The following is a 55270-nucleotide window of genomic DNA, read 5'->3' on the forward strand; positions in this document are numbered from 1 at the left end:
GCCATGGCGGGCGGCCTGCGCTTTACCGGCGTCGGCAACATCGGCGCCAGCCTGATCGGCCCCGGCAAGTCGCGCGGGCTGGCCTCGCATCCCGGCATCGTCGGCGTACAGTTCCGCAAGGCGCAGCCCTTCGACTACGCTGAAGTCAGCGGCCAATTACTGATCCTTTACAGCGACGGCTTGCAGTCACGCTGGAACCTGGCGGACTACCCCGGGCTCTCCCACCGCCACCCTGCCCTGATTGCCGCCATCCTGCACCGCGATTTCTGTCGCGGGCGGGACGACGTTACCGTCTTCGTGATTGCCCTGGAGGCCATCGATGGCTGAAACCACTGTTGCACTCCAAGAGCAAGTGCAACGGCTTCGACAGGAAGCCGATGCACTGCGTACCGAATTGGACGAGACCAACCAGGGCGTGCTGGCGTTGTACGCCGAGCTGGATATGCAAGCCGATCAACTGCGCCAGGCCTCGGACTTGAAAAGCCGTTTTCTGTCGTACATGAGCCATGAGTTCCGCACGCCACTGGGCTCGATCCTGAGCATCACCAGCCTGCTGGCCGATGAGCTGGACGGCCCGCTGAGCCCCGAACAACACACGCAGGTGGGGTTTATCCGCAGCTCCGCGCGCGAACTGCGCGAAATGGTCGATGACCTGCTGGATCTGGCCAAGATCGAAGCCGGGCGCATCACCATTTCCCCGGCCTGGTTCGACATGTTCGACCTGTTCTCGGCACTGCGCGGGATGTTCCGGCCGATTGTCGATGCGTCTTCGGTGGACCTGATCTTCGAAGAGCCCGTCGGCCTGCCAAAGCTCTACACCGATGACAAGAAGCTGGCGCAGATCCTGCGCAATTTCATCTCCAACGCCCTGAAATTCACGGTGCAAGGCGAAGTACGCGTGTCGGCGCAAAGGGTCGGCGAGCAGGAAATCCGCTTTGCCGTGCACGACACCGGGCTGGGTATTCCCGCCGAACTGCACAGCAACCTGTTCGAAGACTTTTCGCAAATCGACTCACCGCTGCAAAAGCGCCTGCGCGGCACCGGCCTCGGGCTGTCCTTGTGCAAACGCTTTGCCGAATTGCTCGGTGGCCGGGTCGGGGTGGAAAGCACCCCGGGCGTGGGCTCGATGTTCTTTGTGATCATTCCTCTTTCCATCGCGGGCGGGCCAGCTGATGAATCGTGACATCCAGCTGCTGATCGTCGACGACAACGCCGCCACCCGCTATGCCCTGCGCCGGCGTCTGGAAAGCCATCACTACCATGTGCTCGAGGCCGGCACCGGCCAGGAAGGGCTGGACCTGATTGCCAGCGAGCAGATCGACGGGCTGATCCTCGACGTCAACCTGCCGGACATGAGCGGTTTCGACATTGTGCGCGCGCTGCGCGCCGACCCGGCCACCGCCTTGCTGCCGGTGGTGCATGTGTCGGCGGCGTCAATCGAGACCGGCGATATCATCACCGGCCTGGATGCCGGCGCCGATGCCTACCTGATCCACCCGGTCGACCCGGATGTACTGCTGGCGACCCTGCGCACCTTGCTGCGGGTGCGTGACACCGAATACGCGTTGCGCGAAAGCGAGGCGCGCTTTCGCGAGATTTTCTTCAATATCAGCGCACCGATCGCGGTAATGGACGCGCAGTTGAAGGTTCACGAATGTAACCACGCCTTCGCCCAGCTGATTCACGACAATCTCAACCCGGATGCCCTGCTCGAATGCTTCGCTGCCGATCAGTTCACGGTGATCCAGGAACTGTGCCAGCGCCTGGCCGCCGGTGAGCGCTGGAAGGGCACGTTGCAGATGAAAGTCGACGGCGAACTGCGCGAAACCGAGTGGCAGATTTCGCCCTATCGCAGCGCCGAGTTGAGCCTGGTGTTTGTCGAGGACGTCACCGAACACCGCCACCGCGAGCGGCACCAGCAGGCCGAGCTGGCCAACGCCACCACCCAGCTGGCGCGCACCGAGGCGCAACTGTTGCAGGCGCAGAAAATGGATGCCCTGGGCAAGCTCACCGGCGGCATCGCCCACGACTTCAATAACCTGCTGACCGGGATCATCACCAGCCTGGAGCTGATCAAAAAACGCATCGAAAGCCAGCGCACCGACAAGGTCCTGGGCTATGCCGATGCGGCGTTGAGCTCGGCGTTGAGCGCTGCCGGCCTGACCAACCGCCTGCTCGCTTTCGCCCGCCAGCAGCCGCTGGACACGCGGCCGATCGACATCAACGCACATATCCGTTCGTTGGAAGAACTGCTGGTGCGCACCATCGGCGAGCACATCGCGCTGAAACTCGAACTGACCACCAACCCCGCCGTGGCGATGGTCGATCCGATCCAGCTGGAAAGCGCGGTGCTGAACCTGGTGATCAACGCCCGCGATGCGCTGCCCAAGGGCGGCGATATCTGGGTCACCACCTACCCTGCGTATTCCAATGGCAACCTGAAACTGGAAAACGGCGCCTATATCGCCCTGTCGGTTCGGGATAACGGTGTGGGGATTGAGCGCAGTGTGATCGACAAAGTGTTCGACCCGTTTTTCACCACCAAACCCTTGGGCCAAGGCACCGGGCTCGGCCTGTCGACCATCTACGGATTCGCCCGGCAGTCCGGTGGTGACGCGCAGATCCGCAGCGTCACGCGCCAGGGCACTGAAGTCACGATCATGCTCCCAGCCGCCAGCGGCCCTGCCAGCATCGCGACCAAGCCACGGGCAAACCCTGGCCAAAGCCGCGGCGAACACGTACTGATCGTCGAAGACATGCCCTCAGTGCGCAGCTTTGTCGCCGAAGTGCTGAGCGACGCAGGCTACCGTTGCAGCCTGGCCGCCGATGGCGACGAAGCCATCACCAGCCTGCGCGGCGATCCGAGTATCGACCTGCTGCTCACCGATGTCGGCCTGCCCTACATGACCGGGCGCGAACTGGCGGATGTCGCGCGCGAAATACACCCTGGGCTGCCGATCCTGTTCATGACCGGCTATGCGGAAAATGCGGCGAATCGCCAAAGTTTTCTCGGTGAAGGCATGGACCTGATTTCAAAACCGTTTCATATCGATGAGCTGCTGCAGAAAATCCGCCATGGGCTGGAGGGGACAGCAAGCGCCAGTTAAAGGGGACATCGTGCATTTGCGGGGTGATGTTCCGCGGCATGCTTGGTAACGTGTTCGGCCTTTCGATCCGCTACTGGCGTCAAGTAATGATCCGACCCCTGAAAACCGCAACCTGGACACTCGGCCTGCTGTGCGCAGCGACCCTGGGCTTTTTTGCCTGGCAGAGTTTTTACCCGGTGCGCGCCGCTGGCGACTGGCAATACCAGGTGCTGCATGAAGGCGTGGCCAAGGCCGCGTCGCTGATGCCGATGGAAGACGGCTCGCTGATGGTCAGCCAGGAGCTCGACGACGGCAAAGGCAGCATCGTGCGCATCCACCCCAACGGTATGCGTGACGTGGTGGTGGGCAACCTGTCCAAACCCGACGGTATGACCGCCACCCGAGGGGGCTGGGTGTTCAGCCAGGAAGCCCTCGACTCCCCCGTCAGCTTCCTCAAGGACGGCACCGTCACCGAACTGTTCAGGGGCGAAAACGTGCAAGGCCTGTGGGACGACGGTGAGTACCTGTATGCCATGGAGGACCGTCGCGACGACGGGCGCGTGCTGCGTTATCGCTGGAGCGACAAGACCCTGGCCGTCGTACGAGCGGGCCTGGATGAAGGCGAGTCCATCATCCGCTGCACCGACGGGCGCCTGCTCTACACCAAAAAGCGCGAAGGCAAGGTGCGCGAGCTGACTGAGGACGGCAGCGACCCGGTGGTGGTCGAAGGTCTCAACCAGCCGACGTTCCTGATGTGTGATGCGCACGGGTTGTGGATCAACGAAGACGCCACCCATAGGGCGCGGTTGCTGCTGATCGATAAACAAGGTCGCCAACAGACGATTCTGTCGTTCTTGAAGGCGCCGCAGTCGATTGTGCCGACAGCGCGGGGGACTTATCTGTTAGCCGAAGGGGGCCGGGATCGGATATTGGAGTTGATGCCACCCCAGGTCGTCGTGGTGCCCAAATAAATCCGTCCGGGCACACGCCACACTACAGTTGAAACCGTGCGACCGCCTCGTTCAGCGCGACCGCCAATTGAGCCAGCTCACGGCTTGAACCATTGATCTGCCCGGCGCCGGAAGACGACTGCGCCGACAGGTCGCGAATATTCACGATATTGCGATCCACTTCCTTCGCCACTTGGGCCTGTTCCTCTGCGGCGCTGGCAATCACCAGATTGCGCTGGTGGATCTGATCGATGGAATCGGTGATCTGGCTGAGCGCGCCGCCAGCCCCTTCCGCCAGGGCCAGGGTGTCGGTGGCGCGCTGGGTGCTCGACTGCATTGAGGTCAGCGCCTGGTCGGAACCGGTGCGCATCGCGGTCACCATCTGGTCGATTTCCAGGGTCGACTGCTGGGTGCGATGGGCCAGCGCGCGCACTTCGTCAGCCACCACCGCAAACCCACGCCCGGACTCACCGGCCCGCGCCGCCTCGATGGCTGCATTCAGCGCCAGCAGGTTGGTTTGCTCGGCGATCGAGCGAATCACATCGAGCACCTTACCGATATCCCGCGATTGCTCGGCGAGGTTCTGCACCAGGGTCGAGGTTTCACCGATGTTGGTGCTCAGGGCTTGGATCGCGCTGACCGTCTCGCCCACGCGGTGCTGGCCCTCGCGTGCGGTCTCATTGGACAGGCGTGTGGACTCGGACGTGGACACCGCATTGCGCGCCACTTCATCCGCAGCCGAGGTCATTTCGTTGACCGCCGTGGCGGCCTGTTCGATTTCAGCGGTCTGCTTTTGCAGGCTGCGGCTGCTCTCGTCGGTGATGCCGTTCAGGTCGGTGGCGGACGAGGCCATCTGCCCCGCCGACTGGCGAATCAGTTGCAAGGTACCCCGCAGGTTGCCTTGCATGGCCTGGAGTGCGACGAGCAGACGAGTCACTTCGTCATCGCCGGTCACGTCCACCGTTTGGGTCAGGTCGCCCTGGGCCACGTTCTCCGCCGCCCGCACTGCGAGGCTCAGCGGGCCGACAATACTGCGTGTGAGCAACCAGGCCAGCAATACGGTGCTCAAGCCCGCCACGATGACAAAGCCGAACACCATGGTGCGCGAACGGCTGTACTGCGATTCGGCCGTCTGGCCCTGCCTGTTGATCTGCGCGTTGTAGTAGTCCGCCAGGGCATTGAGCTGGGCACCGGAGCCATCGACCACGGTTTTCATGTCCACCAGCAACAGCTTGTTAAGCTCGGCGCCCTGCTGCTTGTCGGCGAGGATAAATGACTGGGCCAGCCCCTGTTGGTATTGGCGCAGCGACACCTGGAACTGGTCGTAGAGCGCGCGCACTTGCGGGGTGTCGATCACCGCATCGAGGTCGGCGAGGCGTTTGGTCAGGTCCTGGTTGCGGGTGTCCATCTGGCTGCGGTATTGCGGGATGCTGGCGGGGTTGGGGTCCAGCGCCATGCGCAAAGAGATCGTACGAATGCGCAGCATGATTTCGCGAATATCCGCCACCAGCCGCATCTTCGGCACCAAGCCGTTCTCAACCTGTACCGCGCTGGCGCGAATGTCCGCCATGTTCGACAACGCAAAGAACCCCAACAGGGCCACGAGCAAAGCAATCAAGGCAAAACCCAAACCCGCACGGCGGGCGATGGACAGGCTGCGAAGGGACATTTAGCGGGCTCTCTTATAGGGATACGATGTCGTATGAGAGCGTTTCGGCCTGCAGGAGCAGGACTTGAGTGGGCTCGTGAAAGTATTGCAGAAGATTTCAAACACACGTACGTGCCTGTTCGGGGAAACTAAAAAAAGCCCCGCAGCTTGATCAGCTACGGAGCTTTTTATGATGTGGCGCAAAATTGGGGTTCAGCGTTCTTTATTGGCCTGGGAGAGTACCGACGCAGCCAGGGATTTAGTCTCCTCGCTGTACTTACCACTCTGAAGCGCCTTGCCTGCTTTCTCTTCCATCTGCGCACTGGTCTGCTTGTCGGTACCGCTCTGAGCCAGCGCGGAAGCCGCAAGGCTTTTAGCAATCGCCGAGGCATTCGGATTGTTGAGCGTTTCTGCGGCCAGCGTAGCCATCGTGCTGGAGGTTTTTTTGGTGTTCGTGCTCATGGTGCATTTCCTTTGCAGTGTAGGGATTTCTACCTTAGAAATCGCCGAGACCGAAAGATAATGCGTTGCATGGCGGGTCGCAACGCACTGCCTGTAGGCATCGTTTTGGAAGTTTGTAAGGAAGGCGCCACAATGTTGTAGGGCGCGCGCCATACCGCCTCAAATCAGATTATTGCGCCGGAGAATTTCCGCCAGGTCCACCACCGATTTGACATTGAGCTTCGCGAAAAAAGCGCCTTAGCGGTGTGCGAAAAGGCTCGATCCAGACAGTCTCGGAGCGCCTCCGAAGAACAGATCCCGGTAGCCCGGAGGTGGATCGCAATCTGACGAATACCCGTGCCCTGTCGGCCCAGACCGCCGCCGTGCGAACCCGACGACTGTAGCCAGCCAGGAGCTTTCGCGTTTGGCGGTGGACCTTAATACGATGATTGCGAAATTTGTGGTTTAAAGCGTAAAGCCAGAAACAAAAAAGCCCCGTAGCTTATTCAGCTACGGGGCTTTTTCTATGTAATGGCGGAGAGATAGGGATTCGAACCCGACCTGCCCATCCCCCAACCCGCTCTAGGCCGCAATTATATTGGGTTTTGGGTAAGCGGTAAGGACAGAAACGGCCTACAGCGGCCCAGCTTATGCCCTAAATTTGCCCTAAGCGTCGCTACCGTCCTGTTCATCAAGCCACCGGGCGTATTGGTCATCCAGTTCCATTTCGCGATCCCGGTCCTTGTCGCTCTCTCCTGCAAGAATCTCCACCCCCTCCTCAGCAATCCGCCACTCGTCGTCACGACGCACCAATCGAACCTGAGCATCAAGATAGAACGCACTACCGTGATACATGCGCTCTTGGTCTTGCTCCCCTTCATAGACAAAAGACACACGCAGGGTTAGAACTCCCACCTCGATATCGTAGGTAGAGTCAGTAATCGACAACCCTTTTACCGTGAATCCAGTGGCGTTGGTTTCACCAACTGCATCAGAGAGCAAATCGTCTATTTCACTCTCGAAGGCGGAATACACATCATCTTCATAGATAGCATCCCTCAGAACTACAATCCCGAGAGCGGCTTTCATTAAACGTGGGTCATCTGGTTTCCGCTTCGCGATTACGTTCAACTCGTGAAAATGAGCAAAACCAGCCGCCTGAGACACGTGCTCCTGAGCCACTGCTAGAGATATCGATGTGTCCCTTGACAGAGATTTAGCACGACGCTTGAGGATGCTTAAATAGGAATAATTATACATAGCACTTTCTCCAAGAATGACGCTCTAGCTGATTGCTTGCTCACCAGATGCGCCTTGGGTAGGTGCTAAAATTGGTGTAACGCAGTTGAACGATGGTGCAGTGCTATGCCATTGCAAGCAGGCAGGCGCCCATCAGCACCTGCCTTGATCATCACACACTGCGTATCAACAAGCAATTGGCGCACTCCTGCACACCCCGATTGTGTAGGGGCATGTAAGGAATTTTGGGGGATAGACCCGCGGTTGCTGGCTGTAATGCGTGCATGCACCCGGTTGCATAAACGCAAATTTGGCATTGGATGGCATAGATTGGCGTATGGTTTGCCCCATTTTTGCCCCACGCCCCACGCTCGAGGCTCTAGAGAAACGATCCTTCCGATGATGGATCGGACATAGCCTTCCTTAAAACCACCGCCATCTATGCTTACCGGGTATTGTGCGGCCGGTCTCGTAGCAATTTCTAAGCAAGCATCAGTTTGGTAGGTAACTGCTATCCTTAAGGCTTTTCGATGAGATAGCACACATGCCAGGGGAATACTCACTATCGGATTTGCTTGAGCGACTGTACGAGAATCAGCTCGCGCTAGAAGCTGCTCTGATGGAATTGACTCTCCATAGCGAAAAGCAAGGTATGAATGAGGTTGGAAATAACGTACGTGGTGCGCTATTCGTGATCGGCGAAAATGCTGGGCACATCAAGCAGGGCTTGGCGAAGTTACGAACTAATTCTCAATGACAAAAACACGCCAATTGTGTAGGGGTATGTGGGATATATCAGGGAAGAGCCTGTATTGCAGGCTGGTTGTAAGCATGCATGCAGTAGCATAAACACCTATTTGATACTAGATGGGCTCTCCCAACATCATAAGCTACGCTTGCAAGAGGTTAAGTAGTTGCTCCCATAACAATTGCCCGCACTGCCATACTTAAAATTTTTGACTGAGTAGCACACGACAAAGCAACACACGCTCACTTGCTTGAAGAAATGTACGAAAATCAGCCCGCACTAGGAGCGGCTTTGATGGAATTAACGGTCCAATCCGATAAACAGGGATCGGGTGAACTGGGCATTAACGTATCTGGTGCTTTAGTTGTGATTGGTGAAAACGCCGGGCACATTAAACAGATTCTCATCGAGCTACGAACCCGAGATTTCTGACATAGCAGCTTCAAATGGTACTGGAGTTTCTCGAATAATCTACTGGACTCTCAGTGCGGCTCCCCCTCTCTGAGATCCGCACTGGTTATCAATTTCTGAACTACTTTATTCTCAGGCCTATATGATGAACTTGCTCATTAAGCCCTGAAGGTGCACACCCAGTCTCGCGAGCTCTGCGCTAGATGCAGCAGTCTCCTCGCTTGCAGATGCTGTCTGCTCGGAAATATCGCGCACGTTTAGAACACTTCGGTTGATTTCTTCGGCGACGGCGCTCTGCTCTTCAGCGGAGGCGGCAATTTGTTGGTTCATTGATTCGATCGTTGAAATTGATCGGCTAATACTTCCAATAGATGCTCCTGCTTCTTTGGTCAACCCTACACTGTTATCCGTGAGCAAGCGGCTTTTTTCCAAAGATGTAGCTACATGTGCAGTACGGTCGTGTAAACCACCAATAAGCCCCGCAATCTCTTCAGTTGACTTCTGAGTACGTTGAGCGAGACTTCTCACTTCATCAGCAACTACTGCAAAGCCACGCCCAGCCTCTCCAGCGCGAGCGGCTTCGATGGCCGCATTGAGCGCTAACAGGTTAGTCTGCTCAGCGACAGCCTTAATCACTTCAAGAACTCCACCTATCTTGTCGCTCTCTTGCTTAAGCTCATCCATCGCAATCTTGGATCGACCAACTTCATTCGCAAGCGTTTCGATTTGAACTACAGCCCTGGATACCACAACATCGCCGTCGCGAGCCTCTCTCGAAGCACTAATAGCCGCGTGCGATGCTTGCTCTGCATTTTTAGCGACTTCCTGTACCGTGGCGGCCATTTCATTCATCGCGGTTGCTACTTGATCGGTTTCACTGCGTTGTGTATTGACGCCAGCGCTTGTTTGTTCTGTCACCGCTGACAACTGCTCGGCTGCGCTCGCCAATTGGGTTACACCGTCACGCAAACCGACTATCAATTGTCGCAAATTCATAGTCATTCGATACATGCTGGCCTGTAACATGCCGAGCTCGTCTTTTCGAGTAGTGGGCAGATCATAAGTCAAATCACCAGTCGCTACTCTACTAGCCAAATTCAGGGTTTCATTTAGAGGAACTACTATCAGGCGAGTTATGACCCATGCAGCCAACACACTTACAACGACCGCCACGCTGAGCCAAATAATTAGAACCTTACTTGCTTGTCGCACGTCATTAGCACGCAATTCAATTTGATTTTTTGCTAATTGGTTAGCGGAACTCAACAAAATATCAATATTTTTGGAAATACCAGCCTGAGCTTGGTTGATCGCAAGCTGGGCCGCAGAAAATTTACCAATCGCAGCTCCGTATTTTCCCATTGACTCCTCAATCTCCCGGACTAAATTGGGTGAGATACCGACTCCCTCTAAAGACTTAATGTACTCTGTGGTTGTGGTTATGGAATCGCTAGCTTGTTTTTCTGCTTCAGGCTTGAGTGTGTAGGTATATCCACGAACGTCGAAACGCATTTTTTGAAAAAGAGTGAGTGCTTGCAACATTGAATTTCGTTGACCACCATTGCCCTCAGATGAATTAGCGAGTCGATTCAGCTCTTGGAGCTTCTCTCCCGCTGTTTCGCCATTACTTCCGAATACAATTCGGCTTGCTTCGCGAGAATGAGTGGCATCAACCAATCTTTCGTAAAAGCCCTTATAATCACTCATCGCATTAATCGCGATTTTTATATGCGGCACGTTAAGTTCAGAATCAAGCACCTTGCCGAGATAGGCAAGATGGCTCTCGAGATTTCCATACGCTTGAAGCCAGCTAGCAGCATTTTCGTCGTTTGACTCATGACTGTAGATTAGCCGAGCGATTCGCATATCTCGCGTGAGAGTACTTAGTTTGGCGATTTCTGATACACGCTCACTTCGCTCACTCATCGAAAGAATGCCTCTCCAACCAGTCAGAGCGATCAGCATCGTGAGCACAATAACCAGTGCGAAGCCGAGTGTGAGTTTAGATCTAACTGTTAGATTCATCAAAGTATTTCTTAGCATGTAACTCTCTCAAAATTGTGTACGGTATCGATTGGCGGCCTCTCCATGCCATCACAGTCGGCTAAGGTAGTCGGCGACAGTGAAAAAACCTTTAGCTAAAACTCATCAAAAAGCGAAAAAAGATTCATCTCAGAAAAGTTCAATTTATTTTACGAATTAAAAGCATGGTAATAATTTAGGAGCCAGAGTAAAAATAACGGTTTAAGCACGGTAAAAAACACGGATTGGTTGGGTGTTTCTGCGCCCTTGCCCCATCTCTTTAAGCGTAGAGCCGGAAAAAACGAGAATGCAATCCATGCTTTTGACTTCACGCGGGAAGTCCGCACCAACCACCCAAAGGCTTAGCCAGAGATTGGATCCATTATGCGACGGAGCGCTAGCCGGTGAGGAAATTAGCCACATGCGAAGGAGTCATTCGCAACGCTCAACCGTTAGTACTCTTAAGATGGTGCATTCACTCTGCAAATCTGGACGAATCTGATACCTTTTACGGATACCCCACGATCACCACGTAAAAGGAAACGGATGGTGATGAATTACTTTTGGCCCGGGCTAAGGGAAACGTGAATGTACTTACATATTGATAGTATGCCGCCGTCAGCTCAATACTGACTTAGGTATTTAGTGCTGATCAAGAGTTTTTATGGAGTGTTTATGCTTAGAATAGGAATGCGACTGCGAGATGAACGTATTCGTTTGAACTACCTGCAAAAAGATTTCGCTGCAATTGGTGGAGTTATGGCAAATGCGCAATCTAAGTATGAACATGGACAACGAAGCCCGAGCGCGCTATACCTTGCCAAGTTAGCAGAGATCGGAGTCGATGTTCTATACGTTTTAACGGGCACCTACTCTAGCGCGTGCGACCAAGGCGACTTAAATTTATTGTTTCGCAAACTGACTCTCTGTGAACGGCAGGTCGTTACCGAGCTCATGAAGTCTTTTGCCAAGCGCGCTTGCCCCCATGATTTACGCGCAGTCTAAAAACACTGGAAAATCGAGTCAGGTCGTGCCCCCCCTATTTCTCAAAACATTGGTCGCCCTGACCATACCGAACATCCAGGGAGCGTATATGATGGTCTTCAGCTGTTATTGAAACGAACTTGAGAGGTAAACGGTTATGGATGAGATCAATGTCGGTGGAAAGGAATGGGTAAGCTCCGAAATTCCTCTTTCTCGAAAGGGTTTGTCCACTACAGTTCTGCGCGAAGCATGGGCCAAGCAGCTACGAGATATTATGCAAGCTAATAACATAGAAACACTCTCTAACAAGCTCCATCATTCTGCGGGCTGGCTCACGAGCCTGGTGCAGGCTCAGGTGATTGATCTGCAGGCCTTTGAGATCTATCAGCGCGAACGCCTCGAGGCTCAGGCCGTGGCGCAGGCGCGGCTTGTTGTATACAAGGACAACAGTTAATGAACCGCCTACTGAATGCGGCTCGATTTAGCGCCGATCACTGCTCGGAGGGTCTTTCGGTATCACGCGTGCAGCCGAATCCTAGTGCCGCCGCTGCATCTGAACAAAGCGCCGTTGAAAGGATTTCCTTCACTGAGGCGGTCAGATGACTTGGAGGTTTTTTTAAAGCTGAGCCGACAGTTGGTTGTCGCTGAATGTTGCGAGGTGAGCAGGCGAGGCTTAAGATGCTACGGCTGCCCCATACCATCGTTTCTAATACTGATTTCATCACATAACAGAGTGCTTCACAAACCCGCAGCACTACTATTTATTCAGGATGAATTGATTTTGAATGACATGCCGACGAACCAGCGCAAGATTCATGACGATGAAATAGATTTAGTTGCTATCTTTATTAACCTATGGAAACAGCGGCTTTTTATTTTAACTATAATTATAATAGCGGGGATTGTCGGGCTGCTCGTTGCAGTATTAACCCCTAAGCAATATGCAGTCAGCACCTTACTACGCCCTACCGCTATCAACGACCTTGATGCCCTCAATCGTTCTCAGGTGTATACCCTACCTCCAACGGAAGCTTTGAACAAGATCGGAGCTCGGCTCGATTCTTACGAAGCACGCTTTGGCTTTTTCAAGGCACATCCAGAGCTTTTTGAAGCTTTCAAAAAACCGGGCCAGAGCTTAGAGCAGGGATTTGAACTTTTCAATCTTAACTCAATAAGTTTAGTTTTACCAGACCCCAAAAAGACCGAACTTAGTAGCTATATACGCTTGGATATGCTTTACCCAGCCGGTGTTGAGGGTGTTGCCATTCTCAATGGTTTCGTCGATTTTGCTTTGGCGATGGAGCGAAAACAAATAGGCGCCGATCTTAAGGTTATTGTGGAAAATAGACTCGCGGAAGTCCAAGGAAAGATAAGCGCTGCGCGCTCTAATTATGAAACAGATAAAGAGTCCAAAATTGCGCAGCTTCTTGAAGCCGACAATGTCAAACGAGCCATACTAAAAGATGAGCTAGGGGGGCTTCGTCTTCAAATGAGCGCATTGCGTAATAACCGCATAGCCGAACTTACTGAAGCAATTTCTATAGCGAAGGTTATGAGCATTAAGCATCCTACGACCCCGTCGTCATTCTCGACTGAAGCAGAAGGGAATTCAAAACAAGTAATGCGCACTGAGGTTAACAATCAGATTATACCCCTTTATTTTCTGGGAACAGATGCTCTTGAAGCAGAGCGTGTGATGCTGAGAGAGCGATCTAACGATGACCTCTCAAGCGTAAGAATTGCAGAAATTGGAAAATAGCTAAAAATGTTAGAAACTAATCGCGAGGTTGAAGTGCTAACCCAGCGGAAAAATGAAGACATTTCCCTGCAGAATATCGAGCCTTTAAGAGCCGAAAGAGCTAGGTTACTGAATATTAACACTAATATGATGCATTAGAATTAGTATCCATTGATCGAAGAGCTCAGGAGCCGATTCGCCCTGTTAAGCCCTCAATACTAAGACATACAAGTCTTGCTTTATTTCTCGGGGTTATTTTCGGGGGTGGCACTTGCACTAATTCGCCAGATTTTAATCGACAGAAGAAATTAATCTAAATAGGCACCATATCCTGTCCGATTATAATCTAGAGATATATCCATTTTGTAAAATGGCTCCGATACCATTCAGTGAGTGCTTTCGAGATGTCTGAAACAATTGAGCTCGATTCACTTATTCACAACAGGGTACGCTCGATGCATAACTGGCTGAACGTTGGTCGATAATGAAATCAGAATCCACAAGTCAAAATCCCAGAAAGCGCTTTTCCATTGACATAGAACTAGACAGTTGGCACCGCAGATGGGTGCTGATGGAGCAAACCGTGTATTGCGTGGCTTGCCATGAGGGCCAAGACGCTGTCTACGCCGCGCATGTTTTCGTGCATGCATCAGGCTGCCGTTTGAAAATGCCCATTTATCAATATCCCTGGCATGAGCTACGAGCAGCGCTACGACATTTACCTAAGGTAAATCTATAAATACGGGTAAGGATTTCCATACTCCGACCAGCCCATTTCGCGACACAGTACCGTTGCGATGTGGTAAAAAATACCGGTTCATGATCGCTGAGGACTTGCATCGTGCTATAACATTCTGGCGCACTTTATTAGTAGTGTATGATCCAATCCTATGCAGAGCCGTCAATCTTTCGCTTTATTTATACGCAAGTATGCCTAATCTGAAATTGGATACTCTGTCACGGCCGCCTAAAGGATCCGGCCTTCAACTCAGGAGACTCGTGGAAATCAAGTCAACTTGCGTATTGGCTCGCGCTACTAACACGTCCGTACTGTATCTGTGACTGATGACGCGCGAATGCACAGTGAAGTCGTATGCGGCCAATTTTCTTGAGGATGTCTACAAGCGGAGGCAGTTATGTGCGGACGATTCGTGCAATATAACGCAATAATGAAATTCGTAGAAGAATTGAGTCCTCACATAGAGCTAATCAACGATTACGCCGCTGAGCCCATAGGGTGCCATAATATCGCACCGTCTACTCGGGCGCATGTCCTACACGCTACAGAGTACGGGCTGTACATCGATGCAATTAAATGGGGGTGGGCTCCGTCCTGGGCGAAGGGCAAACATCTTGAAACCATCTACGCTCGGGTAGAAACGATTGCCACGGGGACCTTTTTCGGACAAATCTGGCCGAGTGGTCGGGCCATAGTACCCTGTGAAGGTTGGTATGAATGGGTAGAAGATCCGGAAGATCCGAATGATAAGCAGCCTTACTTCATCCGCCTGAAGAGCCGGCGCCCTATGTTCTTCGGGGCGCTTGCCGAGGTAAGTCCCGGGTCGGAGCATCATGAGGGCGATGGATTTGTCATTATCACAGCCGCAAGCGATCAAGGCATGGTCGGAATCTGCGGACGGCGCCCCTTGGTCCTTTCACCAGCGCACGCCAGTGAGTGGCTTGACCCGGACATAACAGCAGCACAGGCAGAAAAAATTGCAATGGAATTTTGCCAGCCCAAAGAAGACTTTGAGTGGCTTCCCTGCAGGCAAGGCCGCAGCTAATTTTAGAAGTCGGCGGACAGAAATGACCAAGTGGGGCCTATTAGCTGAAGTACCACATAACGAAGGCGACTGCAGAGATCCACACGAGGGTAAGTAGAAATGAAAGACCTGCGAGTTGCTTATCCATTTGCGACCCGATGCGAGATTGAAATACTGCAATATGAGCTACAGTTGTAACTTTAGCTCAGCGGTCCCAACGCGCCACCATCAAAGACAGCGGCGCGCTTCACGCGGGGTTGACGTACCACGGCCTCACTCGACACATACTTTCCGCAGCGTTAGGGGTTGCTATGATCAGAACAGGCCACCCAGTGCTGTTGGCTCCCAGTTCATGATCACCAACTCGCCACTTACCTCTGCTTTCTGCTGTCGCTGATTTGTATTGCAGTACCGAATATCGACAGTTTCAAAGTGAAAGCCATCAAAAACACGCCGAATATCCGCATGGTCATTGATGCTGACCATCACTCTGCCTTTACATCGCCGCATGAATTCGGCCATTCGCTCGTAATTCTCAAAGGGAAAATCCACTCCATAACCGGCCGTCTGCCAGTAAGGCGGGTCCATGTAGTGAAATGTGTGTGCCCGGTCGTAACGCTCCGCGCACTCCAGCCAGCCCAAATTCTCAACATAGGTGCCGGAGAGGCGCTGCCACGCTGCGGAAAGGTTTTCCTCGATCCGCAACAGGTTGATGGCTGGGCAAGTGGTAGCGGTGCCGAACGTCTGCCCGGCCACCTTGCCGGCAAAGGCATGATGCTGCAGGTAGAAGAACCGGGCGGCGCGCTGGATGTCGGTGAGGGTTTCAGGGCGGGTCATCTTCTGCCATTCGAAAACCTGGCGAGAGCTCAGCGCCCATTTGAACTGGCGCACGAATTCCTCCAGGTGGTTCTGCACCACGCGGTACAGCGTCACCAGGTCGCCGTTAATGTCGTTGAGGACTTCAACGGGCGCGGCCTGGGGCCGCATGAAGTAGAGCGCGGCGCCGCCGGCAAAGACTTCAACGTAGCATTCGTGGGGTGGAAAGAGCGGGATAAGGCGGTCGGCCAGGCGGCGTTTGCCGCCCATCCAAGGGATGATGGGTGTAGACATATAAAAGCAAGACCTTTGCTGTATGGATAAACAGTGCCAGGCTCGCTCCGCTTTGTGCACGAAGCAGGAGCCTTGGCTGGACTTGCAGGGACGATCTGCGGGGAAGGTGGCCGGTTTGGATGTTGACGCATCCTGCCCGGCCGCTCCTTTTACTTTGGTGTAGAGACTTCTTTCGCGTAGGCCTGACAGGCCCGCAGGGCGATCAATCCTTGATCGCCGGCATCGGTGATGCCGATAATTCGTTGAGCATGCGCTGGGTCAAGTTGGGCTCGACGGGCTGCATGAACCACGCCGACGGAGCTGGGGGTGGGAGACACGTCGCAGCAACTGGCTGGGTCCTTGGCGTCGAGAAGAACTGACAGCCGCACATCAGCAGTAGCAAGGCGGTCACGCAATAGAGCCTGATTACGTTTGGCATCGGACAGTTCTCTGGTGTGCTGTTGATCGGAGATGGCGAGTTGTTGCTCCATGGCCAGGCGCTTGTCCTGTTCAGTTTGCTGCTGGCGGAGCGCGGCCTGGGTCAGATTGTTTAGATCGTCAGCCTGCAGCGCGGCCTGGCTCGCGAGCTGCCCTGCGTAACGCCAGGCTTGCACCTGCCAGGCCGCGCCGAACGCAACGATCATCGCGATCAGCAAGACTGCCAATTTCTGTGATGTGGTCAGCATTACTCATCCTCCCAATCGGGTAGGTCGACGGTCCGCCCTGCCAGATGGTGTGTGCAGTCCTGGAGAAACTGGATACGCCCACCGGTCACGAACGAATGGCAAACCCTCGGGCCGTCCGACCAGGTGTATCGGACCAGAATGCTCGGCGTGAACGTCGGCGTCTCCACATTGCCATTCCACCCCCACCGTGGCCCGGGCCCATTTCCATGCGACACACCATGAGCGATACCGCATCCCGGGCATTCGAAATACAGCCGATCTGCTTCGGCTTGGGCCAGGCAGCGGGACACTTTCCGTAATGCCGTCATGACAGTGCTCCACCCGCCAGACGGTACTGCTGGATCAAATCGGCAAGCCGGTGTTCACGCTGGCCATACCCTGCACCAGGCAGGCTTGCCCAAATATTCCGGCACTTTGCGATCGCGGATTCGACCCGGCCGGCGTGCACGTCAGGTAGCGCGCGGCATTCGCGGATGTGCTGCAGGGCCAGCAGGTCCTGGCTGATCGGGCTGAAGTCAGGCAGGGCCAGCAAAGTTCGGTAATACGGCCAGTCCTTCAACATCTGCTGGTATCGGCCCGAGGCATTAGATGTCAGACCCTTGCTGTTGATGACCTTCGAGCGCCGTCCCTTTGCGAAGGGGTGATCACTGAAATCTGTGAAGACTTCAGGCTTCCTGTCGATGCCCGTCACGATGACGTCGTAACCATCCAGGGCCGTGGCCGGCGACGTGCTGGTCCCCTCGGACCAAGCGAGCATGTCGAGGAAGGCCAGCGCGTTGCGGCTGCTCGCTTGAGTGGTCGAGAGTCGTGCCATAGCCTTTTCTCCAGACGAAAAAAACCCGCACAACGGCGGGATTAGAGGTAAAAGCCAACTCAGTTGGCTCAGGTGCACAGGGTGCTGTACTCAAACGAATGGGGCGAGAAACCCCATGACGATAAGAAGTTCAGCCCCGTTATTAATTGACAGCCTTTGGATGGGGCACATCGCTATCATCCCCGCCAAATTCCCCCTAGAAGGAACGCGTCAATGGTGCAAAGGCCCGCCAAAACTACCAATCACCACGGATGGGTTTGGGTCTACAAAAAAATCAGACGTCTTGGATTTTCTCGATTCACTGCTAGTTACAGAGCAAGCCTTTACGCTCTCAGAGGAGACACCGGAACTTTCAGGTTCAAAAACGGCTGGGAAAAATTCCGCTTCCGCCGCAGACCATGAGTTGCGGCGGGCTTATAGGTTTACCTGGCCAGCTATGGGAAAGTCGACGGTGCGGTGAAGGTGTCTCCAGCAAACCGGCCACCTGCAGCGAAAGCGGCATCCCATAACGCCTTGTCGAGGGCGTCGACGTCAGCGTAGGTTCGCCCCGACACGGTCAGATCCTCGCAGTAGCCGCGATAGAAAATGTCCGAGGGGCATTGATTGGTCAGCGCGGAACCAGATCCGCCGTTACCGAAAATAATACTCCCGGCCGCTGCCGCCACCGTATCACCGCTACCAGCGGACGCTCGCATCGAGGAGTACCGATTGGCCACGGCGTTGGCACCGCCGACGACGTTGTAAAGCCCGGAAGCCTTGCCTGTGTTTCCGGCGCCACTCATGTACCCCAGGAAGTTACCGCCGCTACCGATCTCCATGTATCGATGCCCCGTAGAGAGCGCAGCGCGTGTGCGATGTGCCCATACCGAGAAATAGAACAGGTGGGTTTTGTTCGCGATGATGTAGTCACGGATCGCTATTGCGATGTTGATCTGTGATCCATGACCACTCACCGTGTTGTTCACTTGGCTGTAAATGGCGTGCAGGCCCTTCTTGGGCGTTCGCTCAAACAATGCGTCGGCCGCGACCGCGTTGCTGCTAAAGACCCCGGCCAAGCTGCTCTCAGTGCCAGCGCCAAGCACCGCTGCCGCTTCGGCGTAAGCGATATTGGGGATAACAGCGCCCGCTGCTGGCACTCCGTTCACACCACCCAAACTATGCCCCAAGTCGAACAGATACAGCGACCCCGCACTCAGCAACGCATCGGAACGCAGAATGGGCAACGTCGTATCGGTAAAGGTGATGCCATCCAGTACGGTTTTTTGTCCGGCCATTACCAGGACCTCCGGTTAATTTCATAGGCAATGCGACGGGCGATATGCCCGTTGCTGATCGTGGTGTTGTGAATGATGTCCAGCCGAAGCGAACGCGGAACCACGCCCTTGGCCACGTCGTCGAGATCGTCGGCGCTGCCGTCGTTGAACTGCATCAGCCACTCGCGGATCTTGATCACGCGATCGCCGTACTCGGTGGTGGCCCAATCTTCCAGCGCGACACAGTTGTTGTAGGTGGCGGTACCACCCCCCTCTCCCGTCGACGTGCCCGGTGTCGGGTTGCCGCCAAGCGGCGGCGTGATAATCAGGTAGCGTTTTTCAACGGTTTTCTGCACACCGACCATGGCTCGAATGTCGGCCTTGATCTGCTCGATGTTGTCGAGGTTGTTGCGCCCCATCCAAATGATCTCTGTGTAAAACCCGTTACCGGGCACGTCGGGTACAAATGGCGACTTGGGCGCGCTGTACCGGGCGTCTCCGGCAGCATCCCGAACAAACGTGTAAACGTCCGACGAGTCCCCTGTCTCACTGTGCGTGCATATCAACGTGCCGTGGATGCCACCCAAGGTACCTGTCAACGTGAAGGTCCCCGAGTTGGTCGCAGGCGTGGACAACAGCAAGGTGCTCAAGGCTGTAACCGTCACTGACCCCGAGGCTGGGATCTGATTGTCTGTCACGGTCAGCAGCGCACTGCCGGCGCCGAAGCGCGCGGCGATCTGGCGAGACGTCTGGCCGCCAATGCCGCCATTCACAATGGTCCGCGCACTGATCAGTGGCGCCAGTTGCTCGCGCCAGGTGACCTGACTGCTGTTGGCTGTCAGGGAATCCCCTACACACAGCAGGTCGTGAACCGGTTTGAGGTACTCGATCCCTGTGACATCGGGGATATGAATATCAAAATTACCCACCGTTTTGCCGGCTGTGGTGATGCCCAACGCAATGCGGCCAACCGCATCAACAACGGCCCAGACATAGCCGGACTCTGGGCTCAGTTGAACCGCAATGAAGCCCGACAGATCGGCCCCCAGCGCTTTGCGAGGTACGGCACCGGTGCCGAGCAAGAATTTCCCGGTAACGGTACCGTCCACTCGAAGAGCCAGACCAATCCGGCCCAGGGTATCGATCACTGCCCACGCGTATCCCGACTGAGGGTCCAACGCCTTGGCGATGAATCCGTCGAGGTCGAGCTTCAGCGTGCTGCGATCGACGGTGCCGTCGCGCAGCATGAACTTACCCACGAGTGAACCATCCACCCGGCACCCCAACGCCATGCGTCCAACCGAGTCGACCAGCGCCCAGGTGTAACCGGACTCTACGGCCAGTCGAACAAACCGTAGCTCCAAGCAGTTAAACGTGCCGCTCTCAACGGCCGAGGTGCGCACGTCTATCTCTGCGATGTAACCCACTGACGGATCATCGGAGACGTGCCTGGCCTCCGTGGCACTGACCCGCACATACAGACTGCGCGATATATCTGGCGAGGTGGGCTCGACGTAAAAAGACTGGCCGTCGACCGTCGCCAGAAGACCTGCAGCGACAGTGGCATGCACTTTTCCATCGACCATATCGCGGTTGAGACGATCAATTTCCGCACTGATCATATCCACCGGATCACTGGTACCGATGCCCTGCAGCAGCGGCGCTCGGTACCCCGCGTAGCCGATCTGAATATCGATGCGGGCCGCTGTGGTGTAGAAGAACACCCGTGCACTGGCATCGGCATGCATGGGGTTGGCCAGGACAACGGTCGCCGCTGCATCGGAAAACAGCGGCGCCAACGTCTCACTCCCGGAGACAAGCACACTCACCGTTGCTCCAGGCAATAGCACGCCGTCTTCAGCCCTTGCGGCAAAGAATTGAATAGGTTGCATGATGAGTCTCTATCAGGTGTTGAAGGTGATCGCCGGGGCGAAGTTGAGTTGACTGCGTACACTGCTCCAGGTGTCGTACGCTGCAGCGCAGAGGTAATACGTGGTGTCTGGCGTCAGTCCCGTGATCTGCCCGGTGCGTGATACGCCTTGATAGCCGACCGTTCCTGCAGTTGCCGGATCAAAGTCCTCCTCTGTCGAATACACAAACACATAGCCCGCCGTGTCTGCAGCTGCACTGGCCGCGCAACTGACATCCGCGGTGGTGGTGCCAGTGACCGAGGCGGCGGTTCCCGTAACGGGCGCCGGCGCCGTATTGGTGACCAACAACGACACCAACTGTGCTTGGCCTGCAGCGTTGCGCTCTATGACCTCCACCCGATAGCTGCGAATGAGCGCACCATCCACCAGCGCATCTTCACGTTGGTAAGTAAATGCCGTGCTGGTAGTCGCCACCTCTCGCAGGAGGGCATTACTGCCCGCGTGACGAACACGTACCAAGCGATCTTCGGCACGAGCTCCGGCCACCCAACTGACGGTGAAGTACGGCGCCTCGAAGGCACCGAACAGGGCGAGGTTTTGCGCGGTATCAGGCGCTACCCGAGCCGGCGACAACGTGACGCTGTAGGCAGTGACATCCGCCAGATCCTCAAGTGCTCGACCGAACACGTTAAATGAGCGGAACTTGACCCAGACAGTCTTGCCGACCTGGTCGGACGTGTAGCTGTACTTCCAAACGGCATCATCCAACCGCACAAAGGGTGAACCGGCCGAGTGACTGGAGATGGCCGTGCTCAGACGTCCGCGTCTCAGATAACTCAGCTCATAGCCTCCGACGCCCGTGAGCACCGCGTCTCGATAACTCAGCAACTCACCGGCCACCCAACACAGCGTGGCGCCACTGTCCGCCTCTGCAGTAGTGGCGGCAGCCAGCTCCGTCGCCGCTGCCAGTTGCACTGACAAGGTGTTGACCGTATCGGGATCGCTTCCAGCGGCCAGAGTCGTTGTCAGTTGCCCCATGCGCGCCCTGCCGTAAATCGTCTCCGCTAACCGATAGCTGTCGCCATCGGCGCTGATCCAAATCTCACAACCGCCCCAGGCTTCACCCACACCGGCAACACCGCCCCAGATCTGCAATGTGCCGGCGGGCAGCAAGCTCTCGGGTGGGTTGAACATGATGGGCGCCAGGACAGGACCAGGCGCGACGTTCTGATTGCCCTGATAACCGCTTTTGCTCTGCACCGGATAGTTAGGTGCGCTGCCGACGCCCAGCAACGCATCCTCGGCCACGATCGCCAACTTACCCAGCTCGTCCTCCTCAACCGAAATCAGCCGGACCAGGCGCTGGTGCAGGTTCAACCCTGGCTCAGTGATCGTGACTAGGTCCATAGGCTCAAGGAGCACATGCTGCCAGCCGAGGGAGAACTCATATTCATTACGCACGTACAGCTTGCGCTGCACCAACAACTGCGCCGCATGGGCGCCGATGGCGATATTGCAGATCTCGTACGCTTTGATGGTGTCCATCGGCTTGGAGCCAAACTGCTCAATGGCAGCCTGATCAGGCGCACGCACCACGTCGGTGTTGTACTCGTGATCGCGATCAAGGATCTCCAGCGACACTTCGTTGTAGCTGTCGGCCTGGCTCTTGATCTTGAGCGAGACCGGCGGCTCACCGTCCTCAGAAAGAAAATCGTCATCGGTCAGATCCGCCACTGGGGTGATGTTTGGAAACCACGTCACGCCATTGCCAGTGACGGCCTGGTCGCCGTAGGGGATCACCTTGAGTTGACCAGCAGACCACACCATCTCGCTGTTGGTCAGTTGCAACCAGCGCGCGATCGCCTCATTCGCCGGTGACTGCTCGTCGAGCACCGGACTCAAGAGTAAGTTTTCCGCCAAGCAATAGTTGCGGTAGTTCGACATATCCGCGACCCATGCTGGGGTAAAACCGATACCGTCCAATGGATCGAGCAAAAGCCCAGGCAGGAAATCGCCCGGGTTGGCATCCGGCAGCCCGGGCACCTGATAACGCCCGTCCACCTCGAAGGTATGATTCTGGACGCCGGCGTTATCGTTGAGCAGGTACCTGCTGGAAAACACGTAGGCCGTATCGGAATAGGCAATCGCTTCGGCCGGGTGGCGAGTTTGAAGAAACCCCCACACGGTCTGATCATGAGTGCCATTGGCGTAGTTCAAACCCACTTGAGCAAGCGATGTGAATACTTCCTTGTCGCGGAAGACACGGTGAATGGCACCCAGCGGCCCACGCCCGACCGCAAGGATCAGCGCCGCATAATAGGTATAGGTCGTGTCTTTTTGAGTAGCTCCGCCCCCGCCTTTACCTCCCGACTTTTTCGTCGTGGTTTTGGCGACAGCTTCGAAGTCACTGTAATAAATGAGATTAGGACTGACGCGATTGCGGCCGGCGATCCAGGCGATCGGCTTGCCACTCGCACTGCTCTGGATCTGCAGCGCGTTGATGCGCGTTGCACTGTTGGAAATGGTACTACTGCTGCCCCCCATCGCTGACTCCATATCGGTTAAGTGTGTAATAACGCACGGTGTGGCTGGAGAGCCGCTCCTCACGCCTATCTGCAAACTCGACGCCGATGTCCCGATAGGCGTGAATGATGCGATGCTCATCGACCACCACCGCGCCGTGGCTGAAGGTCCGGCCGAATTTCCAGACCGCGACATCTCCACGCTGCGGGACGTCGATCTGCCGGCCGTACAACTCCAGCCAACCCAGGTAGCGTTCCTCGCTTCGGTGCAGGTGCCAGTCCTGGGCATACGCCCCGGGATCGATCGAGGGAATCAATCCGGCGGCGTGATACACCTCAATCAGCAACCAGGCGCAATCGACGCCGACGCCGAGCAGGTGCTGCCGGTGCTGGTACGGCGTTCGCAGCCAACGCTCAGCCTGCGCGACCACGGCATCACGCTGCAGCACTTCGAACGGGCTCATACCGATGTCTCCGCGACGGGAATGAACGGCATCCCCCGGTACCGCGCTCGGTTGCCGAATTTGTTGGTGCAGGCATCCAGCGTCCGTGGGCAACCCGGGTAAATCAGAAACTGATCACCTGCCACTGGCACGCCTGGCAGCCCCAGAATCATCGTCACGGCGCCATCTGCAGTGAATCGGCGTACGGTTCTTGTCACACCTGCATTGGCACCGTTTACAAAACGAATCACGCCCTGGTCGAACCAGCCCTGGGTGGCGGGCACATTGGAGTTCACACGCAGGGCCGTGCTGCCGCCCTGGACCACACCCACGGTTTCAAATAGGGCACGGTTCACCCCGCAATCGGCGCTGTACACCGTGCGCAGGCACGAGGGCTGATAAACGCCCCGGGGCACCTTGGTATCCAGAAGCTCGATCGGCGACTTTACTGTCACCGTCGCCTGCTCGCGGTCGGCAGGATCCACCTCCGCGACACGCCCGATAAAACGTGTGACCGTACCCACCACGGGCGACCGCCAGTCCGCCATAAACGCTCGGACAAGGTTCAGGGTGGCACCGTCAAAACCGCCGCTGGCAATGAATGGCAGCAAGGGCTCGCCGAACACGGTGTCGTCCATGCCGGCGGTAAAGGTCACGTTCAACGTGTCGACCTCAATCCCGCGCACCGCACGTACGCCGGTGCGCTTGATCAGCGGCCCGCTGGCCGAGTAGTTCTGTCCGGCATAGAAGATCTGCAAACCCGCATCGGTGTAACGCAGCACCTGGCCGCTGGCCAGGGCAATCGTGTACAGATCTGCCATGACGAAACTGCGCGCCGTGGCCAGAAAGGATTTCAGTTCAGGTGTGGCATCGATCATGGCTTGATACTCGTGAACGCGATGTTTTTGAGCTCCCAAATCGCGCGATAAGGCTGAGCCCCGTCGAGCGAATCGGCCTCGAAAGCACAGCGAAAATAAAACGCCCCACTCCACACCAGCGCCGCGTCAATCGGAGGGGCCACCGTAAAGGTGATGCGCCCCAGCTCATCCACAGTGAAGGCTGAAGTAGGAGCACCACTGACAGTGACGACGTCCACATTGACGATCCCGTACACCGGCTCCATCCAGTGACCGATCTCCCGGGAAAGCTGGAATGTTCGCGTGATGCCGTCCCCGGTGCCAAAGCGCTGAAGCGTTACCAGGTGATCACTGCGGTCAAAGAACAGAAACTCGCCGAATTGCCCTTTGCGCTGATTAAAGAACTCAATCAGCCTCGACCACTCATCCAACCCAGGGCGCTTGCGCACGGCGTTGTAACTCAGCTGGAAAGACCACAGCGGCGCCGGGTAGTACGCCGTTGTCCGGCGTCGACCACTGGCAGCTTTCTGCACGCCGGTACTCCATTCAGGTGCTTTTTTTGAAAGCAGGGTTTGCCCGGGCAGACGCGGTAGAACACCTTCCGCCGCCGCGCCCATATCGGGGTAACTGGCGATCCAGCGCGCCGGCCAAAAAGGTCCTAACGACATCTCGCCCCCTAAGTTTTGATGGCGCCGTTGCGCCGCATTTTTTGCATTTCCTCAGCCAGCACCCGGGCACCACGCCGAATATCAGCGGGCGACATCCGGCCGCTGCTGTCATGGTAGTGATAGCTGTTGCCAGAACCGCCCAACTGCCCATCCCCATTAGCTGCCTGGCGAATGACATTGGCGTATTGCTTGGGCAGCACCATTTCCTGCTCGTGGAGTTGTGTCATGGGGTTGGTACCGGCAGGGATGTCATAGCCGCCCTCGGCCGAAGCAACGTTTTTCACCAGGCCAAATACGAACGCACCTGCAGCAACCGCAGCCGCCGCGCCGAGGATCGGACCAATGATTGGAATGGCTGACATGGCTGCAAAAGCACCAGCCATGGCCTGCCAGGCGCTGGCAATGATGTTTTTGATCGTGGCTGCGCCCCAGATCGCTACGGACATAGCCGCACCGCCTGCCTCTGCAGCCGTTCGAGCGCCTACACCCACTACCGTCGCGCCGGTTTTAGCCGTCTCACCGAACATCCAGGCCATCAACGGCTTGGTGACCATGTTCTCAACGAACGCGGTGCCGATGCTGGTGAAGATCCCGCGCAACAGGCCCTGGGTGCTCATGGTGCCGCTGATGATGCCGGTAAGCCCGCTCGACCAACTGGTACGCAGACTGTCGACCATGCCCGTCCAGTTGCTTTGCGACTCGAAGGTTTGCTGCCTGCCAATCACTGCCATGCTGTTGCGGTGCGTTTGCTCCAGCGCCAGGATCTGCTGCTGGACCTGCTGCAGCGCGACCGGGTTGCGGTCAGGATCCTGCTCCAGCAGCGCTTTACGTTCGGCCAATGCCTGAGCTTCGATCGCATACCGTTGCTTTTCGAACTCGGCCTGGGCCTGCAGCAACTGGCCTTGGGTGATCAGATTGGCTTGCAGATCCAACTGGGCCATCTGTTCGGCATGCGCAACATCGGTAAGACGCGCCTGCTGATCGGCTGCCAGCTGCTGCTGTTTCATGTTGGTGATTTGCTGCTGCTTTTCGCGCTCGGCAGCAACCACCTCAGCCGCAGCCTTGCGGTATTCCTGGCTGTCCTGGCCATAAAGTTGCCGGCTGCGCTCCAGAGTCTGCTGAGCGATCTGCAGGCGCGCGTCCATATTGTTGCGGTACTGCTGCGCCTGGGCCTGCAGATCGGCAAAGGCTTGGCCTTCGTCCTGCCGGCGCAACGCATTCAGCGACGCCAGGTAATTGCGCTGAACACTCAAACGTTCGGCCGCGCTCAAATCCGTGCGCTTGAGAATGCCCTGCCAGTACTGCATTTCCTGCTGCTGGGAGAACTGCAGGAAGGTGCCCTGCTCGGCCTGCTGTTGGGCGTGAGCGACCTTCTGCGCGTCCAAAGCTTCTGCCCACTCACTGACCCGTGACGTGGCCTTCGTCGGCGCACTTACCGGGTCATCCGCTTTTTTAGGGGGAGTTGTGGACTCAACTATTTTTTTCCGATGCTCGATGGCTGCCGCATAAGCCTGTTCCAGCTTGGTCAACCGGGCGACTTCAACGCCGTAAGCGGTCGGACTTGTCCTGCCCTGCTGTGGCGCTTTGGTCAGGGCTGTATTGCCGGTTGCGGCCATCTCCGCCACTTTGCGTCGCTGCTCTTCGATGCGAGCGGAACGGGAGCGCATACCCGCGTCGACTTCTTCGAGCTTGTTGGACACCAACTGCATGTTTTCAAGCAGCAGGCGCTCTTCGACCAGCGTGGCTTCCAGCTGGGCCTTGCCGCCCCCACCGCGCGGGCCGGCGATGACGGTCCCTAACATCGCTTCGTAACGCGCGACGTTCGCCGCCACCTCATCAACGGTAAGGCCTACGCCGGTCATGCCTTTGAGCAGATTGTTGAACCAACTGGCAGTCTCCGAAAGCCGCTTATTCAGGCTGATAAAGACCGGTTCAAGGATGGTGCCGATGGTGACCTGCAGCTGGTTGCTTTTGGAGTCGAGTTCGGCCTGGCTGCCGGTCAAACCATCGGCCGCCTTGGCAGCATTACCGACCTGGGCCTCGGTCTCTTTCATGATGCCGTTGTATTCGGCCGTGATCTTTTGCGAGTCCGACAACTTGTCGCGACTGGTGCCGATGCTCTTGGCGTACTCATCCCACATTTTGGCGACGTTTTTCGTGACACCGGCGTTATCCACCAGCACCGAATTTTCGTTTTTCAAGCCCTCGGTGGCCGACACCACCGCTTCCGACATGCTGAGATTGGCCTGCCGATTGAACGCTGCAGCGTCTTTCAGGCGGTTGATCACCGCCACTGCCTGGTCGACGTTGTAACCACGACTGAGCAGGTTCTGCAGAGCTTTGGCCGCGTCGCCGACGCTGAGCAAGCCGTCAGAGGCGAGCTTGTTGGCCTCATCCATCGCCCGGCCAATACCGATGCCGGCATGATTGGCCACCGCTTCCAGGCCACGGTAAGCAGCTTCCTGTTGGATCGCCGCGTCCTTGCTGTCGCTAACGATCTGGCCAAGCTTGAAGGCCCCCAGACCAAACACACCCGCAATGCCTGCCGCCACACCACCCAGGCCCGAGCGCATGATGGCACTGACGCCAGAAAACGCTTCATTAACGGCTGGGCCAAAACGAGCCAGGCGGGTTTGACTGCCGACCATCTCGGTGTTGATGGCACGCAGTTCGCGGCTGAATGTCGTCCGGGCGTCACGCATGTTGCGCTCGATGCTTTCCACCGCACGAACAAAGCCCTGGGTGCCGGCAGTGAACTGATAGGCAATATTGCGATCCATACCAAAACCTCACTCACAGGCAAAAAAAAGCCCCGCTAAAGCGAGACTATTGATGACGACCTGGCAGTTGATTCGATTTATTGGGGACCACCTCTGCGGTGCCTTCGCCATTAAATCCAAAATCATGATGGGCAGAACTTTGACAAAATCTAACGACAGGTAGCATTAACCAGCACAGCCATTAAATTGTCAGGCAAGCGTTGAATAGATCTACGAAATACAGAGACAACCTGAGATCCACCTGAAGAGTGAGTAAAAAATTTTCCATTCAAACGGGAGGGCGATGAATGTTCACCACCAGGCTCAAACATATGCATGACCTAAACCTGCCTGCATTTTTTGAGGTAGCCGATATGCCCTGTCTCGGGAGGATAGCGGCGGTGATGGATGAAGAGGTTTTAGTGGAGATTGAGCAAAATGACAAAATCGTATTTTTGCTTAAGCACATAACCTCTATCGAATTCATCAAGCCCTCCACTCTCTCCAATTAGCTACTGACTGCTGGAAAACGCGTCTAGCGCCTGGCGTAGGTGCTCGGGCAGCTCGCCCGCCAACTCAGCAGACATTGCTGCCAGGTTGCTGGCCAGATCGGGTGCATCAGTCACTTCCTGGGTCGGTTTGTAGCCCATGTATCCCGCAACAAGTATGTGCACGGGTGGGTGAGTACGCCAGTAGTCGGTCATATGACCGACCATGACCATGTCCCAATCACGCCGCAGCGTGACCGGGCTTTGCCCGGTGCTGGCGATCAGGTGAGCGTAGAGTTGGCCCCAGTCGAAGGGGCCTGGCCTTCCCCCGGTGCCGGCTCCGTAACTTCCAGACCCGAAGCACTCATGACCGCATCCAGCGCCTCACGCATGTTGCGCAGATCCAGCAGCGCAGCCACTTCTGCACGCTCGATGTCGGGGTAGTTACGCCTTAGCGCTGCATGGGTGGCGTCGATCACCGTTGCGATACTGTCCCGGTCCATGTTGCCGGCCATCACCGCGTTGATCCGCTCCAGCAGCTGCTCCAGATCCCCCAGCGCCAGGGGCGGGATGACGAGCGTTTTCCCTGGAAACGGGAACGAAACACCGGGGACATTCACGACCGTCATTCGTTGGCACTCCAGTAGCACACCTCACCGAACTCATCCGCGTAGCCGGTAAATTCAAAGTCAGGGATGGTGTAATCGTCCTGTTTGGTAGCGATCCCCAGCTTATTGCTGACAAAGTTCGGCACGCGCACGTACACAGTCTTGCCCTTGTATTTCAGGACAAGCTCGCCCTGGAATACCGGCATGTCACCCATGGGCAGGTTTTTCACCGACAGGCTTTTACCCGTCGTAACGGTGTAGCGGTAATCAATGAACACCGACTTGGCCACGTCTGCAGCGGCAAATGCATATTCCCCCGTGGCGGCATCAAAGGTGTACTGCCCAACTGTCGGTGCGCTCAGTACCCGTACGTAAGGGATCGCACCGGCGCCCCGTACCCCAAGATCACCAGAGAGCGTCCCGCCGGCTGGAGGCTCCACGGTGATGGTGGCCCCTGCCGGCACCACTGTGGGCTCCGTGGAGTGATGAACTAACACCTGGCCGGTGGTCAGGGTCTGTCCGAACACCAGTTGATTCCACTGCAGCAGGCTGATCTGGGCGGACTTGGCCTTACCCGTCAGCTTGCCCTGGCCCCGTGCCGCGTCGACAGCAAACTGCTCGCTGCCGAACAATTCCTTGGAATCAAACGACAGATCCACCGATGCTTCTTGCATGATGCCCAACAGGATGGGGGTAGGCGCGGAAATGGCATTGCCATAAGCGTCCATCAGCGGAGTCGCGTAAAACAACCCGCTGCCGAATGCGATTTGCATAATGTGTTCCTCAGTAAAAGGTAGGTCCGGCCGTCAGGTCGCCGGTATTGCACAGGTAGGTGAAGCGGTAACGCACCATGCAGTTGCCGGCGGTGTTGTCGCCTTCGTCCTCGATCCAGTCGATGTAAAAGCGCTGCACCCGATCCGCCTCTTCAAAAGCGTCCTCTGCCATCAAGACCGCATGCACGGCCACCTTGACCACGTCAGCCACCTGATCCCAGGCAGCACCTGTGACCGTGTCCTCTCGGGCGATGATTTCCACCGTCAGCTCGAACTGGTTGCGATCCACTGCAGCGCTTTCGCGCTCACAGGTTTCAAGGTCAGGACGCAGCACGATCGCCGGCGTCATGTCCCGTCTGATCGCCTCAGTGCGACTCCGATACACCCGGTCTGCCGCCAACGTACCGGCGGCCAGAATCAGCGCCTGCGCCTTTGCGACGATGCGTTCTTGAATCGAGGGCATGAGGGTTAAACCTTGGTGAGGGAGGCCAGGCTAAAGGCGCCGTCATCGATCATTCGGCGGTCACGGACGCGAAAATTCACGCCGCCGACGGTGATCAGTTTGGGATTGTCGATGCCCAGGCGCTCGGCCTCGGCGGTGATGATTAGGATCTCGTAGCCGGTCGACTGGCTGTTGGTGCCACCCATACCGTGGATTTCGTCCGGCATATCCCGCGCGGCCAAAAACGGCTGACCATCAACCATCCCGCCAACGTCGAAGTCCTCAAGGAAGCCCCTGAGATCGTCGTCAAGCATCAGGGCTCACCTTGACGGGCTTGCGCCCGCCCTCGCCCGCAGCGGAAGGTGCCGGTGACGGCTCGGCCACCAACACTTCCAGCTGGTGACGAAAACGCTCGGCCACGTCATCAGGCAACTCGATCACGCCCCCCGGACCGGTCAGTTTGTCATCTGGCCCGCGAAACGAGCCGGACAGCACGGTGTAGGATTTATTCGGCATTGCGCTCTCCTACGACCTTGTCCAGTTTCGACAACCGCTGCCCCAATGCCTTGTCCGGTTCGCCGGGGATCACAATCACCTCCCCGGCCTTGAACTGCACGGGCGACACAATGGTGTAGCGACCCTTCTTGTTTTCGACCGGCTCCAGGTTGTGCGCACGCGCACTGGCCTGGGCCGCATTAAGGATCAGCTCCCCCCCATAAAGGGTGATCGTCTGTTCCACGCGGTATTTCGGCATATCAATGTCCTCGGTGAGGTAACAGGCCTACCGGCTTATGCCACCAGCTGATTCAGCACGGCGTACTGCCAGCGCCCAAAACCCACGTTGCGCCAGGTGTCGACGCCGTATTGATGAGCGTCGTTGTCGAACTCGTACTCCGAACCCTCGGCCTTGGCTTTCATGGCCACGTCGGTTTCCTGCTGGCGGATGAACGCTTTCAAACGACCGTCCGTGCGGAAGGTCACGAATTTGTCCTGCCAGGCGTTGAGGCGCACGTTACCCACCACGCGAACCACCACGTTGTCCGGCATGACAATCTCGTTGATGTTGGTACCACGCGGCACGCTCAGCGCCGTCTGCGCAACGCTCAGCAGGGGGTACGGCACCATCACCAAGAACTCACGCGCCAGTTCGTTGATGGGTTCGCCCTGGTCATCCTTCAGGCTGGTCAGTTGGGTGATCGACTTGGCGACGGCCTGCTGAAACTCCTCGACACTCGGCCGGGATGGGGTCCCGGAAGTCCCCGCCGTCAAACTGGCAAGACTGGTTGTGATCTTGTTGGATTGCACGCCGCTCTGGCCTTCTTCGTGGTCGGTATCGAAGAAGTACTGGCCGTCATAGCAGGTCTGGCTTTCACCGTTGAGCAACAGCACCGACAGCAGTCGCGCCCAGTGCGCGTTGGTGCGGTCGGCCAGCTCGCCCAGGCGGATGCGCAACTGTCCGGTTTTATCGCGGCGCAGCTCGGTGACCAGCACTTCGAGGGTGGCCTCAAAATGCAGGTTTTCGATTTCGAGATCAGCGCTGATAAAGCCCTTGGCGTGGCGACCACCAATCCATTCACGCAAAGTCGGCACCATGCCGATCCATGGATAGGTTTCTTTGGCTTGGTCAGAGTCGAACAGGTTGGACACGGCGTCGATCCAGCTCGACCCCACATTCTGCTCGAGCAGTTCGTAAAACATGCCGATGATGGCACGACTGGAAAGTACTTCAGCACCCATGGGTGATTCTCCTGAAGAAGGATACGGTCAGAAAAAAGAACGGATTGAGTGATGCGTTACGCGGCGACAGGGACGGACTGGGCGGCGAACTTGACGATGCCGACGCCAGTACGCACGAACCGGTGAACATGCCCGATCAGGCTGTTACCGGCGGCGGTGAGCAGAAACGTGCCGCTGTCGCTGGCATACACCGGCTTACCGATGTCGGTGATCGCCAGTGCGGTGACGGGCAGTTCAACTTTGCCGGCTTCGCGAAGAAGCACACGCGCTGCAGCAGCGGCACCGATTCGATTGTCGACGCCGCGATCGGCGAAGCCCACGAACAGATCCCCTGCCGCCAGAGGTCGCGCAAGGCCGTTAGCCGCGACAATGCCAACCGCCGAGCCTTCGAAAATCTGCACGCCGGCTGCAACGGACAAATCGTTAATTTCCCCGATCTCGTAAGCGCGGGGGGTGTCGAGTGTAAGAGGCATAGGATTCTCCAGAGCCATGGGTGGAAAGGGGTTACCCGGTACTTACTTTTTCAGGACCTTGACCAGACCCCGCTCGGTGGCCTTGCGGTAGCCGTGATAGGCCTCGAAGGTGCCAAACTCGGCGCGCAGCTCCTTGTCGTTGTCCCAAGTCGTCTTGGCACGCTCCTCCAGCGGCGCCTCTGGATCCTCCTTCACAGCCTCAGGGGCTGCCGGTGGCGTCAGTGCATTGGGCACCGGCGCAGGCGCCTGGGCACGAATGTCGGCCAGAGCACCGGCACGTTTGGTTTTTTCGGCGCCGATGACCTGCGCCGCCGCTTCGGCGCCACTGGTTTTGCCGTCGAACTTGAGCGTGGCAATCAGCTCTTCATGCCCGGGCAGTGCGGCGGCTTCCACCGCTTGGATGCGTTCGCACTCGGCGCGGGCGCCGGCAGCTGCACCAGCGGCATGTGCGTCATGTTCCAGGCTGGCGAGCAGCTCGGCATGATTTGCGGCCAGGTATTCACGGTTGATGACGGGTTTGTCTGCAGTCGGCGCGGGGACGTTACTGCTGGTGGTGGTTGCCATAGATCTTTCTCCAGAAGAACCGCCGTTGAACTCGGCGATGAGTTGTTCAAGGGTGGATTCACGGTCGGCCATGCCCAATGCCACGGCATCGGAGCCAATCCGCATATCGCCCTGGCCGAAGTCGGCCAAAACGGTTTCAACACTGAGGCCACGGTAATTGGCGACATCCTCGACAAAGATGTCAGTCAGCCGGTCGACATGAGCCTGGGCCACAGCACGTCCTGATTCAGTGCTGAAGTCAGGACGTTTTTTCGGGCTCTGGCTGCTGACGATCTCAAAACTGCCGTCGTCGTCGCTTTTACGCACCGTCAGCACCGTGCCGATGGAGCCCACGGCGCCGGTGCGGCTCATGACGATTTCATGGGCTGCTGCAGCTATCCAGTAGCCAGCGCTGGCCGCGTTACCGGACACATACGCAACCACCCGCTTGGGCGAGGCGCGGATCATCTGGCCGAATTCAGCGATACCACTGGCAATACCACCGGGGGTGTCCATAACCAGGATGATGGTGTCGGTGCGCGGATCGTCGACGGCGGTGGTGAACTCCTTGGCCAGCACATCCAACGAAGTCGCACCGGACAGCGCCGTAAACAAGTTGGCGTAACGGAACACCGGGCCGGTGACGGGCAGCAATGCCACATTGCCGCGCTGGGTCACCGCGCGGCTGTTCTGCAAGGGTTTGCCCTGCCTGGCCTCCAAGGCTTCCGGGCCTTCATGCTCCCGGCGGGCGATGGCGGTGATGGTCTGCAGCATGTCCGGGGTAATGGCCCAGGGCTCGCGTGATACCAGGTCGAACGCCGTCACCCGGTGCACGGGAGGTGCATCGGTTGGGTTGTCGCTCATAGTCAAGTCCGTTCAGGAAGATCAGGATTGGCCGCAGGCTCATCCTCGGGGCGAGCCGTTGGTGAGACAGATAGGCCGTCATCGCGCCTACGCTTCACTTCAAGCGCACGCTGTTCGTGGTTTTCTTCCCAGTCGCTGCCGTCGTAAAGCATGGATTCCTTGGCGAGCGTGCTGACGCCAATATCGATGCGCTTTTCGGCGGCATTGATGTCTTTGAGCGGATCAACGGTGCCAGGACCATCACCCACCCATAGTGACCCGCTGTACGCATAACGCAGCAACGGGTGGTCGAAAAACCCGGGAGCGTCGATGTCTCCCTGTGCCACAGCCTCTTCAAGCCAATGCTCGTATACGGGCTGGCAGAAATGCTGGCCCAGGAAGTCACGGCAACCGCGAACGAACTGCCAAGCCTCCATCACCGCAGCACGCGCGGCGGTGTAACTGGCGGTAAAGTGCTTAATCAGCACCTCATAGGGCAGCTCCAGGGCCATGCCGATCTGCCGGAGCATGGCGAGCACGAACGGATCGAACGCCATGTTCGGGCGACCCGGTGACGCGGTATCGATCGACGCACCGTCGTCCAGCTCGGCGACAATGCCGCCACTGAGTGAGCCGTCCCAACCGCCCTGGTCGCGCCCGGCGGGTTTATCGCCACCTACTGGTGTGTTGCCAGTAACGGCCGATGCCAGAGGGCTCAGATTGCCGCCCTGCCCGGGCTTGATGAACACGGCGAAGAACGCAGACACCACCGCCGCTTCCAGCTCGGCATCGGTGTAACGGTCCAACTGCTTGAGCTTTTCGATCACCGGCGCCAGGTACGGCACACCGCGTGGCTGGCCCACTCGACGCCGCCGGTACACATGCAGCAGCACGCGACCGCCACGCTCATTGAAGAACGGGCGGTCATCCCAAACGCGCTCTTTGACGCCGAGTGCCCCCGGGTGACTGCGCAAAATGTGAGCCTTGATCGGTGCACCATCGGCGTCACGTTCAATGCCGGCCGTGAGGGCTTCCGTGTCAGCCTTGTTGCTAGGGTTACAAACCCGGTCGGCCTCAATCAGTTGGATGCACGCCGAGTAGTGCTGACCCAGTTGTTCTTTGTGCGTGAGCAACGTAAACACGTCACCGCTGCTCAGCACAGAGCGCCAGGTCAGATCCTGCAGACCATAGAAATTCTGCTCGCGGGTGATGTCGCAGCTGGTGGTTTCCGCCCAGGACTTAAAGAGCGACTCCGTTTTCCGCTGCCACTCCCTGGCCTGGTCTTCGTCCCAGCCCAAAATCGAGCGATTGACCACAGACTTAAGCGCCAGGCCGGTACCGACCGTTTTCGTCGTCACCGTATTGATCGCACCACCACCGATGGGGTTGTTGCGTTCAAGGTCTCGGCAGCGTTCGCGAAGCGTGGGCAAGTCGGGCAGCAGATCTGCTGCCGCACTGCCTGCCGTCGGGGTCCAGGCGCTCAACGTGCGCTTGGACTTCGACGCGCCGCTGTAACCGCCCAAGGCAGTCATGGTCAACCGGGCGTGCATGCGCTTGGCGCCGCGCTCGGGGCTGAGCCAGGTGATGGCTTTATCCAGTAGCGTCGGCTCTGGCACTTTCGGTGCGCGGCTCATCGCGGCGTAATCCCACGCAGCACGATCCCCCGAGGACGGCCACTTTCCAGGCGATCAACTTGCTGTTGCCAGTAGTCGATCGTCTTGGTGATTTCGGCAAGGTCGGCGTATTCCAATTGCCGGGTGCCGATACGGTAGCTCTGCTTTTGGCTGACCTTCATGCTCGCATCGAGCCAGGCTTGCAGCTGGCCCTGCGCTTGTTCCAGGGTGATAGCCATGAATTAATTCCTGCGTTGGGAGAGCACGCGCATTGCACTACGGCGCCCAGAAACAACTCTCCCGCCAGAGGGCGGGAGATTAGGTGGTTCGACTGGTGTCGGTTCCGGACTATCACCATCCGTTTCGGGAACGGGTTCAGCCTCGGATTGATCCGGCTCGGGTGGGTCAAACAACGCCCCCTGTCGGATCTGTGCATCGAGCCCAGCCCAGTCTTGCTCGCGCATCAAATGCGTTTTCAGGGAACGGGCCGCGTGCAACGCATACGTCTCGCAGTCGGTACCTTCGTTCGGTTGGCCGGCCTTTTTCTGCCAAACCTTGCGGTAGTGGTGTCGCCGGCTGGGTGCCTTCACTTCGGCGGTGATCTGCCGGAAATAATCCGGGCGCACCGTTTTGTAAAAGTGCATCCGACCAGGGCCATCACCGGTCAATGGCAGCCGGCCCTCAATCCACAGATCCTTGGCCCGCGAGGTACCGACAATGTAAGGGCGCAGACCGTACTTCGAGGCCTTTTGTTCTTTATCCGTATCGACACCCTGCCGAGGTGCACTGAAGATCTCCCGACGCTCATCGTCGCGGGTGTTGCCGCGCTCGCTCGCGCCCTTGATCGCCATCACGCCGTTGCGCTGATGCTTACGGCAAAATGCATACGCCGCGTCCTGGGTGATGGTGCCGTCCGAGGTATCCAGCGAAGTAGCCAGCACCCTCAGCTTGGCGCCGCAGGCGTGTGAAATCGGCGCAAACAGCAACTTTTCCAGATCCAGCCAGACGCCCTGGTCAGGCAGTACCACCTCGCCGTAGATCTCGCCCCAGTAGATCAGCCAGGATTCCTCGCCTCGGCCCCAGGCCCGCATCACCACCGCCAGGCGATCGTGCTGCACGTCGACACCGGCGGTGATCACCAGGCCCCCCATGGGCACAAACATTTCCGGGTAGTCTTCCGCTCGCTCAGCCAGTTTATCGGCCTCGGGCAGATCGGATTTGTACTCGTAGGCACGGCCCTGTTTCTGGTTGACGAATTTGATCAGCAACGACAGGTTGCCAATCGATGCCTGGTGTTCGGCGTTGAGTTTCTCCCGCACGATGTCGGCCAAGCTGGTACCTGGCAGGCATGCGTACAGTTCGTTCAGCTCAATGAATCCAGCACGACCAGCAAATGGCTTGGTTGGCACCCAGCCGCAATAAGGGTCGCCCGCGTCAATCGCATTGAACACCGTGTTGCGGATGTTCTCTTTGCGCTGGTAGTCGTCCCAAATTTCACCACAGTGCGGGCACCCGTAGCCGGCGGTCTCAGGATCCGCGCGACCGTAGATCTCGTGGGGCTGGGCGTCCTCTTCAATGTCGAGCCACTTGATATGGGCAAAGTCCAACACATGCGACTGGCCGCAGCTGTGGCAGATGATTGGCAACACCCGGCAATCGGTCTGCGCCAGGCGCGCTTCGGTCTTGCTCGCGCCCTTGATCGCCGGCGTACCACCCACCAGCATCTTGGAGCCGGGGTAGCGTTTGCCGCGCTCCTCCAGCAGCGCGATCGCATCACCCTGCCCCTTCACGTCGTCGCTGGTGTCGTCCGGTTCTTCCACCACCGACAAGCCCACCGAGGACGTGGACTTAACGTTGCCAGGAGAGTTCGACGCTACCAGTTTGAGGAACCCGCCCGGGAAGGTCTTATGGTCCCAACGGTTGCCCGAGGTGCGGCTTACATCGACAGGCATCAACTTGGCCACCTCAGAGTTCGCCGTCACGCCGAACTTGAGCTTTTCGTCATGAAAGTTTTTGCCGTCCTTTTCCTTGGCGAACAGGATCATGATCGGGCGCGGCAGGTTATGGATGAACTTGAACAGGTAGCCGATCAAGAACCACGTCCAGCCGATCTGCGCCGCCTTCATCAGGTCGACCTCGCTCACCCGGGGATCATCCAGGGCAGCAGCAACGCCGAGGAAGTAAGGCGTGTAGTGGAAATCGTACAGGCCGTGCAGCACGCCGCTTTCAGCGGGCAGGTAAAACTCGGTGCTCAGGTAGTGCGCGGTAGGGATGTCACGCGGCGGGTTGAATTCCCCCGACGCTGCCAACAAGCTTCGCGCCAAGTTTTCGCGCGTAGCCTGCAATTCGCTCGGTTGTAGGTCCAGCAATTTTGGCCACCACTGATCGATCAATCGTGAGTTTCTGCACGCTCTCGATTTCCTGAATGATGCGTTCAAGGCCGCCCAAGTATTCCCGGTTTGCGAAACTGGCCCAGTCGATGAGCACCCGATCAGCCTCGCCAGCCGGAATCAATAAACGCAGTTTTTCGTGATACAGCAGGCGACCGTTAGCGGCCTTGACTCGGCCTTCATCGATCCGCACAGCGTTAAGTTCTTCCATCTGGCTGCCTCCGCGCCCAGCGGCTTTTGCGCGCAAGTCGCGGATGTAAGCAATCCGGATTTCATCTAGGCAGGCTGTCTGCCAATCGCTTATGCCGATTCCCTTCAGCACGTCGCGGGCGTTTCGCTCGCTCATGTCTAGGTGATCAGCAATTTCACGCTGTGTAGGCATGCTCATCTCCAAAGTCGGGACTAGGAAGCGGAACCCCCTATGTCGGGTTGAATCTGCAAAAAAGTCGGGGTTCGAATTACCCCGATGGCCCCGCTGCCTGGAAGGACCCATTGATTTTGGGTCGCAGGTCGACCTGTCAAGCCAAAACCTCGACAAATCATTGAAAAATAACCATTTTTTGAGAAAAATTCTTCGAACTGACAAGAGGTCAGCCTCGCTCCATCTCCCGTGCCAGTGCACGTCGGAACAGCGGCTCGAACTCGGCCTCAGCTACGCGATTGGCTACCCCGTAGAAGTCAAAGCGCCGCCGATACGTCGGGCGCTTAACGAAGATCAAGATGGGCCGTGCCCCGTTGCCGATCCGCTGCCAGATACCCAAAGGGCCGGTGCCGTTGCCAGGCCGCCCCACGAAATAGTCCGGTGCGTTGCGGTTGCGGCGTCGGCTACGCTGAGTGCGGTTGGCCATGAAGCCCGACACCCGCTCAGCTGCTCCGAGTGCGGACAGGATCTGCACGATCTGGCCGCGACTGATGTTGCCGTTGCCATCCATCCTGGCGCGCCGACCAGGGACAGCGTACATGTCTGCTGGCATCAAACCGTAGTGGATCAGCGCTTTCTCAAATCGCTTATGTGGTCGGTTGCCACCGTCAATGTGCACCGGCAAGTACTTGGACGCGGGCACACCTGAGCTTGCTTCGTCCTTGATCCACACGCGGGCAAACAGGCGGCTGGTCGTGGCACTGCGCTTGAAGACCGAGTTGAGCGTCCAGCGCGTGGGCCGATCAAATACCCGCTCCAGCTCGACCTTCTCTGCCGCCTGTACGCGTTCAGCGGTGAAGGTCAGCGCTTTGGCAGCGGCTATCGGCACCTTCGACTTGCTGAGCCCACGCATCTCCCTAACGATCTTGTCGATGTTGTCACGCATCTCAAGTCGCATCATGGTCATTGCCCCTGGATGCTTATGGTCCAGCTTCACCGTTGGCTTGCGCTTCACGCAGACCAAGGCGCTTGGCCGCCCAGCGCTCGTACAGCCCGATCGCTACGTCTGCTCCTGCCATCGCCGTGAGGCATCCCAGCGCACCGGACGTCCAGATCGACATGCCTGCCGCATACAGCAGCATGATCGCCGATACCCCGCACACCACGCAGGCGCCGGACCGAAGGGCCAATCGTCGGATCAATGCCCAACCACGCGTCCCTTCCTTGTCCGCTCGCCACATCTCGCCCGACACACCGCCCACCAGGGCCAGGACGATCACTAACCAGATCGGCATTTCTGCCAGCGCTTGCTGTTCGTTGGTCATTTCCCGGCCTCATAAACGCGAAAACCCGGCTCGAGGGCCGGGTTTGTGGTGAGGTCGCTGGTTGCGTACCTCTTTGAACATGACTGATTTATACCCCTCCAATCCGGTGGCAGCAAGAGCTCAGCGCTGCCACCCTGCAATCAACGGCAATCAACGGCAATACACCGGCAATCAACGGACATATAACGTTACTGGCTCTAGCGCCGCAGGCATGGACCCTCTTGTCCCACTGTTTTCAAGACAGGCGCGACGTCTGAAACACCGATGAATCAAAGCGGCGCCCCTCCGTCCTACTATTTATTACTTTTCCCATGTAAAGGGAGAATTAATAAACGCTGCGCGTACGCGCGCGCGTATGTGGGTGTGTGCGTCACATGCGGGAAAGATGCAAAAAAGGTGGGACGGTGGGCCATCATCAATTAACACGCGGCGCGCAGATGCCCCACCCGCCAAAATACTAGCAGGCCGTACAGGGACGCGCCGCGCCATCAAGCTACGCGCTCCAGCAGCATGCCTGCGATCTCCAGATGTGCCGAGTGCAAGCGCGCATAAAACTGCGTCCGACCACACCCGCAGTGCGCCCATTTCTGGCGTTCCACGCTTTCACGGTTCAGGTAATGCTCCTGCACCACTTGGGCCAGATGCCAGGACAGATGCTTGTTTACGATCACCTCAATGTCTGCACTCCATGGCAGCAGCATCTTTGAACCGCCGCGCGAGCCACGAATCAATTCACCTTGGCAATCGATCAACTGACCCAACATGCTGCTGGCAGATCCGTCAGGGCCGCCGCCACCGTGCATATCGAGCGCCCACAGCTTCAACATCTCATCCATTTCAGGGATCAAAATGCAGTCTCCTGTCTGGGCACCGCCGACCCTCGCTTCCACTCCGGCGGTTTCACATACTCATAGCTGCGCACACCACGCACACAGTTACCCTTGCGCCGCCGGGGCCAATTCATCCGATGCATAATCTTGCCGATGCGCATTTGCTCGGGTCTACCCCAGTGGCTTGGATCGATATTAAGCGCATGCTCAAGCAGGTGAGCGCCTGTCACCGTATCGCCAATATGCTTGTCGGCCAGGTAGCCGACCACCAGGTCTTCCCACATATCTGCCTGATAACGCTGATCCTGCTCAGCTGCAAACACATCAGCCTCATCGCGCTCCACCCACCATATGTCACCTGCGCGAAAACAGGCTAACGCTTCGGCCCAGAGTTGATCACGGTCGGCTCGCAGTCCCTCTAGATCAACTTTGGTACACATTACCGGCCAGTAACGGCGGTTGCCCGTATCGTCCTTCAGGTACTCATCTTGGTTGGTCGTACCGATAAAAACGCTCTGCCGGGGTACATCCAGCATCCGCCGGCCATAACTCTCGCGGTAGGTATCGATGGGCGATGAGACGAATTGCTTGGCCTTGGTCGACTCTGCCTTGTTCAGTGAGTCCAGCTCGGCCATCTCCACAATCCACTTGCCCCGGATCGCCTGATAGGCGTCTTTGCTGCTCAGATCAAATGACGTATCCATGAACCACTCGCCGCCCAATACCCGCGCAGCCGTGGATTTCCCCTCGCCCTGCAAGCCTTCCAAAATCAACATTGAGTCTGCCTTGCAGCCAGGTCGACACACTCGTGCCACCGCAGAAATCAGCCATCGCTTGCCCACCTTGCGGGTGTACGAACTATCCATAACACCCAACCGATCCTGCAACCAACGCTCAAGGCGTCGCACGCCATCCCACTCAAGGCTATCTAGATACTCTCGCACCGGGTGGTAGGAGTTGTCATTCGCCACCGCACTGACAGCCTCAACAACGTGGGCAGTTTTCACCCGTAGCCCGTAAACATCAGCAAGCCACAGCGCCACCCTGATGTCGTCAAGATCGGTCCAGTCCCCCTTACCACCGCCATACGGAGGTGTACGCAGCTTGCGCGTCTTCGAACTGAACGAATCCCAGGCGATTACGCCGGCCCAGCGTTTATCGTTACCCAGAATTAATGCCACGTTGAATGGGTGTACGATCAATCCTCCTTTTTCAGAGTACTGCAGCTTCTCACGCCACCCCTCATCGGTAGAGGGTCGAACCACCGCCAACACCTGGCGGCGCACCGTGTCCATGCTCTCAGCACAGTGCAAGTCGTTAAAATCCGTCCAGCCGTCTTCCCGGTCGTTGTCGAATACCGGCATAACCACCTGCCCACCGACCACAACCGACGCATTGCCAGCCTTGATTACCCCCGCGTTATACGGGTGCCCATTCACTACAGTCTTCCAATCATCATCTGCGCAAAACACCAACTGCCGGCCGGGATACTTTGTGCGCATGGCTTGTGCCACCGGCAGCAAGTTGCCGGCATCAAAGCAAATGCACACCGTCAGTGAGGTCGCCATGTGCAGGCTGGCGCCTGTTGCGTATCCCTCTGCGATCAAAATCACGTCGCCCGGCTCTGGCTCGGGGCCGATCAGATGAAACGCGCCTTCTTTAGCCAAACCGTACGGCCAGTAGGTTTTGTTCCTGCCCGTAGCAGCCTGCTTTTCCGGGTACAGCACTTGTAGCCCGACAATATCGCCCTTCACATTGCGCATCGGCACGAAAGCCGTACCGCTCTTTGCCTTGTAACGCAGACCGATGCCGACTACCCGCTTGGCATCCAAGTAACGCGAACCGCCCTTTTCAGATAGGTGCTTCCACATACCAGCAGCGCGCCGGGCGGCAGTGCGGTGCTTTCGGTCCTCAGCCAGGGCGGCCTTGCGCTGGCCTTCCTCGGCCCTGGCGCGCATCACCGCTCGATCTTCAGCGCTCAGCCGCCCGCCCTTTGGCTTGATCTTCTGCCAACTGCCCTTTTCACCCTGACGCCAGTCGCCAAAAGCGCCGCAATACAGTGTTTTGCCGTCACCGGTCAGATGCTCATAGATCACATACCAACCCGTTTTCTCCGGGGCCTTATCACCGTCGCACTCGCAACGCGTTCGCTTACCAATCACCAATGGGGTTTCTGGTTTAAGCCCGTAGTCCTGCAACTGAGCCAACACATCATCGAGTAGTTCGTGATTGGTCATGCCCGTACCCCACGCCGGTCTGCCAGCTCCTGGCAGTCAGTGCAGCGCGTACAGCCGCGATCAAGCATTGCCAATCGCCGAGCCTCTAGGATGACATCCCCACAATCCACGCACTCGAGCGTACATTGGCCTGGATTGGCAGTAGGTCGCGCGGCCATCGCCACTGCAAGATTAAGAGCAATGACGTTATCAGCAACATCTGCGTTGTCAGACATAGGTCAGATCCTCCGCATGCATCTTGCGGAGTACCGCGCGCAACTTGAACACAGCCTGCACCATGCGCTCAGCCAGCAGCTCAAACTCGGCCAGTTCGGCATCGTCCAATTTGTCATCACTCAATGAAGCCGATACATGCGTGGCCAACTCTCCCTCACGAGAAAGCAACTCGCCAATGCTTGCCATCAGCGACTGCGCCGTGTCGGTGTCGCTCAACTCGGAAACGTCGATACCCACCCAGCCAATGGGATGCAACAACGCATCTACAATGCGCGGATCGCGCGTTGCATCCAGCACCAATTCAAGATCGCCGATATTGGGCGTGTGGCTGGTGTTGGTCAGGCTCAGCTTATGATTAAGGGTAGTGGCGTTGCCGCCGTCGATAGCGGCAATAGCAGTGGCACCGCCAGGATAATCACGTGCCGCGTGGAGCAAAGCTTGCGGTAGGGTCAACAGCGAACGCCGTGCGCGTTCAATGGAATTGAACTGTTTACGGTTCATGGCAAATCTCCAAAAACTCTGCCAGTGACCGCCGCACGCCTGTTTGATACAGTTGTGCCGTGGTCACTCACAAGTGGTCGCATGCAGCCGGTTGCTCTGTGGTAGGAAGTCCGGCTGCACCCCAATGGCAAGGCACACGCTCCGCATGTGCCTTGCCGTTACAGCCTGCAGACCGTGGTGGGTTAGCAGGCAACCCAGGGCATCCGTGCCTTGGGGGGTGGTGGAACGGCGCGTTGTATTGGTTTGCTCCGCGCCGCTCTGCCTTTTACTTCGTTAAGCGGCCTGCTGGCTTGACGCTTTATCTGTCGCCCTGAGCTTTCCATCTGTAAGCACTTGAACCTGATACTGGCGTGACTGCGGCGGCTCAGAGCCCCATTGCGATACTGCAGCGGGGGAGACTTTCAGAGCCGCAGCCACTTTAGATTTCCCTCCGAAGAAGGCGATTACTTCTGTCGTGAGCATGGTGCTCTCCTGTTTGCCTACCCAATACAGTAAGTACACTTAACTTATTTGGCAAGCAAATGAAGGACTCCAAACAAAGTAAGCCTTAAGCTAGCTTAATGAATACTCCAGCAGAAAGAATCGCATACGCCATTTCCAAGTGCGGAAAGAAAGCCAGCGTCTTGGCCATAGAGTCCAACCTGAGTGCTGCCAGAATTAGCCAGTTAGCGCAGGGAGACGGGAGCCTCAAGGCTGAAAATCTTTTCCTATTCGCACGCGCTACCGGGTTCTCAGCACAGTGGCTTGCCGAAGGCATAGGGGACAAATATGACGCCGGTGCCCTCGAGGAGGGCCATGTGCTGATTCCCCAATTCACCGCCAAGGCAGGAGCAGGCCCGGGTCACACAAACCACCACATAGAAGACCTCGGCGGCCTAATGTTTAGGAGAGACTGGCTTACCCGAATGGGCTTGAAGGAAAAGAACCTCAAGGTCATCTACAGCACAGGAATGAGCATGTTCCCGACCATTGCTGATGATGATGTGCTGCTGATTGACGAAGGCCAGCGCGAGCCCTTGAACGGCAGAATCTATGCAATTCAGCGCCCAGACGGAGACATCAGCATCAAGCGCTTAGTCCACACGCTCACCAATGGCTGGATAATTCGAAGCGACAACGAGGACAAACGCGCTTATCCGGATGAGAGCGCTACCGATACAAGCATTGGTCATCTACTCATCATAGGACGGGCCGTATGGCACGCTGGAGCCCTCTAGCTGTAGATCTCTTAACAAAACACATTAAGTAGCCTTGACTTAAAAAGTTAAGAGAACTTTAATTGCCTCACTCTCCCACCACAGAGCGAGGCAATTCCCATGCAAACCGCAACGTTGCACGTCCTACCAACGTGCCCAGAAAGCCGCGTTTTCGAGGTGCGCCGCCTAGCCATAATCCACGGCTGCGCCTTCGCCCCTACCAAACGCAAATCAACCACCAACCCAACGCCAACCCCCTTCAATCCAGACGATGGAGGGCGTGCAGCATGAGTAGATTATCTCTCAACGCCAGCGCCTACATCCGTCTACAGGCCCAGGTAAACCTTAGCGGCACCTTCAATCACACCCTGCATTCGTGTGATGGCTGCCAATCCGTAGCGGCTCAGGTCGAGATCGAACAATGCACCGCCGGCATCACGGTGATGGTGCGCATCTGCGGGACGCGCAATACATCAGTCACTCTCGATAAGCACCGCAAAAACAACGCCACGCGCGTTGCGAGCTTTATCGAAGGTATCGCCAATGGCCGCAGCCCTACCGATGTGCCTGACGTCGATGAGCACGAGGCTGTCAGTGACATAGAGGCGACGCTACGTCTGGCAATCCGCCGTGGGCGCGGCATTTACCATCTGATCGCTGACGAACTGGAGCCTTCTCTAAAGATACAGCGCAACCCACGCGGCGGTTTTATCGCCGTGATCGAAATCGACGACGACGCAGGCTGCCTACTCACCCTACCCGCCGACAACCAGCGCGCTTACGTAATCTTGGCTGAAAACCTTAATCAATTCCTGCAGGGCTACCGCAACAGCCTCGCGGCCGCCGCGTGAGGTGCCTACATGAGCATATCCCTCAAACGCGCAGCCCAACGCCTTGGTCTGGGTCACCGCGAATTGATGAAACGCATGCGCGACAAAGGTTTGCTGGATAAAAAAAACCTGCCAGCAAACCCAGCCGCAACCAAAGACTTTTTGGTCACCCGCGAGAGCCGCTGGTTTCACGAGGAGTACGGGATGCAATACCAACGTACCACTCGCGTGACTGAGATCGGCATCTCCTGGCTAGCCAACCAGATCGGTATTGAACGCCCAGCACCACCCGCCGCGCCTGACCCGCGAGAAGTCGCGTAATGAGACAGCCTGAAGCATGGCCGCGCCAGTACGCCCGCCAGATCACAGCGATGCGATCCCGCGAGGAACGCACTGCCGCGCTGGCAGAAGTACCGGAGCACCTACGCGATCTAGTACGCACCCACGTTGAAATCGCCTGGAACCACCCCCGAGGGAACACACATGGACCGCAAGCTGATTGACACCCTACTGATTGAGCTGCTGAACCTGCCCGAAGAACGCCGTACGCCCGAAAAAATTTTGGCCAACCTCACACTGGCCGCCAGCGCTGCTGGCATTTCCCTCGAAGCCAGCGCCGCACCGCTGCAGATCGAACACCTACAACTGGCGGCTGCTCTTGACCATCTCGTAATCGATCTCGGCCCCAACTATCGGGCCCGCGCCATGCTGCGCCTCGGCTATGGCATTGAGGGAGTTGAGCTAGGTGCCGTGCTCGAACCGCTAGACAGCACCTCCCCACTGCCGCGCTTCGTGGCCTTTGGCAATACAGCACGCACAGCATTGGCAGCTATCAACCGCGATATTCGAGCCAGTAACCAACCCCATGCTAAAGCAGCGCCGCAACGTAGGCCCGGAAAGCTGACGCTCGGCACGCTCAAGGCCCAAGTAGATAAGGCGAACGCAGCATGACGGCCTCTGTACAGCGCGAACTGCGCCTGCCGATAGCGCCCAGAAGTCAAACCGTTGACCTGCTGTACCGAACCCTCGGGGATCTGCTCGTACCCGTCGAACAGGTACGTGAACGTTACTTCAGCAATCTAAACCAGGACAACTTCACTCGCGCACTGACAAGTGGCCGTGTAGCGCTGCCCATCACCACTCTGGATACCAGCGCTAAGCGCCCCCGATTTATCGACATCCGCCATCTGGCCATCTTCATTGATACGCAGGCCGATGCCGCAGATGAGGTGCTGACGAGCACTCAACCCCAGCCAGATTAGCGATGACACTTTAACCGATGCACTTCGGTAACAACTGAAACACCGCGACCGCTGCACCACCAGCCAAGCGGAACACAACAGTAGGAGCAAACCACATGACGGCATTTGAAATTTTCGCATTGATCAGCTTCGTAATTGCACTCGCCATTCTGTATTGGGTCGGGTATCGAGGCGGATTGAAGGATGGCTGGAGCGAAGGCTACGACGACGGCCACGCTAAGGGCTACATCGAGGGCATTGAGGAGGGCGAGTCGACGGGCGCTACTTCTCTCGAAAACGCCACGCGGCGATGTGAACGTCTGGAATGGATTTTGATACGGGAGCCTCAGGACCGTCAGATCCTGACGGACATCGCGGGAGAACTCAAACTCGCCGCCGAAACATTCCGCGCATTGCACTCCGAAAGCCACGCCACTCAAGCACTCGTTTTGCGTGACCACGCTTTGAACATGGCCGACGAGTTGAATGCATTCCGCCAGGGGGATGTGACATGAGCAGTGCCATCCCGATGCTGCGTCTGACACCTCAAGCCGCCGGAACGCTGCAACAGCAGTACACCAAGGCTATGAAGGAACTGAGCGCAATGACTCGCCATAACAAAGAGTTCGACCGGCAACTGAAAGCGCTGATCGGTTACGACGCACTCCGCGAATTGCATAAAGCAACTGACAACGCCCTGCTGCTGGCCGATCTCGTGAAGGAGGCCGCATGAACTGGATCCTCACCCACACCGGCAAGCGTTTTGATCTGTTCGAGCCTGACGCCGACATGATTGATCCACGGGACATCTCCCACTCACTGGCACACCTCTGCCGCTTCAACGGGCATACACGAGAGTTCTACAGCGTGGCGCAACACAGCTGCATCGTCGCCGAGCTGGTGCCGGAAGAACACAAGCTCGCCGCCTTACTCCATGACGCGCCAGAGGCGTACCTGGGCGACATGACCAAGCCACTTAAGCAGTGGATACATGCATACCAAGACTTTGAAGACTGGGTATGGCAACGCGTGTGCCAGCGCTTCGACATTGCTGCGGAACTTCCTGCATGCGTTCACCAGGCCGACTTGATTGCGCTGGCCACCGAACGCCGAGACCTCATGCCAACCGATCCGGCTATCTGGGATTGTTTGGTCGGCATACAACCCATGGCTGAAATCATCCGTCCATGGCCTGCCGCTGAAGCCCGACTCACCTACCACCAGCGCCTGATGGACCAACCCGCTGTCGAACATCGGAGGAAAGCGGCATGAAGAATCAACAGGAAAACACCAGCACCCTGCCCGCTTTGCTCCGCAGCACCAGTGGTGTCGACACTTCAGAAACAAACAGTCTCTGCTGCGCAGCAGCAGGCATTATTGCGCCTTCCAGCGCCACTGCCGAGGCACGTATACCCCACGAAAAGCTGCGCGGTGCAGCGGTCAGTGATGCAACGCTTACCGCTTCGGGACGCCCGCCCGCGCAGCCTGTCGTGGGGTATACGCACGCTTCGCGACATATAAGCATGGCTCAGCCGAAGGGGTGCCGTATGACCGTCTTCCTTCTGCTGTACCTGTGCACAGACGCCAGGGGCATTCCGGTCGGGTGGTTTCCAATGCTGGTGATGAAAACCACTGGCATTGCCGAGCGGCCCGCGCCAATGCCCACGCCGGATGACCGAGAGGAATTAGTTGGTCAGTTGGCTGACGAGATTGGTCGGCTTGGAATGTGCTCGGCTGCTGACCGTGAACTGTTCGAGCGGATCATCGACGCAGACTATCGCAAGCAGGTGGCATCATGAGCGCAGTAGAAAAACTCGACGTCTTCATCACCCCAGGCGCTTGGTTTCGCCAAGATCTGCTGTACCCAGTCTTCGGCCTAAGCACCGAAGCGGTTCGCAAATACCGTTCCCGAGGTCTGTGGCTGGAGGGAAAGCACTGGCGTTACGACCCAGCTAACGTGATCGTCTATAACCGCGCGGCCATCGAGCGCTGGATGGAAGGGAAGCCATGATCGACAAGATGCCAACTGGCGTGGAGATGAACGGTAAGCAACTCCGCATCTGGTTCATCTTCAACGGTCAACGGTGCAGAGAACCCCTGGAAGGGATCTCCAAGGTAAACAAGGCCGCGATCGCCTACGCCGACAACAAGCGCCGTACCATTCTCGCGGAAATCAAAGAGGGCCGCTTCGACTATGCGGCCCACTTTCCCAACTCACCAAGAGCTGCCATGTTCACGGGGACTGGCGGTCCATCGCTCAAGCGCACCGTAAAGGAAGGCATTGACCGCTGGCTGGAGGTTCAACGCGCGCTCAAAGCGTCGAGCACCGTCATCAACTACGTTAGTAAGGCTGTGCACGTCGAGAAGAAATTCGGCAAGCGTCGAATCGTCGACATCAGTAAGAGCGACATCGAGTTGTTTCAAGCACAGTTACTCAAGCAAGGCCTGGCGCCGAAGACAGTGAATGACATTTTTACCGTCGTCCGAGGTATCTGGGCCGATGCATTCGGCGATGGCATCCTGAAAGCTAACCCGCTCGACAGGATCAGTAACGTCGGATCGGACGTCGACCTGGAGCACGCCGACCCTTTTAGTCGTACCGAGATCATGCTGATCGGCGAAGCAGATCCTGACCGCCGTGCTGACACCCGAATGATTGAGTTCAACTGCTGGGCCGGATTGTCCCTTTCCGAACTCATAGGGCTCGCCGTTGAAGACGTAGATCTTGAAGCCGGCCTCGTACACGTCCGCCGCGCATTGGTCGTGGGAGAATTCAAAGTCCCCAAAGAGCGCTCCAGAGTTCGAGCCATCGAACTCATAGACCCAGCCCTCGAACTGATGCGAGAGATAGTTGCCGCCGCGAAGGAAGCTGTAGCGGAAGAGATCTCCGTAATCCAACGCGACAACATCACATCCAAAAAGATGAAAGTCAGGTTCCTTTTCCGCAGTTCAACCAGCGGTTTACTTTGGAACGGCAAGACATTGAGCAACTGGTTCACCGCCCATCTGAAAAAAGCAGAGGTCCGCCACCGAGGCGCCAACCAATGCCGCCACACGTTTGCCAGCCAGATGCTGTCAAGTTACGTTCCGGTCGAATGGGTGGCCAGGCAACTGGGTCACGCCGATACGACTATGGTGCGAAAGCACTACGGGAGATGGATACCGAAGGACACCAAGAGCATGGCGGGTATCGTGTCAAAAATGTTGGGGTTTAGGACGGACTAGAGCGGTATACAGGGAAAGGTTTTTGCCCTAAAAATGCCCTAAATGATGTGAAGAAAACGAAAAAGCCCCTGTAATCTCTAACGATTACAGGGGCTTAGTCTTATTCAATAATGGCGGAGAGATAGGGATTCGAACCCTAGGTACCGGTGAAGGTACAACGGATTTCGAATCCGTCCCATTCGGCCACTCTGGCATCTCTCCAACGGCGCGCATCATAACAGCCTGTTTCGTGGAAGCAAAGCGCAAAAGCGTTTTTTTTCCGTGCTATCAGATGCTTGCGTCGATTAAAGCGGTACGCCGAGACGGTTGGCGACTTCTTCGTAGGCTTCGATAACGTCACCGAGGCCCTGGCGGAAGCGGTCTTTGTCCATCTTCTTCTTGGTGTCCTTGTCCCACAGGCGGCAGCCGTCCGGGCTGAATTCGTCGCCCAGGACGATGGAGCCGTCGTGGAACACGCCGAATTCCAGCTTGAAGTCCACCAGCAGCAGGCCGGCGTCGTCGAACAGCTTGCTCAGCACGTCGTTGACCTTGAGGGACAACTCCTTCATGCGGGCCAGTTGCTCGGCGGTGCCCCAACCGAAGGCCACGACGTGGGATTCGTTGATGAACGGGTCGCCCTTGGCGTCGTCCTTCAGGAACAGTTCGAAGGTGTAAGGGTTGAGCTTGAGGCCCTCTTCCACGCCCAGGCGCTTGACCAGGCTGCCGGCGGCGTAGTTACGCACGACGCACTCAACCGGGATCATGTCGAGCTTCTTGACCAGGCACTCGTTGTCGCCCAACAGTTTGTCGAATTGGGTCGGAATGCCGGCCGCTTCGAGCTTCTGCATGATGAAAGCGTTGAACTTGTTGTTCACCATGCCTTTGCGATCAAGTTGTTCGATACGCTTGCCGTCGAACGCCGAGGTGTCGTTGCGAAACAGCAGGATCAGGCGGTTGGCGTCGTCGGTCTTGTATACCGACTTGGCTTTGCCGCGGTAGAGTTCTTCACGTTTTTCCATGATGGGCTCCGCTTTGAGTGAGGTGGGCTAGGCGATATGTCGCCAGTCGAGCCCTGAATCTTGATCGGCCAGTTGCAGCCAGTCCGGGTCGCACCCGAGGGTGTCGACAAAACATTGCCGGGCAAGCGTCGGCAGGTTGTTCTTGCTGCTCAAGTGGGCCAGGACCAGGTGTTGCAGGTCTTGCCAGCCCAACTCATACACCAGGTACGCCGCCTGATGGTTGTTCAAATGCCCAAATTGCCCGCCGACCCGCTGCTTGAGAAAGGCCGGGTAGTGACCGCGAGCCAGCAGGTCCCGGCAGTGGTTGGACTCGATCATCAACGCATCGAGGTTCCGGTAACCGTCCAGCACCTTGGCGCAGTAGGAGCCCAGGTCGGTGAGCACGCCGAAACGCCGTTCTCCGTCACTGAATACGTACTGCGTCGGCTCCTGGGCATCGTGCGCCACGGCAATCACATCGACGCTCAACGCACCAATCTGCAACGTTTCGCCACCTGCCAGGAAACCTGCGGGTTCAATGGGTTTGCGCATCCCGCGCAGAGTGCCGCGACTGAGGTACACCGGGAGATTGTAGCGCCGAGACAGCAAACCCACGCCATGCACGTGGTCGGCATGTTCGTGGGTCACCAGAATCGCGCTCAGCTGCGCGGGGTGAACCCCGAGGCGCAGCAAGCGCCGCTCGGTTTCCCGTAACGAGAAACCACAATCCACCAGCACGTACGTGTCGTCATGGGCGACCAGCGTGCCGTTCCCTTGGCTACCGCTGCCGAGAACGGCAAAACGCATTCGATCAGCCCAGGTTGTCCTGAATCACGCCCAACACTTTGCGCGCTGTTTCAGCTGGCGCAACGGTATTGATGTTTTTCTCGACGGTGACCTGCACATTTTCGCCAACCTTGCTCAGGCGAACCTGATAACGCTCGGCGCGGGTTTCGATTTCTTCCTTGGTCGGCGTGCTGCCGAACAATTTGCCGAAGAAACCTGGCTCGTCGTCTTTGCGCTCGGCTTTTTCAGCCACGTTGATGTAGTACAGGCCCAGGCTACGGTTAATGTCTTCAACGCGCCAAGGCCCTTGCTCCAATGCGCGGCCAACGCTGGCCCAGGCACGGTCGAGGTCTTCACCCAGGTTCAGCACCACGTTGCCGCTACCGTCTTCGGTGAGGCTGACGCGGCTCGGGGTGTCGTAATCACGCGCGGCGAGCAGGGAAACCGAACCGCCCTTCTCGGAGATACGGCTCATGCTGGCCAGCATCTCGTCGACCAGCGCCGAGTCGACACCGGTGTTGACCGAGCGGTTGGTGAAATCGACGTTGGCCGTGCTGCCAGCCGGGCGCTCGGCGCTGACCACATAGACTTCACTGGTGTTGCGTTGCACGCCAGGCTCGATGCGTACGCGCACACGGGCTTCGCTGTCGGCGGCTACACCGCCGGCCTGCAAGCGCTTGGCCATGGTCGCGGACAGCTCGCTGCCCCGCTGCCAGGCAGTGGTGAACTCGCCGGTCTGCGGGCGCTGCTCGTCGATGCGAAAGCCGTTGTCCTGGAAGAACTGCACCGCCACCGGCCAGACTTCGGCAGGTGGGCGCTGAGCCACGATCCAGCGCGAGTCGCCGCTCTTCTGCAGGCTGTAGTCGCTGGCGTCCGCCACGGCCGCGATCGGCTGTGGACGTGGCACCACGTACTCACCCTTGGTGGTGTCGTCGGCAACGTTGCGTGGAATCGGCAGCAATGGGTCAAGACGCTTGGCGACGTTGACGCCCGGCGGCAATTCCATCGGTTTGGTAGGTTGCGCTTCCAGGTAATCGCTGCCGCGGTCACGGAAGTAGCCTTCCGGCCCCCAGACCCAACCGCAGCCACTGGTGCTGGAGATAATCAAGGCAAGTGCGGAAAGTCCGGCCAATCGCTTCATGCGTAGTGCTTCCTCAATTAAACCAGGACGCCGGACTGGCGCAGGGCCTGTCGCAGCGGTTCGTGACAGGCTTCGCTGAGACGGGTGAGCGGCAGACGGATACCGTCCGGCATCAGGCCCATCTCAAACAGCGCCCATTTCACGGGGATAGGGTTGGATTCGATAAACAGTGTCTTGTTGAGCGGCATCAGCTTTTCGTGGATCGCGCGGGCGGTCACGGCATCGCCGGCGATGGCGGCGGCGCACATGTCGCTCATCGCACGCGGAGCCACGTTGGCGGTCACGGAGATGTTGCCCTTGCCGCCCAGCAGGATCAGCTCGACGGCGGTGGCGTCGTCACCCGAGTAGAGCAGGAAATCGCTGCTCACACCGGCCAGGATATCCTTGGCGCGCTGCAGATCGCCGGTGGCTTCCTTGATACCGATGATGTTCGGCACGCTGGACAGGCGGATCACGGTCTCGGCCTTCATATCGCAAGCGGTACGGCCGGGAACGTTGTAGAGGATCTGCGGGATAGCAACGGCTTCGGCGATGGTGCGGAAGTGCTGGTACAGGCCTTCCTGGGTCGGCTTGTTGTAGTACGGGGTTACCAGCAGGCAGGCATCGGCACCGGCCTTCTTGGCGTTTTTGGTCAACTCGATCGCTTCACGCGTGGAGTTGGCGCCCGTACCGGCGATCACGGCGATACGGCCCGCGACGCGCTTGACCACGAATTCGATGACCTGGATATGTTCTTCCACATCGAGGGTGGCCGACTCACCTGTGGTGCCGACCGCCACGATGGCATTGGTGCCTTCTTGCAGGTGGAAGTCCACCAGTTTGCCAAGGCTGTCCCAGTCGAGATGACCTTGTGCATCCATGGGTGTGACCAGTGCCACCATACTGCCCGCAATCATGCAACCGCTCCTGCCGGAAAAAGAGAGCCGTAATGGTACTGGCGCCAAGATGCTTGTACAAGCGAAGTACCGTCTGACGATGCGTTCTGGATCAACTAAACGACGGGCAATGCCATCATTGGGCCAAAGTGCAGGACTTGGCACCGGAAAATTCAGCCGTTCACGCAATGAAAACGCCACCTCCTATCCCTTGGCGACGCTTTTCGCTACCCTTCATCCTTTGATCGATACAGCCCTCACCGTATCGACCGCTCATCGTTTTAGGAAGGCTGCATGTCCACCCCCACAGTTCGCGAACAATTCCTTGTTATCAGTGCCCTCGGCGCCAACCCCATGGAGCTGACCAACGTCCTGTGCCGCGCCAGCCATGAAAACCGCTGCGCCGTCGTGACCTCCCGCCTGACCCGCCATGGCGAGTGCAGCGCGCTGGTGCTGCAGATCTCCGGCACCTGGGATGCTCTGGCACGCCTGGAAACCGGCCTGCCGGGCCTGGCCAAGAAGCACGATTTCACCGTCAACGTTGTACGCAGTGCGGCCCTGGAGAACCGTCCCCAGGCCCTGCCTTATGTGGCGTATGTCAGCTCGGCCTACCGCTCGGACATCGTCAATGAGCTGTGCCAGTTCTTTATCGACCATAACGTCGAGCTGGAAAACCTGACCTGCGACACCTACCAGGCCCCGCAGACCGGCGGCACCATGCTCAATGCCACATTCACCGTGACCCTGCCCGCCGGCGTGCAGATCAGTTGGCTGCGCGACCAGTTCCTGGACTTTGCCGATGCCCTGAACCTCGACGCACTGATCGAGCCTTGGCGCCCACAGAACCCAATGTAAGGAAGCTTTCATGGCTGTAGTCATCGATAAACCGGTAGCCGATTTCGAAGCGCAAGCCACCAGCGGCCAGACCTTCAGCCTCGCGGCCCTCAAGGGCAAGCAGGTGGTGATCTACTTCTATCCGAAGGACAGCACCCCAGGCTGCACCACCGAAGGCCAGGGCTTCCGTGATCAATATGCAGCGTTCAAGGCTGCCAACACCGAAGTGTTCGGCGTGTCCCGAGACAGCGTGAAGTCCCACGAGAACTTCAAGGGCAAGCAGGAATACCCCTTCGAGCTGATCAGCGACAAGGACGAAGCGGTTTGCCAACTGTTTGATGTGATCAAGTTGAAGAAACTGTACGGCAAGGAATACCTGGGCGTGGATCGCAGCACCTTCCTGATCGACAGTCAGGGCGTGCTGCGCCAGGAATGGCGCGGTGTGAAAGTGCCCGGGCATGTGGATGCCGTTCTGGCAGCGGCGCAGGCTTTGAACAAAGCTTGAATCACAATTGGGGCGAACACTGGTTCGCCCCAGCCGTTACAACAACGGCGCAACCACCGGCTCTTTCCGCGGCCACGCATCCAGCACCGCCTTGAACAGCGTAGCCAGGGGAATCGCAAAGAACACCCCCCAGAATCCCCACAGCCCACCAAACAACAATACCGCGCAAATAATCGCCACCGGGTGCAGGTTGACTGCCTCGGAGAACAGCAACGGTACCAGCACGTTGCCATCCAGGGTCTGGATAATGCCGTACACCGCCATCAAATAGATGAACTGATCACTCCA

General features: G+C 57.4%; 62 protein-coding genes, 1 tRNA gene and 4 pseudogenes (1 of these 67 cut by a window edge). 25 read left to right on the forward strand and 42 right to left on the reverse strand.

Features of this window, described 5'->3' with window-relative positions:
- From WBR57_RS07650 to WBR57_RS07665, 4 genes and pseudogenes are all read left to right on the forward strand, one after another.
- A pseudogene (locus WBR57_RS07650) lies at window positions 1–327 on the forward strand (ATP-binding protein); the annotation flags it as partial.
- A complete protein-coding gene (locus tag WBR57_RS07655) occupies window positions 320–1183 on the forward strand; it encodes a sensor histidine kinase (RefSeq protein WP_424083316.1) in 864 nt (287 codons plus the stop codon). The pseudogene WBR57_RS07650 and the gene WBR57_RS07655, both read left to right, overlap by 8 nt.
- Window positions 1173–3107, forward strand: a complete 1935-nt coding sequence (locus tag WBR57_RS07660; RefSeq protein WP_424083317.1) for a response regulator — start codon at window positions 1173–1175, stop codon at window positions 3105–3107. The genes WBR57_RS07655 and WBR57_RS07660 overlap by 11 nt, the downstream gene beginning before the upstream one ends.
- 86 nt (window positions 3108–3193) lie before the next feature.
- Window positions 3194–4057 (forward strand): hypothetical protein, encoded by an 864-nt coding sequence (locus WBR57_RS07665; protein WP_424083318.1) that lies wholly within the window; start codon window positions 3194–3196, stop codon window positions 4055–4057.
- A gap of 22 nt (window positions 4058–4079) precedes the next feature.
- Here the strand turns inward: WBR57_RS07665 and WBR57_RS07670 are convergent, their stop codons facing one another.
- Entirely contained in the window at window positions 4080–5705 is a 1626-nt protein-coding gene (locus tag WBR57_RS07670) for a methyl-accepting chemotaxis protein (protein WP_424083319.1), read from the reverse strand.
- Window positions 5706–5897: 192 nt separating this feature from the next.
- Window positions 5898–6146 carry a hypothetical protein gene (locus WBR57_RS07675; protein ID WP_424083320.1) on the reverse strand — a complete coding sequence of 83 codons (249 nt, stop codon included), beginning with the start codon at window positions 6144–6146 and terminating at the stop codon, window positions 5898–5900.
- Window positions 6147–6422: 276 nt separating this feature from the next.
- On the opposite strand from WBR57_RS07675, the pseudogene WBR57_RS07680 reads away from it, so the two are divergent.
- A pseudogene (locus WBR57_RS07680) lies at window positions 6423–6594 on the forward strand (methyl-accepting chemotaxis protein); the annotation flags it as partial.
- Between the two features lie 197 nt (window positions 6595–6791).
- Here the strand turns inward: WBR57_RS07680 and WBR57_RS07685 are convergent.
- Entirely contained in the window at window positions 6792–7385 is a 594-nt protein-coding gene (locus tag WBR57_RS07685; RefSeq protein WP_424083321.1) for a hypothetical protein, read from the reverse strand.
- A 523-nt stretch (window positions 7386–7908) separates the two neighbouring features.
- Here WBR57_RS07685 and WBR57_RS07690 point away from each other — a divergent pair.
- A complete protein-coding gene (locus WBR57_RS07690) occupies window positions 7909–8121 on the forward strand; it encodes a hypothetical protein (protein WP_424083322.1) in 213 nt (70 codons plus the stop codon).
- Between the two features lie 285 nt (window positions 8122–8406).
- On the forward strand, window positions 8407–8544 hold the full coding sequence (locus WBR57_RS07695; RefSeq protein WP_424083323.1) for a hypothetical protein: 138 nt from the start codon (window positions 8407–8409) through the stop codon (window positions 8542–8544).
- Between the two features lie 117 nt (window positions 8545–8661).
- Here the strand turns inward: WBR57_RS07695 and WBR57_RS07700 are convergent, their stop codons facing one another.
- Together WBR57_RS07700 and WBR57_RS07705 are read right to left on the reverse strand one after the other, a co-directional pair.
- On the reverse strand, window positions 8662–9534 hold the full coding sequence (locus WBR57_RS07700) for a methyl-accepting chemotaxis protein (protein ID WP_424083376.1): 873 nt from the start codon (window positions 9532–9534) through the stop codon (window positions 8662–8664).
- A pseudogene (locus WBR57_RS07705) lies at window positions 9517–10566 on the reverse strand (methyl-accepting chemotaxis protein); the annotation flags it as partial. The gene WBR57_RS07700 and the pseudogene WBR57_RS07705, both read right to left, overlap by 18 nt.
- Window positions 10567–11220: 654 nt before the next feature.
- Here WBR57_RS07705 and WBR57_RS07710 point away from each other — a divergent pair.
- The 4 genes and pseudogenes from WBR57_RS07710 to WBR57_RS07725 all read left to right on the forward strand — a co-directional run.
- Window positions 11221–11415: pseudogene (locus WBR57_RS07710) on the forward strand (helix-turn-helix domain-containing protein); the annotation flags it as partial.
- 271 nt (window positions 11416–11686) lie between these two features.
- A complete protein-coding gene (locus WBR57_RS07715; RefSeq protein ID WP_424083324.1) occupies window positions 11687–11983 on the forward strand; it encodes a hypothetical protein in 297 nt (98 codons plus the stop codon).
- 336 nt (window positions 11984–12319) lie between these two features.
- A complete protein-coding gene (locus WBR57_RS07720; protein WP_424083377.1) occupies window positions 12320–13288 on the forward strand; it encodes a Wzz/FepE/Etk N-terminal domain-containing protein in 969 nt (322 codons plus the stop codon).
- Between the two features lie 1115 nt (window positions 13289–14403).
- Window positions 14404–15051, forward strand: a complete 648-nt coding sequence (locus tag WBR57_RS07725) for an SOS response-associated peptidase family protein (protein ID WP_424083325.1) — start codon at window positions 14404–14406, stop codon at window positions 15049–15051.
- Between the two features lie 294 nt (window positions 15052–15345).
- Here WBR57_RS07725 and WBR57_RS07730 read toward each other — a convergent pair whose 3' ends face one another.
- The 11 genes from WBR57_RS07730 to WBR57_RS07780 form a co-directional block, all read right to left on the reverse strand.
- The gene (locus WBR57_RS07730) at window positions 15346–16140 is read right to left on the reverse strand and encodes a DNA adenine methylase (protein ID WP_424083326.1); all 795 of its coding nucleotides are present in this window, start codon (window positions 16138–16140) and stop codon (window positions 15346–15348) included.
- A 149-nt stretch (window positions 16141–16289) separates the two neighbouring features.
- Window positions 16290–16802, reverse strand: a complete 513-nt coding sequence (locus tag WBR57_RS07735) for a lysis system i-spanin subunit Rz (RefSeq protein ID WP_424083378.1) — start codon at window positions 16800–16802, stop codon at window positions 16290–16292.
- A gap of 2 nt (window positions 16803–16804) precedes the next feature.
- Window positions 16805–17113 carry a DUF6527 family protein gene (locus tag WBR57_RS07740; RefSeq protein ID WP_424083327.1) on the reverse strand — a complete coding sequence of 103 codons (309 nt, stop codon included), beginning with the start codon at window positions 17111–17113 and terminating at the stop codon, window positions 16805–16807.
- On the reverse strand, window positions 17110–17619 hold the full coding sequence (locus WBR57_RS07745; protein WP_424083328.1) for a glycoside hydrolase family 104 protein: 510 nt from the start codon (window positions 17617–17619) through the stop codon (window positions 17110–17112). The genes WBR57_RS07740 and WBR57_RS07745 overlap by 4 nt, the downstream gene beginning before the upstream one ends.
- A 434-nt stretch (window positions 17620–18053) precedes the next feature.
- Window positions 18054–18893: a hypothetical protein gene (locus WBR57_RS07750; protein ID WP_424083329.1), complete on the reverse strand. Its 840-nt coding sequence runs from the start codon at window positions 18891–18893 to the stop codon at window positions 18054–18056.
- Window positions 18893–20764 (reverse strand): hypothetical protein, encoded by a 1872-nt coding sequence (locus WBR57_RS07755; RefSeq protein ID WP_424083330.1) that lies wholly within the window; start codon window positions 20762–20764, stop codon window positions 18893–18895. The genes WBR57_RS07750 and WBR57_RS07755 overlap by 1 nt, the downstream gene beginning before the upstream one ends.
- Before the next feature lie 12 nt (window positions 20765–20776).
- On the reverse strand, window positions 20777–23287 hold the full coding sequence (locus WBR57_RS07760; protein WP_424083331.1) for a phage tail protein: 2511 nt from the start codon (window positions 23285–23287) through the stop codon (window positions 20777–20779).
- Window positions 23271–23729 (reverse strand): hypothetical protein, encoded by a 459-nt coding sequence (locus WBR57_RS07765; protein WP_184744301.1) that lies wholly within the window; start codon window positions 23727–23729, stop codon window positions 23271–23273. The genes WBR57_RS07760 and WBR57_RS07765 overlap by 17 nt, the downstream gene beginning before the upstream one ends.
- The gene (locus WBR57_RS07770; RefSeq protein ID WP_424083332.1) at window positions 23726–24586 is read right to left on the reverse strand and encodes a DUF2163 domain-containing protein; all 861 of its coding nucleotides are present in this window, start codon (window positions 24584–24586) and stop codon (window positions 23726–23728) included. Before WBR57_RS07770 ends, WBR57_RS07765 begins: the two co-directional genes overlap by 4 nt.
- Window positions 24583–25233, reverse strand: a complete 651-nt coding sequence (locus tag WBR57_RS07775; protein WP_424083333.1) for a DUF2460 domain-containing protein — start codon at window positions 25231–25233, stop codon at window positions 24583–24585. The genes WBR57_RS07770 and WBR57_RS07775 overlap by 4 nt, the downstream gene beginning before the upstream one ends.
- Window positions 25234–25241: 8 nt before the next feature.
- A complete protein-coding gene (locus WBR57_RS07780) occupies window positions 25242–28013 on the reverse strand; it encodes a hypothetical protein (protein ID WP_424083334.1) in 2772 nt (923 codons plus the stop codon).
- A gap of 287 nt (window positions 28014–28300) precedes the next feature.
- Here WBR57_RS07780 and WBR57_RS07785 point away from each other — a divergent pair, with 287 nt between their 5' ends.
- The gene (locus tag WBR57_RS07785; RefSeq protein WP_424083335.1) at window positions 28301–28504 is read left to right on the forward strand and encodes a hypothetical protein; all 204 of its coding nucleotides are present in this window, start codon (window positions 28301–28303) and stop codon (window positions 28502–28504) included.
- Here the strand turns inward: WBR57_RS07785 and WBR57_RS07790 are convergent, their stop codons facing one another.
- The 20 genes from WBR57_RS07790 to WBR57_RS07885 form a co-directional block, all read right to left on the reverse strand.
- The gene (locus tag WBR57_RS07790) at window positions 28505–28708 is read right to left on the reverse strand and encodes a hypothetical protein (protein ID WP_424083336.1); all 204 of its coding nucleotides are present in this window, start codon (window positions 28706–28708) and stop codon (window positions 28505–28507) included.
- A 53-nt stretch (window positions 28709–28761) separates the two neighbouring features.
- Complete coding sequence (locus WBR57_RS07795) at window positions 28762–29109, reverse strand: hypothetical protein (RefSeq protein WP_310172250.1); 348 nt, start codon at window positions 29107–29109, stop codon at window positions 28762–28764.
- The gene (locus tag WBR57_RS07800) at window positions 29106–29861 is read right to left on the reverse strand and encodes a hypothetical protein (protein WP_122719265.1); all 756 of its coding nucleotides are present in this window, start codon (window positions 29859–29861) and stop codon (window positions 29106–29108) included. Before WBR57_RS07800 ends, WBR57_RS07795 begins: the two co-directional genes overlap by 4 nt.
- 10 nt (window positions 29862–29871) lie before the next feature.
- Window positions 29872–30324, reverse strand: coding sequence for a hypothetical protein (locus WBR57_RS07805; protein ID WP_323145932.1), 453 nt, complete (start codon window positions 30322–30324; stop codon window positions 29872–29874).
- Between the two features lie 5 nt (window positions 30325–30329).
- The gene (locus WBR57_RS07810) at window positions 30330–30617 is read right to left on the reverse strand and encodes a hypothetical protein (protein ID WP_424083337.1); all 288 of its coding nucleotides are present in this window, start codon (window positions 30615–30617) and stop codon (window positions 30330–30332) included.
- Window positions 30610–30819, reverse strand: a complete 210-nt coding sequence (locus WBR57_RS07815) for a hypothetical protein (protein WP_323145934.1) — start codon at window positions 30817–30819, stop codon at window positions 30610–30612. Before WBR57_RS07815 ends, WBR57_RS07810 begins: the two co-directional genes overlap by 8 nt.
- Window positions 30809–31057, reverse strand: a complete 249-nt coding sequence (locus WBR57_RS07820) for a hypothetical protein (protein WP_323145935.1) — start codon at window positions 31055–31057, stop codon at window positions 30809–30811. Before WBR57_RS07820 ends, WBR57_RS07815 begins: the two co-directional genes overlap by 11 nt.
- A 35-nt stretch (window positions 31058–31092) precedes the next feature.
- Window positions 31093–32040: a Mu-like prophage major head subunit gpT family protein gene (locus tag WBR57_RS07825; RefSeq protein WP_424083338.1), complete on the reverse strand. Its 948-nt coding sequence runs from the start codon at window positions 32038–32040 to the stop codon at window positions 31093–31095.
- A 56-nt stretch (window positions 32041–32096) separates the two neighbouring features.
- Window positions 32097–32513, reverse strand: a complete 417-nt coding sequence (locus tag WBR57_RS07830; RefSeq protein WP_424083339.1) for a hypothetical protein — start codon at window positions 32511–32513, stop codon at window positions 32097–32099.
- Window positions 32514–32555: 42 nt separating this feature from the next.
- Window positions 32556–33920 carry a S49 family peptidase gene (locus WBR57_RS07835; RefSeq protein ID WP_424083340.1) on the reverse strand — a complete coding sequence of 455 codons (1365 nt, stop codon included), beginning with the start codon at window positions 33918–33920 and terminating at the stop codon, window positions 32556–32558.
- A gap of 2 nt (window positions 33921–33922) precedes the next feature.
- Entirely contained in the window at window positions 33923–35533 is a 1611-nt protein-coding gene (locus tag WBR57_RS07840; RefSeq protein WP_424083341.1) for a phage portal protein, read from the reverse strand.
- Complete coding sequence (locus tag WBR57_RS07845; protein WP_065899722.1) at window positions 35530–35751, reverse strand: DUF6148 family protein; 222 nt, start codon at window positions 35749–35751, stop codon at window positions 35530–35532. Before WBR57_RS07845 ends, WBR57_RS07840 begins: the two co-directional genes overlap by 4 nt.
- A gap of 3 nt (window positions 35752–35754) precedes the next feature.
- Window positions 35755–37824 carry a phage terminase large subunit family protein gene (locus WBR57_RS07850; RefSeq protein WP_424083342.1) on the reverse strand — a complete coding sequence of 690 codons (2070 nt, stop codon included), beginning with the start codon at window positions 37822–37824 and terminating at the stop codon, window positions 35755–35757.
- Window positions 37787–38284: a hypothetical protein gene (locus WBR57_RS07855; protein ID WP_424083343.1), complete on the reverse strand. Its 498-nt coding sequence runs from the start codon at window positions 38282–38284 to the stop codon at window positions 37787–37789. The genes WBR57_RS07850 and WBR57_RS07855 overlap by 38 nt, the downstream gene beginning before the upstream one ends.
- Window positions 38285–38492: 208 nt before the next feature.
- Window positions 38493–39224 carry a hypothetical protein gene (locus tag WBR57_RS07860; protein WP_424083344.1) on the reverse strand — a complete coding sequence of 244 codons (732 nt, stop codon included), beginning with the start codon at window positions 39222–39224 and terminating at the stop codon, window positions 38493–38495.
- Between the two features lie 19 nt (window positions 39225–39243).
- Window positions 39244–39588 carry a phage holin family protein gene (locus WBR57_RS07865; RefSeq protein WP_065927355.1) on the reverse strand — a complete coding sequence of 115 codons (345 nt, stop codon included), beginning with the start codon at window positions 39586–39588 and terminating at the stop codon, window positions 39244–39246.
- 488 nt (window positions 39589–40076) lie between these two features.
- Complete coding sequence (locus WBR57_RS07870) at window positions 40077–40436, reverse strand: hypothetical protein (protein ID WP_308583616.1); 360 nt, start codon at window positions 40434–40436, stop codon at window positions 40077–40079.
- Window positions 40433–42655 (reverse strand): VapE domain-containing protein, encoded by a 2223-nt coding sequence (locus WBR57_RS07875; protein WP_424083345.1) that lies wholly within the window; start codon window positions 42653–42655, stop codon window positions 40433–40435. The genes WBR57_RS07870 and WBR57_RS07875 overlap by 4 nt, the downstream gene beginning before the upstream one ends.
- 207 nt (window positions 42656–42862) lie before the next feature.
- Window positions 42863–43372: a phage regulatory CII family protein gene (locus WBR57_RS07880; protein WP_421147698.1), complete on the reverse strand. Its 510-nt coding sequence runs from the start codon at window positions 43370–43372 to the stop codon at window positions 42863–42865.
- Window positions 43373–43645: 273 nt separating this feature from the next.
- Window positions 43646–43834, reverse strand: a complete 189-nt coding sequence (locus WBR57_RS07885) for a Cro/CI family transcriptional regulator (protein ID WP_053130838.1) — start codon at window positions 43832–43834, stop codon at window positions 43646–43648.
- A 98-nt stretch (window positions 43835–43932) separates the two neighbouring features.
- On the opposite strand from WBR57_RS07885, the gene WBR57_RS07890 reads away from it, so the two are divergent.
- From WBR57_RS07890 to WBR57_RS07940, 11 genes are all read left to right on the forward strand, one after another.
- Window positions 43933–44589, forward strand: coding sequence for a LexA family transcriptional regulator (locus tag WBR57_RS07890; RefSeq protein WP_065927349.1), 657 nt, complete (start codon window positions 43933–43935; stop codon window positions 44587–44589).
- Between the two features lie 266 nt (window positions 44590–44855).
- A complete protein-coding gene (locus tag WBR57_RS07895) occupies window positions 44856–45419 on the forward strand; it encodes a hypothetical protein (RefSeq protein ID WP_424083346.1) in 564 nt (187 codons plus the stop codon).
- Window positions 45420–45428: 9 nt separating this feature from the next.
- The gene (locus WBR57_RS07900; protein ID WP_184744333.1) at window positions 45429–45719 is read left to right on the forward strand and encodes a phage antirepressor KilAC domain-containing protein; all 291 of its coding nucleotides are present in this window, start codon (window positions 45429–45431) and stop codon (window positions 45717–45719) included.
- A gap of 162 nt (window positions 45720–45881) precedes the next feature.
- Window positions 45882–46349, forward strand: a complete 468-nt coding sequence (locus WBR57_RS07905; RefSeq protein WP_424083347.1) for a hypothetical protein — start codon at window positions 45882–45884, stop codon at window positions 46347–46349.
- The gene (locus tag WBR57_RS07910; RefSeq protein ID WP_408013935.1) at window positions 46346–46660 is read left to right on the forward strand and encodes a pyocin activator PrtN family protein; all 315 of its coding nucleotides are present in this window, start codon (window positions 46346–46348) and stop codon (window positions 46658–46660) included. Before WBR57_RS07905 ends, WBR57_RS07910 begins: the two co-directional genes overlap by 4 nt.
- A 95-nt stretch (window positions 46661–46755) precedes the next feature.
- Window positions 46756–47154 carry a hypothetical protein gene (locus WBR57_RS07915; protein WP_141605295.1) on the forward strand — a complete coding sequence of 133 codons (399 nt, stop codon included), beginning with the start codon at window positions 46756–46758 and terminating at the stop codon, window positions 47152–47154.
- On the forward strand, window positions 47151–47372 hold the full coding sequence (locus tag WBR57_RS07920; protein WP_141605294.1) for a hypothetical protein: 222 nt from the start codon (window positions 47151–47153) through the stop codon (window positions 47370–47372). The genes WBR57_RS07915 and WBR57_RS07920 overlap by 4 nt, the downstream gene beginning before the upstream one ends.
- Window positions 47369–47911 (forward strand): phosphohydrolase, encoded by a 543-nt coding sequence (locus WBR57_RS07925; RefSeq protein ID WP_424083348.1) that lies wholly within the window; start codon window positions 47369–47371, stop codon window positions 47909–47911. Before WBR57_RS07920 ends, WBR57_RS07925 begins: the two co-directional genes overlap by 4 nt.
- Complete coding sequence (locus WBR57_RS07930) at window positions 47908–48438, forward strand: hypothetical protein (RefSeq protein ID WP_424083349.1); 531 nt, start codon at window positions 47908–47910, stop codon at window positions 48436–48438. Before WBR57_RS07925 ends, WBR57_RS07930 begins: the two co-directional genes overlap by 4 nt.
- Complete coding sequence (gene xisR / locus WBR57_RS07935; RefSeq protein ID WP_424083350.1) at window positions 48435–48650, forward strand: excisionase family protein; 216 nt, start codon at window positions 48435–48437, stop codon at window positions 48648–48650. Before WBR57_RS07930 ends, xisR begins: the two co-directional genes overlap by 4 nt.
- Window positions 48647–49864: an Arm DNA-binding domain-containing protein gene (locus tag WBR57_RS07940; protein ID WP_424083351.1), complete on the forward strand. Its 1218-nt coding sequence runs from the start codon at window positions 48647–48649 to the stop codon at window positions 49862–49864. The genes xisR and WBR57_RS07940 overlap by 4 nt, the downstream gene beginning before the upstream one ends.
- Before the next feature lie 111 nt (window positions 49865–49975).
- Here WBR57_RS07940 and WBR57_RS07945 read toward each other — a convergent pair.
- From WBR57_RS07945 to dapA, 5 genes are all read right to left on the reverse strand, one after another.
- A tRNA-Ser gene (locus tag WBR57_RS07945) sits at window positions 49976–50065 on the reverse strand.
- 83 nt (window positions 50066–50148) lie between these two features.
- Window positions 50149–50862, reverse strand: a complete 714-nt coding sequence (gene purC, locus WBR57_RS07950; protein ID WP_010212191.1) for a phosphoribosylaminoimidazolesuccinocarboxamide synthase — start codon at window positions 50860–50862, stop codon at window positions 50149–50151.
- A 27-nt stretch (window positions 50863–50889) separates the two neighbouring features.
- Window positions 50890–51648, reverse strand: coding sequence for an MBL fold metallo-hydrolase (locus tag WBR57_RS07955; RefSeq protein ID WP_424083352.1), 759 nt, complete (start codon window positions 51646–51648; stop codon window positions 50890–50892).
- Between the two features lie 4 nt (window positions 51649–51652).
- Window positions 51653–52768, reverse strand: coding sequence for an outer membrane protein assembly factor BamC (gene bamC / locus WBR57_RS07960; RefSeq protein WP_424083353.1), 1116 nt, complete (start codon window positions 52766–52768; stop codon window positions 51653–51655).
- Window positions 52769–52785: 17 nt separating this feature from the next.
- The gene (gene dapA / locus WBR57_RS07965) at window positions 52786–53664 is read right to left on the reverse strand and encodes a 4-hydroxy-tetrahydrodipicolinate synthase (RefSeq protein WP_424083354.1); all 879 of its coding nucleotides are present in this window, start codon (window positions 53662–53664) and stop codon (window positions 52786–52788) included.
- 273 nt (window positions 53665–53937) lie between these two features.
- Here dapA and WBR57_RS07970 point away from each other — a divergent pair, with 273 nt between their 5' ends.
- Window positions 53938–54498, forward strand: a complete 561-nt coding sequence (locus WBR57_RS07970; protein WP_003172487.1) for a glycine cleavage system protein R — start codon at window positions 53938–53940, stop codon at window positions 54496–54498.
- 10 nt (window positions 54499–54508) lie between these two features.
- Window positions 54509–54982 carry a peroxiredoxin gene (locus tag WBR57_RS07975; protein WP_424083355.1) on the forward strand — a complete coding sequence of 158 codons (474 nt, stop codon included), beginning with the start codon at window positions 54509–54511 and terminating at the stop codon, window positions 54980–54982.
- Window positions 54983–55018: 36 nt separating this feature from the next.
- Here the strand turns inward: WBR57_RS07975 and WBR57_RS07980 are convergent, their stop codons facing one another.
- Window positions 55019–55270, reverse strand: partial view of an AI-2E family transporter gene (locus WBR57_RS07980; protein WP_424083356.1) — the end only. The gene runs 819 nt beyond the window's last position; the window shows 252 of its 1071 coding nt (coding positions 820–1071); its start codon lies off the right edge, out of view; it ends in the stop codon at window positions 55019–55021.

Source organism: Pseudomonas sp., from assembly GCF_049590575.1.
Lineage (GTDB): Bacteria > Pseudomonadota > Gammaproteobacteria > Pseudomonadales > Pseudomonadaceae > Aquipseudomonas.

Bases quoted from the DNA above. Each gene is read 5' to 3' on its own strand.
- WBR57_RS07655 (WP_424083316.1), top strand. From the start codon at position 320: ATGGCTGAAACCACTGTTGCACTCCAAGAGCAAGTGCAACGGCTTCGA.
- WBR57_RS07660 (WP_424083317.1), top strand. From the start codon at position 1,173: ATGAATCGTGACATCCAGCTGCTGATCGTCGACGACAACGCCGCCACC.
- WBR57_RS07665 (WP_424083318.1), top strand. From the start codon at position 3,194: ATGATCCGACCCCTGAAAACCGCAACCTGGACACTCGGCCTGCTGTGC.
- WBR57_RS07670 (WP_424083319.1), bottom strand. From the start codon at position 5,705: ATGTCCCTTCGCAGCCTGTCCATCGCCCGCCGTGCGGGTTTGGGTTTT.
- WBR57_RS07675 (WP_424083320.1), bottom strand. From the start codon at position 6,146: ATGAGCACGAACACCAAAAAAACCTCCAGCACGATGGCTACGCTGGCC.
- WBR57_RS07685 (WP_424083321.1), bottom strand. From the start codon at position 7,385: ATGTATAATTATTCCTATTTAAGCATCCTCAAGCGTCGTGCTAAATCT.
- WBR57_RS07690 (WP_424083322.1), top strand. From the start codon at position 7,909: ATGCCAGGGGAATACTCACTATCGGATTTGCTTGAGCGACTGTACGAG.
- WBR57_RS07695 (WP_424083323.1), top strand. From the start codon at position 8,407: ATGGAATTAACGGTCCAATCCGATAAACAGGGATCGGGTGAACTGGGC.
- WBR57_RS07700 (WP_424083376.1), bottom strand. From the start codon at position 9,534: ATGTATCGAATGACTATGAATTTGCGACAATTGATAGTCGGTTTGCGT.
- WBR57_RS07715 (WP_424083324.1), top strand. From the start codon at position 11,687: ATGGATGAGATCAATGTCGGTGGAAAGGAATGGGTAAGCTCCGAAATT.
- WBR57_RS07720 (WP_424083377.1), top strand. From the start codon at position 12,320: ATGCCGACGAACCAGCGCAAGATTCATGACGATGAAATAGATTTAGTT.
- WBR57_RS07725 (WP_424083325.1), top strand. From the start codon at position 14,404: ATGTGCGGACGATTCGTGCAATATAACGCAATAATGAAATTCGTAGAA.
- WBR57_RS07730 (WP_424083326.1), bottom strand. From the start codon at position 16,140: ATGTCTACACCCATCATCCCTTGGATGGGCGGCAAACGCCGCCTGGCC.
- WBR57_RS07740 (WP_424083327.1), bottom strand. From the start codon at position 17,113: ATGACGGCATTACGGAAAGTGTCCCGCTGCCTGGCCCAAGCCGAAGCA.
- WBR57_RS07745 (WP_424083328.1), bottom strand. From the start codon at position 17,619: ATGGCACGACTCTCGACCACTCAAGCGAGCAGCCGCAACGCGCTGGCC.
- WBR57_RS07750 (WP_424083329.1), bottom strand. From the start codon at position 18,893: ATGGCCGGACAAAAAACCGTACTGGATGGCATCACCTTTACCGATACG.
- WBR57_RS07755 (WP_424083330.1), bottom strand. From the start codon at position 20,764: ATGCAACCTATTCAATTCTTTGCCGCAAGGGCTGAAGACGGCGTGCTA.
- WBR57_RS07760 (WP_424083331.1), bottom strand. From the start codon at position 23,287: ATGGGGGGCAGCAGTAGTACCATTTCCAACAGTGCAACGCGCATCAAC.
- WBR57_RS07765 (WP_184744301.1), bottom strand. From the start codon at position 23,729: ATGAGCCCGTTCGAAGTGCTGCAGCGTGATGCCGTGGTCGCGCAGGCT.
- WBR57_RS07770 (WP_424083332.1), bottom strand. From the start codon at position 24,586: ATGATCGATGCCACACCTGAACTGAAATCCTTTCTGGCCACGGCGCGC.
- WBR57_RS07775 (WP_424083333.1), bottom strand. From the start codon at position 25,233: ATGTCGTTAGGACCTTTTTGGCCGGCGCGCTGGATCGCCAGTTACCCC.
- WBR57_RS07780 (WP_424083334.1), bottom strand. From the start codon at position 28,013: ATGGATCGCAATATTGCCTATCAGTTCACTGCCGGCACCCAGGGCTTT.
- WBR57_RS07785 (WP_424083335.1), top strand. From the start codon at position 28,301: ATGTTCACCACCAGGCTCAAACATATGCATGACCTAAACCTGCCTGCA.
- WBR57_RS07790 (WP_424083336.1), bottom strand. From the start codon at position 28,708: ATGGTCGGTCATATGACCGACTACTGGCGTACTCACCCACCCGTGCAC.
- WBR57_RS07795 (WP_310172250.1), bottom strand. From the start codon at position 29,109: ATGACGGTCGTGAATGTCCCCGGTGTTTCGTTCCCGTTTCCAGGGAAA.
- WBR57_RS07800 (WP_122719265.1), bottom strand. From the start codon at position 29,861: ATGCAAATCGCATTCGGCAGCGGGTTGTTTTACGCGACTCCGCTGATG.
- WBR57_RS07805 (WP_323145932.1), bottom strand. From the start codon at position 30,324: ATGCCCTCGATTCAAGAACGCATCGTCGCAAAGGCGCAGGCGCTGATT.
- WBR57_RS07810 (WP_424083337.1), bottom strand. From the start codon at position 30,617: ATGCTTGACGACGATCTCAGGGGCTTCCTTGAGGACTTCGACGTTGGC.
- WBR57_RS07815 (WP_323145934.1), bottom strand. From the start codon at position 30,819: ATGCCGAATAAATCCTACACCGTGCTGTCCGGCTCGTTTCGCGGGCCA.
- WBR57_RS07820 (WP_323145935.1), bottom strand. From the start codon at position 31,057: ATGCCGAAATACCGCGTGGAACAGACGATCACCCTTTATGGGGGGGAG.
- WBR57_RS07825 (WP_424083338.1), bottom strand. From the start codon at position 32,040: ATGGGTGCTGAAGTACTTTCCAGTCGTGCCATCATCGGCATGTTTTAC.
- WBR57_RS07830 (WP_424083339.1), bottom strand. From the start codon at position 32,513: ATGCCTCTTACACTCGACACCCCCCGCGCTTACGAGATCGGGGAAATT.
- WBR57_RS07835 (WP_424083340.1), bottom strand. From the start codon at position 33,920: ATGAGCGACAACCCAACCGATGCACCTCCCGTGCACCGGGTGACGGCG.
- WBR57_RS07840 (WP_424083341.1), bottom strand. From the start codon at position 35,533: ATGAGCCGCGCACCGAAAGTGCCAGAGCCGACGCTACTGGATAAAGCC.
- WBR57_RS07845 (WP_065899722.1), bottom strand. From the start codon at position 35,751: ATGGCTATCACCCTGGAACAAGCGCAGGGCCAGCTGCAAGCCTGGCTC.
- WBR57_RS07855 (WP_424083343.1), bottom strand. From the start codon at position 38,284: ATGCCTACACAGCGTGAAATTGCTGATCACCTAGACATGAGCGAGCGA.
- WBR57_RS07860 (WP_424083344.1), bottom strand. From the start codon at position 39,224: ATGATGCGACTTGAGATGCGTGACAACATCGACAAGATCGTTAGGGAG.
- WBR57_RS07865 (WP_065927355.1), bottom strand. From the start codon at position 39,588: ATGACCAACGAACAGCAAGCGCTGGCAGAAATGCCGATCTGGTTAGTG.
- WBR57_RS07875 (WP_424083345.1), bottom strand. From the start codon at position 42,655: ATGACCAATCACGAACTACTCGATGATGTGTTGGCTCAGTTGCAGGAC.
- WBR57_RS07880 (WP_421147698.1), bottom strand. From the start codon at position 43,372: ATGAACCGTAAACAGTTCAATTCCATTGAACGCGCACGGCGTTCGCTG.
- WBR57_RS07885 (WP_053130838.1), bottom strand. From the start codon at position 43,834: ATGCTCACGACAGAAGTAATCGCCTTCTTCGGAGGGAAATCTAAAGTG.
- WBR57_RS07890 (WP_065927349.1), top strand. From the start codon at position 43,933: ATGAATACTCCAGCAGAAAGAATCGCATACGCCATTTCCAAGTGCGGA.
- WBR57_RS07895 (WP_424083346.1), top strand. From the start codon at position 44,856: ATGAGTAGATTATCTCTCAACGCCAGCGCCTACATCCGTCTACAGGCC.
- WBR57_RS07900 (WP_184744333.1), top strand. From the start codon at position 45,429: ATGAGCATATCCCTCAAACGCGCAGCCCAACGCCTTGGTCTGGGTCAC.
- WBR57_RS07905 (WP_424083347.1), top strand. From the start codon at position 45,882: ATGGACCGCAAGCTGATTGACACCCTACTGATTGAGCTGCTGAACCTG.
- WBR57_RS07910 (WP_408013935.1), top strand. From the start codon at position 46,346: ATGACGGCCTCTGTACAGCGCGAACTGCGCCTGCCGATAGCGCCCAGA.
- WBR57_RS07915 (WP_141605295.1), top strand. From the start codon at position 46,756: ATGACGGCATTTGAAATTTTCGCATTGATCAGCTTCGTAATTGCACTC.
- WBR57_RS07920 (WP_141605294.1), top strand. From the start codon at position 47,151: ATGAGCAGTGCCATCCCGATGCTGCGTCTGACACCTCAAGCCGCCGGA.
- WBR57_RS07925 (WP_424083348.1), top strand. From the start codon at position 47,369: ATGAACTGGATCCTCACCCACACCGGCAAGCGTTTTGATCTGTTCGAG.
- WBR57_RS07930 (WP_424083349.1), top strand. From the start codon at position 47,908: ATGAAGAATCAACAGGAAAACACCAGCACCCTGCCCGCTTTGCTCCGC.
- xisR (WP_424083350.1), top strand. From the start codon at position 48,435: ATGAGCGCAGTAGAAAAACTCGACGTCTTCATCACCCCAGGCGCTTGG.
- WBR57_RS07940 (WP_424083351.1), top strand. From the start codon at position 48,647: ATGATCGACAAGATGCCAACTGGCGTGGAGATGAACGGTAAGCAACTC.
- purC (WP_010212191.1), bottom strand. From the start codon at position 50,862: ATGGAAAAACGTGAAGAACTCTACCGCGGCAAAGCCAAGTCGGTATAC.
- WBR57_RS07955 (WP_424083352.1), bottom strand. From the start codon at position 51,648: ATGCGTTTTGCCGTTCTCGGCAGCGGTAGCCAAGGGAACGGCACGCTG.
- bamC (WP_424083353.1), bottom strand. From the start codon at position 52,768: ATGAAGCGATTGGCCGGACTTTCCGCACTTGCCTTGATTATCTCCAGC.
- dapA (WP_424083354.1), bottom strand. From the start codon at position 53,664: ATGATTGCGGGCAGTATGGTGGCACTGGTCACACCCATGGATGCACAA.
- WBR57_RS07970 (WP_003172487.1), top strand. From the start codon at position 53,938: ATGTCCACCCCCACAGTTCGCGAACAATTCCTTGTTATCAGTGCCCTC.
- WBR57_RS07975 (WP_424083355.1), top strand. From the start codon at position 54,509: ATGGCTGTAGTCATCGATAAACCGGTAGCCGATTTCGAAGCGCAAGCC.